Source organism: Microbacterium sp. 1.5R (assembly GCF_007667425.1).
Classification (GTDB): domain Bacteria; phylum Actinomycetota; class Actinomycetes; order Actinomycetales; family Microbacteriaceae; genus Microbacterium.
Window position 1 is genome coordinate 397,072 of the sequence record NZ_VDRC01000002.1, and the last position, 57,369, is coordinate 454,440.

General features: G+C 70.0%; 48 protein-coding genes (1 of these 48 only partly in view). 22 read left to right on the forward strand and 26 right to left on the reverse strand.

Annotated features, from left to right (window positions below):
- Positions 1–221: hypothetical protein (locus tag FSY98_RS16850; protein WP_222119169.1), on the forward strand; the 221-nt coding region annotated here is incomplete at its 5' end.
- On the opposite strand, the gene paaZ is transcribed toward FSY98_RS16850, so the two are convergent.
- From paaZ to FSY98_RS12865, 8 genes are all read right to left on the reverse strand, one after another.
- Positions 173–2,257 (reverse strand): phenylacetic acid degradation bifunctional protein PaaZ, encoded by a 2,085-nt coding sequence (paaZ, locus tag FSY98_RS12825; protein WP_144877058.1) that lies wholly within the window; start codon positions 2,255–2,257, stop codon positions 173–175. The genes FSY98_RS16850 and paaZ overlap by 49 nt on opposite strands.
- A gap of 43 nt (positions 2,258–2,300) precedes the next feature.
- Positions 2,301–3,155, reverse strand: coding sequence for a 3-hydroxyacyl-CoA dehydrogenase family protein (locus FSY98_RS12830; RefSeq protein WP_144877059.1), 855 nt, complete (start codon positions 3,153–3,155; stop codon positions 2,301–2,303).
- Positions 3,152–3,988 (reverse strand): enoyl-CoA hydratase/isomerase family protein, encoded by an 837-nt coding sequence (locus FSY98_RS12835; RefSeq protein ID WP_144877060.1) that lies wholly within the window; start codon positions 3,986–3,988, stop codon positions 3,152–3,154. The genes FSY98_RS12830 and FSY98_RS12835 overlap by 4 nt, the downstream gene beginning before the upstream one ends.
- Positions 3,988–5,178, reverse strand: a complete 1,191-nt coding sequence (locus FSY98_RS12840; protein ID WP_144877061.1) for an acetyl-CoA C-acyltransferase — start codon at positions 5,176–5,178, stop codon at positions 3,988–3,990. The genes FSY98_RS12835 and FSY98_RS12840 overlap by 1 nt, the downstream gene beginning before the upstream one ends.
- 112 nt (positions 5,179–5,290) lie before the next feature.
- Positions 5,291–6,610, reverse strand: a complete 1,320-nt coding sequence (locus FSY98_RS12845) for an MFS transporter (protein ID WP_144877062.1) — start codon at positions 6,608–6,610, stop codon at positions 5,291–5,293.
- A 220-nt stretch (positions 6,611–6,830) separates the two neighbouring features.
- Positions 6,831–8,531: a dihydrolipoamide acetyltransferase family protein gene (locus FSY98_RS12850; protein WP_144877063.1), complete on the reverse strand. Its 1,701-nt coding sequence runs from the start codon at positions 8,529–8,531 to the stop codon at positions 6,831–6,833.
- Positions 8,532–8,725: 194 nt separating this feature from the next.
- Positions 8,726–9,760 carry an alpha-ketoacid dehydrogenase subunit beta gene (locus tag FSY98_RS12860; protein WP_144877064.1) on the reverse strand — a complete coding sequence of 345 codons (1,035 nt, stop codon included), beginning with the start codon at positions 9,758–9,760 and terminating at the stop codon, positions 8,726–8,728.
- A 79-nt stretch (positions 9,761–9,839) separates the two neighbouring features.
- On the reverse strand, positions 9,840–10,946 hold the full coding sequence (locus FSY98_RS12865; protein WP_144877065.1) for a thiamine pyrophosphate-dependent enzyme: 1,107 nt from the start codon (positions 10,944–10,946) through the stop codon (positions 9,840–9,842).
- A 151-nt stretch (positions 10,947–11,097) separates the two neighbouring features.
- Here FSY98_RS12865 and FSY98_RS12870 point away from each other — a divergent pair, with 151 nt between their 5' ends.
- Complete coding sequence (locus FSY98_RS12870; protein WP_186307679.1) at positions 11,098–11,535, forward strand: Lrp/AsnC family transcriptional regulator; 438 nt, start codon at positions 11,098–11,100, stop codon at positions 11,533–11,535.
- A gap of 53 nt (positions 11,536–11,588) precedes the next feature.
- Here FSY98_RS12870 and FSY98_RS12875 read toward each other — a convergent pair whose 3' ends face one another.
- The 3 genes from FSY98_RS12875 to FSY98_RS12885 form a co-directional block, all read right to left on the reverse strand.
- Entirely contained in the window at positions 11,589–13,193 is a 1,605-nt protein-coding gene (locus FSY98_RS12875; RefSeq protein WP_144877066.1) for an HNH endonuclease signature motif containing protein, read from the reverse strand.
- Positions 13,194–13,340: 147 nt separating this feature from the next.
- Positions 13,341–13,994 carry an HAD-IA family hydrolase gene (locus FSY98_RS12880; RefSeq protein ID WP_144877067.1) on the reverse strand — a complete coding sequence of 218 codons (654 nt, stop codon included), beginning with the start codon at positions 13,992–13,994 and terminating at the stop codon, positions 13,341–13,343.
- Between the two features lie 175 nt (positions 13,995–14,169).
- Positions 14,170–15,030 (reverse strand): MurR/RpiR family transcriptional regulator, encoded by an 861-nt coding sequence (locus FSY98_RS12885; RefSeq protein WP_144877068.1) that lies wholly within the window; start codon positions 15,028–15,030, stop codon positions 14,170–14,172.
- 66 nt (positions 15,031–15,096) lie between these two features.
- On the opposite strand from FSY98_RS12885, the gene FSY98_RS12890 reads away from it, so the two are divergent.
- The 5 genes from FSY98_RS12890 (at position 15,097) to FSY98_RS12910 (ending at position 20,503) form a co-directional block, all read left to right on the forward strand.
- Complete coding sequence (locus tag FSY98_RS12890; protein ID WP_144877069.1) at positions 15,097–16,005, forward strand: N-acetylglucosamine kinase; 909 nt, start codon at positions 15,097–15,099, stop codon at positions 16,003–16,005.
- A gap of 133 nt (positions 16,006–16,138) precedes the next feature.
- Positions 16,139–17,077 (forward strand): N-acetylmuramic acid 6-phosphate etherase, encoded by a 939-nt coding sequence (murQ, locus tag FSY98_RS12895; protein ID WP_144877070.1) that lies wholly within the window; start codon positions 16,139–16,141, stop codon positions 17,075–17,077.
- 47 nt (positions 17,078–17,124) lie between these two features.
- Positions 17,125–17,667, forward strand: a complete 543-nt coding sequence (locus FSY98_RS12900; protein ID WP_144877071.1) for a hypothetical protein — start codon at positions 17,125–17,127, stop codon at positions 17,665–17,667.
- A 191-nt stretch (positions 17,668–17,858) separates the two neighbouring features.
- Positions 17,859–19,304, forward strand: a complete 1,446-nt coding sequence (locus FSY98_RS12905) for a glyceraldehyde-3-phosphate dehydrogenase (RefSeq protein WP_144877724.1) — start codon at positions 17,859–17,861, stop codon at positions 19,302–19,304.
- A 140-nt stretch (positions 19,305–19,444) separates the two neighbouring features.
- Positions 19,445–20,503 (forward strand): winged helix DNA-binding domain-containing protein, encoded by a 1,059-nt coding sequence (locus FSY98_RS12910; RefSeq protein ID WP_144877072.1) that lies wholly within the window; start codon positions 19,445–19,447, stop codon positions 20,501–20,503.
- An 83-nt stretch (positions 20,504–20,586) separates the two neighbouring features.
- Here FSY98_RS12910 and FSY98_RS12915 read toward each other — a convergent pair whose 3' ends face one another.
- Entirely contained in the window at positions 20,587–22,029 is a 1,443-nt protein-coding gene (locus tag FSY98_RS12915) for an XRE family transcriptional regulator (RefSeq protein ID WP_144877073.1), read from the reverse strand.
- Between the two features lie 111 nt (positions 22,030–22,140).
- On the opposite strand from FSY98_RS12915, the gene FSY98_RS12920 reads away from it, so the two are divergent.
- Entirely contained in the window at positions 22,141–24,003 is a 1,863-nt protein-coding gene (locus tag FSY98_RS12920) for a phosphoenolpyruvate carboxykinase (GTP) (RefSeq protein WP_186307681.1), read from the forward strand.
- A gap of 368 nt (positions 24,004–24,371) precedes the next feature.
- On the opposite strand, the gene FSY98_RS12925 is transcribed toward FSY98_RS12920, so the two are convergent.
- Positions 24,372–26,255 carry an ABC transporter ATP-binding protein gene (locus FSY98_RS12925; protein ID WP_144877074.1) on the reverse strand — a complete coding sequence of 628 codons (1,884 nt, stop codon included), beginning with the start codon at positions 26,253–26,255 and terminating at the stop codon, positions 24,372–24,374.
- Between the two features lie 74 nt (positions 26,256–26,329).
- Entirely contained in the window at positions 26,330–26,536 is a 207-nt protein-coding gene (locus FSY98_RS12930; protein ID WP_144877075.1) for an AsnC family protein, read from the reverse strand.
- Between the two features lie 230 nt (positions 26,537–26,766).
- Here FSY98_RS12930 and FSY98_RS12935 point away from each other — a divergent pair, with 230 nt between their 5' ends.
- Complete coding sequence (locus tag FSY98_RS12935; RefSeq protein WP_260857397.1) at positions 26,767–27,393, forward strand: HAD family hydrolase; 627 nt, start codon at positions 26,767–26,769, stop codon at positions 27,391–27,393.
- A 64-nt stretch (positions 27,394–27,457) separates the two neighbouring features.
- Here FSY98_RS12935 and FSY98_RS12940 read toward each other — a convergent pair whose 3' ends face one another.
- Positions 27,458–28,918, reverse strand: a complete 1,461-nt coding sequence (locus tag FSY98_RS12940) for an MFS transporter (RefSeq protein ID WP_144877076.1) — start codon at positions 28,916–28,918, stop codon at positions 27,458–27,460.
- A gap of 153 nt (positions 28,919–29,071) precedes the next feature.
- Between FSY98_RS12940 and FSY98_RS12945 the strand changes: the two genes are divergently transcribed.
- Both FSY98_RS12945 and FSY98_RS12950 read left to right on the forward strand, forming a co-directional pair.
- Positions 29,072–29,569 carry a metallophosphoesterase gene (locus FSY98_RS12945; RefSeq protein ID WP_144877077.1) on the forward strand — a complete coding sequence of 166 codons (498 nt, stop codon included), beginning with the start codon at positions 29,072–29,074 and terminating at the stop codon, positions 29,567–29,569.
- A gap of 29 nt (positions 29,570–29,598) precedes the next feature.
- A complete protein-coding gene (locus FSY98_RS12950; protein WP_144877078.1) occupies positions 29,599–30,060 on the forward strand; it encodes a GAF domain-containing protein in 462 nt (153 codons plus the stop codon).
- Positions 30,061–30,133: 73 nt separating this feature from the next.
- Here FSY98_RS12950 and FSY98_RS12955 read toward each other — a convergent pair whose 3' ends face one another.
- The 7 genes from FSY98_RS12955 to FSY98_RS12985 form a co-directional block, all read right to left on the reverse strand.
- A complete protein-coding gene (locus FSY98_RS12955; RefSeq protein ID WP_144877079.1) occupies positions 30,134–30,493 on the reverse strand; it encodes a Fe-S protein in 360 nt (119 codons plus the stop codon).
- 165 nt (positions 30,494–30,658) lie between these two features.
- Entirely contained in the window at positions 30,659–31,135 is a 477-nt protein-coding gene (ribH, locus tag FSY98_RS12960; RefSeq protein WP_144877080.1) for a 6,7-dimethyl-8-ribityllumazine synthase, read from the reverse strand.
- Entirely contained in the window at positions 31,132–32,400 is a 1,269-nt protein-coding gene (gene ribA, locus FSY98_RS12965; RefSeq protein ID WP_144877081.1) for a GTP cyclohydrolase II, read from the reverse strand. The genes ribH and ribA overlap by 4 nt, the downstream gene beginning before the upstream one ends.
- Positions 32,397–33,026, reverse strand: a complete 630-nt coding sequence (locus FSY98_RS12970; protein WP_144877082.1) for a riboflavin synthase — start codon at positions 33,024–33,026, stop codon at positions 32,397–32,399. Before FSY98_RS12970 ends, ribA begins: the two co-directional genes overlap by 4 nt.
- Positions 33,026–34,120, reverse strand: coding sequence for a bifunctional diaminohydroxyphosphoribosylaminopyrimidine deaminase/5-amino-6-(5-phosphoribosylamino)uracil reductase RibD (gene ribD, locus FSY98_RS12975; RefSeq protein ID WP_144877083.1), 1,095 nt, complete (start codon positions 34,118–34,120; stop codon positions 33,026–33,028). Before ribD ends, FSY98_RS12970 begins: the two co-directional genes overlap by 1 nt.
- Positions 34,121–34,473: 353 nt before the next feature.
- Positions 34,474–35,337, reverse strand: a complete 864-nt coding sequence (locus tag FSY98_RS12980; protein ID WP_144877084.1) for an Fpg/Nei family DNA glycosylase — start codon at positions 35,335–35,337, stop codon at positions 34,474–34,476.
- Between the two features lie 47 nt (positions 35,338–35,384).
- Positions 35,385–35,951: a GNAT family N-acetyltransferase gene (locus FSY98_RS12985; RefSeq protein WP_144877085.1), complete on the reverse strand. Its 567-nt coding sequence runs from the start codon at positions 35,949–35,951 to the stop codon at positions 35,385–35,387.
- 178 nt (positions 35,952–36,129) lie between these two features.
- On the opposite strand from FSY98_RS12985, the gene mfd reads away from it, so the two are divergent.
- A complete protein-coding gene (gene mfd, locus FSY98_RS12990; RefSeq protein ID WP_144877086.1) occupies positions 36,130–39,693 on the forward strand; it encodes a transcription-repair coupling factor in 3,564 nt (1,187 codons plus the stop codon).
- 129 nt (positions 39,694–39,822) lie between these two features.
- On the opposite strand, the gene FSY98_RS12995 is transcribed toward mfd, so the two are convergent.
- Positions 39,823–40,704, reverse strand: coding sequence for an SDR family oxidoreductase (locus FSY98_RS12995; RefSeq protein ID WP_144877087.1), 882 nt, complete (start codon positions 40,702–40,704; stop codon positions 39,823–39,825).
- A gap of 189 nt (positions 40,705–40,893) precedes the next feature.
- Between FSY98_RS12995 and FSY98_RS16775 the strand changes: the two genes are divergently transcribed.
- The 4 genes from FSY98_RS16775 (at position 40,894) to FSY98_RS13010 (ending at position 46,286) form a co-directional block, all read left to right on the forward strand.
- Complete coding sequence (locus tag FSY98_RS16775; protein ID WP_186307682.1) at positions 40,894–41,055, forward strand: hypothetical protein; 162 nt, start codon at positions 40,894–40,896, stop codon at positions 41,053–41,055.
- A gap of 39 nt (positions 41,056–41,094) precedes the next feature.
- On the forward strand, positions 41,095–41,715 hold the full coding sequence (locus tag FSY98_RS13000) for a gamma carbonic anhydrase family protein (RefSeq protein ID WP_144877088.1): 621 nt from the start codon (positions 41,095–41,097) through the stop codon (positions 41,713–41,715).
- Positions 41,712–44,705, forward strand: coding sequence for an aminotransferase (locus FSY98_RS13005; RefSeq protein WP_260857398.1), 2,994 nt, complete (start codon positions 41,712–41,714; stop codon positions 44,703–44,705). Before FSY98_RS13000 ends, FSY98_RS13005 begins: the two co-directional genes overlap by 4 nt.
- Positions 44,706–44,858: 153 nt before the next feature.
- Positions 44,859–46,286 (forward strand): APC family permease, encoded by a 1,428-nt coding sequence (locus FSY98_RS13010; RefSeq protein ID WP_186307683.1) that lies wholly within the window; start codon positions 44,859–44,861, stop codon positions 46,284–46,286.
- A gap of 84 nt (positions 46,287–46,370) precedes the next feature.
- On the opposite strand, the gene gdhA is transcribed toward FSY98_RS13010, so the two are convergent.
- Together gdhA and FSY98_RS13020 are read right to left on the reverse strand one after the other, a co-directional pair.
- On the reverse strand, positions 46,371–47,741 hold the full coding sequence (gene gdhA, locus FSY98_RS13015; RefSeq protein WP_144877089.1) for an NADP-specific glutamate dehydrogenase: 1,371 nt from the start codon (positions 47,739–47,741) through the stop codon (positions 46,371–46,373).
- 49 nt (positions 47,742–47,790) lie between these two features.
- The gene (locus tag FSY98_RS13020; protein WP_144877090.1) at positions 47,791–50,478 is read right to left on the reverse strand and encodes a phosphoenolpyruvate carboxylase; all 2,688 of its coding nucleotides are present in this window, start codon (positions 50,476–50,478) and stop codon (positions 47,791–47,793) included.
- Positions 50,479–50,572: 94 nt separating this feature from the next.
- Here FSY98_RS13020 and FSY98_RS13025 point away from each other — a divergent pair, with 94 nt between their 5' ends.
- The 3 genes from FSY98_RS13025 to FSY98_RS13035 all read left to right on the forward strand — a co-directional run bounded on the left by FSY98_RS13025 (position 50,573) and on the right by FSY98_RS13035 (position 53,649).
- Positions 50,573–51,277, forward strand: a complete 705-nt coding sequence (locus FSY98_RS13025) for a MazG family protein (RefSeq protein WP_144877091.1) — start codon at positions 50,573–50,575, stop codon at positions 51,275–51,277.
- A 114-nt stretch (positions 51,278–51,391) separates the two neighbouring features.
- Positions 51,392–52,663 carry a HisS family protein gene (locus FSY98_RS13030; RefSeq protein WP_222119183.1) on the forward strand — a complete coding sequence of 424 codons (1,272 nt, stop codon included), beginning with the start codon at positions 51,392–51,394 and terminating at the stop codon, positions 52,661–52,663.
- Between the two features lie 149 nt (positions 52,664–52,812).
- Positions 52,813–53,649, forward strand: a complete 837-nt coding sequence (locus tag FSY98_RS13035; RefSeq protein ID WP_144877092.1) for an SGNH/GDSL hydrolase family protein — start codon at positions 52,813–52,815, stop codon at positions 53,647–53,649.
- Here FSY98_RS13035 and FSY98_RS13040 read toward each other — a convergent pair.
- A complete protein-coding gene (locus tag FSY98_RS13040) occupies positions 53,646–54,887 on the reverse strand; it encodes an APC family permease (RefSeq protein WP_144877730.1) in 1,242 nt (413 codons plus the stop codon). The genes FSY98_RS13035 and FSY98_RS13040 overlap by 4 nt on opposite strands.
- Before the next feature lie 184 nt (positions 54,888–55,071).
- Between FSY98_RS13040 and FSY98_RS13045 the strand changes: the two genes are divergently transcribed.
- The 3 genes in view from FSY98_RS13045 to FSY98_RS13055 are tightly spaced (each overlapping or abutting the next) and all read left to right on the forward strand, a layout consistent with a single transcriptional unit that may run on beyond the window.
- On the forward strand, positions 55,072–55,506 hold the full coding sequence (locus FSY98_RS13045; RefSeq protein ID WP_144877093.1) for a GntR family transcriptional regulator: 435 nt from the start codon (positions 55,072–55,074) through the stop codon (positions 55,504–55,506).
- Positions 55,503–56,555: a DUF1648 domain-containing protein gene (locus FSY98_RS13050; protein WP_144877094.1), complete on the forward strand. Its 1,053-nt coding sequence runs from the start codon at positions 55,503–55,505 to the stop codon at positions 56,553–56,555. Before FSY98_RS13045 ends, FSY98_RS13050 begins: the two co-directional genes overlap by 4 nt.
- A protein-coding gene (locus FSY98_RS13055; protein WP_144877095.1) for a CPBP family intramembrane glutamic endopeptidase crosses the window boundary here: on the forward strand, positions 56,552–57,369 show its 5' portion. It continues 151 nt past the right edge of the window; the window shows 818 of its 969 coding nt (coding positions 1–818); the start codon lies at positions 56,552–56,554; its stop codon lies off the right edge, out of view. Before FSY98_RS13050 ends, FSY98_RS13055 begins: the two co-directional genes overlap by 4 nt.

Consider the following 57,369-nt stretch of genomic DNA (forward strand, 5'->3'; position numbering starts at 1 on the left):
GTCGCGATCTGGTTCTCGCGATCGCGCTCGATGGGTTGCGCAAGCGCGGACTCGGCGTGGGTGTCTCCCGCTGTCGCGATCTGGTTCTCGCGATCGCGCTCGATGGGTTGCGCAAGCGCGGACTCGGCGTGGGTGATTTCCCGCTGCCGCGATCTGGTTCTCGCGTCCTCGGCTATGCCGCCGCGTCGAGTTCTTTCGCGACGAGCGTGAGCACGTCGTAGGTCGCGACGATCTCGTCGTCCTGGTTCTTGAGCACCGCATCCCAGCGCACCTCGCCGTACTCGTCCGTCTCACGAGGGGTGATCTGCTTGGCTGTCAGCTCGACGCGGATCTGGTCGCCCGGCGACACGGGGGTCACGAACCGCAGGTTCTCGAGTCCTGAGTTCGCGAGCACGGGGCCGGGCGCCGGGTCGACGAAGAGGCCGGCGGCCCATGAGACCAGCAGGTAGCCGTGCGCGACGCGTCCGGGGAAGAACGGGTTGGCGGCGGCGGATTCCTCGTCCATGTGCGCGTAGAAGGTGTCGCCGGTGAACGCCGCGAACGTCTCGATGTCGTCGAGCGTCACGGTGCGGGAGCCGCTGGCGACCTGGTCGCCGATGTGCAGCTCGGCGAGCGACTTGCGGAACGGATGCACGCCGTCGCCGTTCTGATACGGACGCGCCGCCGCGCCCTGATGCCACACCCCGGTGAGTGCCGTCATCACCGCGGGCGACCCCTGCACGGCGGTGCGCTGCATGTGGTGCAGCACCGCGCGGATCCCGCCCAGTTCCTCCCCGCCGCCCGCGCGACCGGGGCCTCCGTGCACGAGGTTCGGCAGGGGTGACCCGTGGCCGGTTGAGCTGCGCGCGTCGTCTCGGTCGAGGAACAGCACGCGGCCGTTGTACGCGGCGATGCCCGATGCGAGCGCCACTGCCACTTCCGGGTCGTGGGTCGCGACGCTGGTGACGAGCGACCCGCCACCGCGGGCGACGAGTGCGCTGGCCTCGTCGAGCGAGTCGTAGCCGATGATGCTCGACACCGGCCCGAACGCCTCGATCTCGTTCACGGCCTCGCTCTCGGCATCCGGGAAACGCAGGAGCATGGGGGAGACGAATGCTCCGTCGGGCGCTGCGCTCTCGCTGCCGTCGGCGAGGCGGACGGTGGGGGCGTCGGTGTCACCGACGACCAGCTCGCCGCCGCCCGCGAGGAGGCGCTCGACCTGACGCAGCACCTCGTCGCGCTGAGCGGTCGACGCGAGCGGGCCCATGGTGACGCCATCGGCGCGCGGGTCGCCGATCACGATGCGCTCGGCCAGCCGGGTGCGTACGGCGCCGATCACGTCGTCGATGAGACTCGTCGGCACGATCGCGCGACGGATCGCCGTGCACTTCTGCCCGGCCTTGCTCGTCATCTCCGCGACGAGCTGACGCACATAGGCATCGAATTCGGGGGTGCCGCTGACGGCATCCGTTCCGAGGACCGACGCGTTGATCGAGTCGGTCTCGCTGGTGAAGCGCACGCCGCCGGTCTGCACCGCGTCGTGCGCGCGAAGGTGTTCGGCGGTCGACGCCGATCCGGTGAAGGCCACGAGGTCGCCGAGCTGCAGATCGTCGAACAGGGTCGGGACGCTGCCCGACACGAGCTGCAGCGAGCCCTCGGGGAGCAGCCCTGTTTCGACCATGATCCGCACCATCGCCTCGGTGAGATAGCCGGTGGGGGTCGCGGGCTTCACGATCGTGGGCACTCCGGCGAGGAACGCGGGCGCGAACTTCTCGAGCGAGCCCCAGACGGGGAAGTTGAAGGCGTTGATCTGCACGGCCGCGCCGCGGAGGCGGCTGTAGATGTGTCGGCCGATGAACGACCCATCGCGTGAGAGGTTCTCGACGGGACCGTCGACGTACACCTTCGCGTTCGGGAGCTCGCGGCGGCCTTTGCTGGAGTACGCGAACAGCACGCCGATGCCGCCGTCGATGTCGACCCAGGAGTCCTGCGCGGTCGCGCCGGTGCGAGCGGAGATCTCGTACAGCTCCGTCTTGCGCTCGGTGAGGGCGAGGGCGAGCCGCTTGAGCAGCACGGCGCGCTGGTGGAAGGTGAGTTCGCCGAGGGAGTCCTGGCCGGTGCTGCGGGCGTAGGCGAGCGCGGCGCCGAGGTCGAGTCCGTTCGTCGAGACGCGGGCGACGACCTCGCCGGTCGATGCGTCACGGACCTCGGTCGCGTCCTTCGCGTCAGCGGGTGTCCACCACGCCCCCTGCACGTAGCTGGGCAGGATGTCGGTCATCTCTCGTCCTTCCGTCGGGTCAGTCGTGCGTCGTGTCTGTTCATCACTCGTCCCACTCGTAGAAGCCCCGGCCGGTCTTACGGCCGAGGTGCCCCTCGGCGACGAGACGGCGCAGAAGTGCCGGCGGCGCGAAGCGGTCACCGAGGTGCGCAGCGAGGTACTCCGCGATGCCGAGGCGCACGTCGAGTCCGACGATGTCGGTGAGGCGCAGCGGCCCGACGGGATGCTTGTAGCCCAGCGTCATCGCGGCATCGATGTCGTCGGGGGAGGCGACGCCCTCCTCGACCATGCGGATCGCCTCGAGGCCCAGAGCGACGCCGAGGCGCGAGGAGGCGAACCCGGGGGCGTCGGCGACGACGATGGGCGACTTGCCGATCGACCGCACCCACTCGCGGGCCGCGTCGACGAGCGGGGGAGCGGTGGCCGCGCCCCGCACGATCTCGACGAGGCCAGAGGCCGGCACGGGGTTGAAGAAGTGCATCCCGAGGAACCGCTCGGGGCGGACGAGGGTCGCGGCGAGCTCGTCGATCGAGATCGACGAGGTGTTCGAGGCGATCACGGCGTCGGGACCGACGTGTCCCTCGACGCTCGTGAGGGCGCCGATCTTCAGGGAGATCTCTTCGGGCACCGCCTCGACGACGAGCGCGCACGAGGCGAACGAAGACATGTCGTCCGTCGACACGAGCCGCGCTCGGTACACGTCGACGGTCTCGACCGCGGAGCCGCGTGCGATCGACGTCTCGACGGAACGCAGCACGCGATCGGATGCCGCGCGCGCGGCGTCCTCGTCGCGCTCGACCACGGTGACGTGCGAACCGGCGAGCAGGAACGCGTGCGCGATGCCCGCGCCCATGCGCCCGCCGCCGAGGACGCCGACGTGCGCCGGCGCTGCGTTCATGACAGCTCTCCCGTCTTCGAGCGGTCCCGCCGTTCGAGGAAGTCGGTCATCCGCCGGAACTTCTCCGGACTCTCGAACAGCGCGGACTGCGCCTCGAGGTCGATGGCCGGATGCTGCTCGCGCGGTGCGCGGAACACCCGCTTCGTCGCGATGGTCGCCTGGCGATCGTTCCGGCTGATCCGGTCGGCGATCGCGTGGGCCGCCCCAAGCAGGTCGTCTCTCTCGTGCAGTGACGTGACGAGTCCGATGCGCACGGCCTCGTCCGCCTTCACGGTGCGGCCGGTGACCAGCAGTTCGACCGCGCGAGCGTCACCGACGATCTCCTTGAGTCGCCAGCTCGCTCCGGCAGCCGCGAGGATGCCGAGTCCGGTCTCGGGGTTGCCGATCGCGAGGCTCGGCGTGCCGATGCGGATGTCCGCGGCGTACGCGAGTTCGGCGCCGCCGCCCAGCGCGTAGCCGTCGATCGCGGCGATCACCGGCATGGGGAGTTCGGCGATACGGACGAACGCGCGGGTGTTGATGCCGAGAAGGGCATCGGCTGCTCGGCGCTCGCGCAGCTCGGCGATGTCGGCTCCCGCGGCGAAGACGCCGTCGGAGCCGGCGAGGATGAGCGTGCGCGGATCGGTTTCGAGTTCCGCGCAGAGGCCGTGCAGAGCGTCGACCGTCGCCTGGTCGATGGCGTTCCGCTTGCCGGGCCGGTTGAGCGTCGCGACGACCCGATCGTCGGAGCGCTGGACGAGCAGGGGACTATTGTCGCCCTGGTCGCCCTGGTCGCCCTGGTCGCCCTGGTCGCCCTGATCGCCCGGGTCGCCCGTCAGAGAAGGGGTCGTCATCACACCTTCTCCAGGATCACGGCCGCGCCCTGACCGACGCCGACGCACATCGTGGCGAGGCCGTAGCGGGAGTCTTCCCGCTCCATGCGTCCGAGCAGAGTGACGAGCAGTCGTGACCCGGACGATCCCAACGGGTGGCCGAGGGCGATCGCGCCGCCGTCTGCGTTCACGACGTCCGCGTCGAGTCCGAGTCGCCGGATGCAGGCGAGCGACTGTGTGGCGAACGCCTCGTTCAGCTCCACGGCTCCGATGTCGTCGATCCGGAGACCGGACCGCCGCAGCGCCTTCTCGGTGGCCGGCACGGGACCGAGGCCCATGATCTCCGGCGCGAGCGCTGCGCTCGTGCCGACGACGATCCGTGCGCGGGGAACGAGCCCAAAGCGCTCCACGGCGTCGCCGCTCGCGACGACGAGCGCGGAGGCGCCGTCGTTGAGGGCGCTGGAGTTGCCGGCGGTGACGACCTGGCCGCCCGCCACGACGGGGCGGAGCCGTGCGAGCACCTCGAGGGTCGTGTCGGGGCGCGGCCCTTCGTCGACGAGCACGCGCCGGTCGCCGACCGACACGCCGACGATCTCGTCTTCGAACCGACCGGCGGCGATCGCCGCGGCGGCACGGTGCTGTGAACGCACGGCGAAGGCATCCGCCTGTTCCCGGCTGATTCCGTCGAGACGGGCGACCTCTTCGGCCGTCTCCGGCATGGTGAAGGTCGCCTTGTCGCGGTCGCTGAGGCGCGGGTTCGGGAAGCGCCATCCGATCGAGGTGTCGTAGGCCGCTCCGGGTTTAGCCCATGCCTTGTCCGGCTTCGCCTGCACCCAGGGCGCGCGGGTCATCGACTCGACTCCGCCGGCCACGATGAGGTCGGCGTCGCCGGCGCGTATCGCCTGCGCTGCCATCGTGACCGCCGACATGCCGGATGCGCAGAGGCGGTTCACGGTGATGCCGGGGACGGAATCGGGGAGCCCGGCCAGCAGCACGGCCATCCTCGCGACGTTGCGGTTGTCTTCGCCCGCTTGGTTGGCTGCGCCGAGGATGACCTCGTCGATGTCGACCGCGGTCGGGTCTACGCCCGCTCGGCGGACAGCCTCGCCGACGACGATCGCCGCCAGGTCGTCGGGGCGGACCGTGGCCAGCGAGCCACCGTAGCGCCCCACCGGGGTGCGGGTTCCTCCGACGAGGTAGGCATCCGTCATCTCGATCTCCTGACTGCGTCGTCGCGGCGGGTCCGGGCGACCGGATCCTAATTACTGACCGATCGTATGGTAATTATGGCACAACCCTTCCCGGGTCCACGAGGCGCCTGGCTCAGCTCAGCAGGTCGACGCCTTTCGTCTCCTTCACGAGCGACACGGCGATCAGAGAGATCACCGAGGCGATGGCGATGTAGAGGCCGATGGTCCATGCCGCCTGGAACTGGTTGAGCAGTGCCTCGGCGATCATCGGCGCGAAGGCTCCGCCGAGGATCGCACCGAGGGCGTAGCCGATCGAGACGCCCGAGTAGCGCACGTTCGCCGGGAACATCTCCGCGTAGAGCGCGGCCTGGGGGCCGTAGGAGAGACCGAGCGCGAAGGTCATCACGAACAGCGCGACGAAGTACCAGAAGATATTGGCGGTGTCGATGAGGAACCACATCGGCACAGCCCAGACCGCGAGCGCGACATAGCCGATCTGGAAGGTGCGCACGCGGCCGAGGCGGTCCGACAGATGTCCGCCCCAGAGGGTGAAGATGAGCCAGCCGAACGAGGCGAGGGTGGTCGCGAGCAGCACCGGCGGGCGCTCCATCCCGAGCCCTGTGACGGCATAGGTCGCGAAGAAGGCGATCAGCAGGTAGCCGGCGGCGTTGTTCGCGATGAAGATCAACGCGGTGAGCACGACCTGCTTCGTGTTCTTGCGGAAGAGGATGCCGAGGGGAGCCGATGCCTCCTTGCGACGGCGCTGCAGCTCCTCGAAGATGGGGCTCTCGTCCACGGCGCGGCGGATGAGGTAGCCGACGCCGATGAGCACGATCGACAGCAGGAACGGGATGCGCCAGCCCCACTCGAGGAACGCCTCCGCCGACATCGATGTCGTCAGCACCCAGAGGGTGGCGGTTGCGAGGATCATGCCGACGGGGACGCCGATCTGCGGGAAGGCGCCGAAGAGGCCGCGACGCCCGCGGGGAGCGTGCTCGACCGCCATCAGGGCCGCGCCGCCCCACTCGCCTCCGGCCGAGAAGCCCTGCAGGATCCGGAGGGCGATGAGGAGGATCGGGGCGGCGATGCCGATCGCCGCGTAGGTGGGGAGGACGCCGATCAGCGAGGTTGAGAGTCCCATGAGGATGAGGGTGAAGACCAGCATCCGCTTGCGGCCCAGCTTGTCGCCGAGGTGGCCGGCGATGATCGCACCCAGCGGGCGGAACAGGAACGAGATGCCGATCGTCGCGAACGACAGCACCTGGGCGAGGCCGGGGCTGCTCTCGGCGATCGGGGCGAGGAAGAGGGGCGCGAGCACGAGGCCTGCCGCCTGGGCGTAGATGAAGAAGTCGTACCATTCGATCGACGTGCCTACGAGCGTGCTGGCGAGCACGCGGCGTTCTTCGGCGGGCATCCGTCGGGTCGAGGTCGGTTCCGAGACTGCTGACGTCATGGCGAACTCCGTTGTTCTGCGATTCGGGACTGAGGTCGAGCATGCGCGGCGGCCATCGACGCGCATTTCTACCGATCGATCGGTCAGTAATTGCCGAGCGTAGCGCATGGTCTCGACGAAATCGAGAAGGGCGGGAGGGGAGGATTCCCTTCTGGTCGGACGGACGGAGGGCGTCTCTGCGAGCTCGTTCACCGCGTCGGTAGCGGGCCCGTGAGCTGGGTCAGATCTTGCCGAAGGTGCGCAGCGGATGCTCGATTAGCTCGGTCACGCGACGGAGGAAGCTCGCGGCGTAGCCGCCGTCGCACACCCGGTGGTCGAAGACGAGCGAGAGCTGGGCGATGCGCCGCGCCATGATCTGCCCGTCGACCACCCACGGGCGCTCGATGATCCGGCCGATGCCGAGGATGGCGACCTCAGGGTGGTTGATGATCGCGGCCGACCCGTCGACCCCCAGCCCGCCGTAGTTGTTGAGCGTGAAGGTCGAGCCGCGCAGGCGTTCCGGGGGGATGCGGCCGTCACGAGCGGTGGCCGAGAGTTCGCGCAACGCTGTGTCGAGTTCGTCGATGGCCAGCGCGTGGGCCTGGGGCATCACCGGGACGAGGAGCCCGCGGTCGGTGTCGACCGCGACGCCGAGGTTCACGCCATCGAAGGAGATCAGCTCGGATCCGTCGTCGCTCAGGCGCGACGCGAGGATCGGGTGCTCGCCGAGCGCGAGCAGCACGAAGCGGGCGAGGATCGCTGTGATGGACGGCGCTCGGTGGCCCGCGGGGGCCATGTCTGCGCGCAGCCTCCAGAGGTCGGTCGCGTCGACGTCGACCCAGACGGTCGCCTCGGGGATCTCGGAGCGGCTGCGGGTGAGTCGCGCGCTCACCGCCTTTCGCAGCGGCGACAGGCGCTCCCGGGAGCGCACGGCGAGGCCGTCGACGTTCTCGGCGCCGCTGCCCGTGTCACGCGTCTCCCGACGCACGACTTCACCTATCCCGTCCACGGCGTCGTCTACCGCCGCGGCGAGTACGTCGGCGCGTGTGATCGCGCCGTCCGGTCCTGTAGGGACGATCGTATGCACGTCGAGGCCCAGGTCGCGGGCGAGACGTCGGACCAGCGGTGACCGCACGGCGACGGGTCGGTGCGTCGGGTCGGGGCCCGTCGTCTCGGCGGCGATGGTCTTGGGCGGTGTCGCCATCCCTGTGGCCGCGGAGGTGGCGGCCGCTTCAGCGCCCGATGCCTTCGCGCGGGTCATCGGCTGATCTCTCGCCGCGGCGGGCCGCCGTCGCCCGGTGTGTGTGGGGCCCGACGTGCCGTAGCCGATCAGCACGTTCCCCGAGCCGGCGCGCTCCTCGGCGCGATAGGCCTCGTGCTCGACGGCCCCGGTGGGGCCGGCGTTCGCGGCGGGACGGTGCTCGGCTCCGGCGAGGGGGCTGGTCCCTGTTTCGGCGGTCGGGCCGGTTTCGGCATTCGGGCTCGCTCCGGTGTCGGTTCCTTTTCCGGTGTCGGTTCCTGCTCCGGACCCGGGTTCTGCTCCGGCATCCGTGACTCTTCCGGCGTCCGCGCCCGTTTCCGTTTCCGTCGCTGTTTCACCGCTCGGGCTCGTTCCGGACCCCGGTCCTGTTGCGGCATCCGGGGTCGTGCTGGCGCCCGATCCGCCGTCTCGTTGCGTCTCCCGCGCCGGAGCGGCGACGTCGAGGACGGGCGCGCCGACGTCGATCGTGTCGCCTGCCGCTCCGTGCAGCGCGGCCACGACCCCGGCGAAGGGGGAGGGGAGTTCGACGATGCTCTTGGCCGTCTCCACCTCGGCGATGGGCTGATCGGTCACGATGCTGTCGCCCACCGAGACGAGCCACTGCACGAGTCCGGCTTCGGTGAGTCCTTCTCCGAGGTCGGGCAGGCGGAAAGTCCGGATGCCGGAGCCTCCCGTCGTCATCTCCGTCGTCGTACCCGCAGTTCCCGTGCCGGCCGTCCCTGTCGTAGCCGCGGTTCCCGTACCGGCCGTCCCTGTCGTACCGGCAGTGCCTGTCGTACCCGCCGTCCCTGTCGTACCGGCAGTCCCTGTCGTACCCGCCATCCCGGTCGTACTGGTCCCGGCCGTCCCTGACGTACTCGTCGTAGCCGCGGCGCTCACGGTCGGTCCTCCCAGTGCAGTGAGTCGACGGCGTCGAGGATCCGATCGACGTCGGGCAGGTACCAGTGCTCGAGTTTCGGGGGCGCGTACGGGGTGTCGAAGCCGGTGACCCGGCGCACGGGCGCTTCGAGGAATTCGAAGCAGCGCTCGAACACGCGTGCCTGGATCTCGGAGGCGACGCTCGCGAAGCCCGGAGCTTCGGCGATCACGACGGCGCGCCCTGTCGACCGCACAGCTGTCATGACCATCTCGTCGTCGAACGGCGTCAGTGAGCGGACGTCGACGACCTGGATGCTGCGTCCCTCTGCTGCGGCCGCCTCGGCGGCGTGCAGCGCGAGAGGGACGGACGCTCCGTAGGCGATGAGGGTGACGTCGGTGCCCTCACGGGCGATGCGCGCGGAGCCGATGTCGACGGTGACAGCGGTGTCGACCTCTCCCTTGGACCAGTACAGCTTCTTCGGCTCGAGGAAGACGACCGGGTCGGGCGACGCGATCGCGGCTCTGAGCAGCGAGTACGCGTCTTGCGGGGTGGCGGGGCTGACGACGGTGAGGCCCGGAGTATGCGCGTAGTAGGCCTCCGACGAGTCGCAGTGATGCTCGACGCCGCCGATGCCGCCGCCGAAGGGGATCCGGATGACCAGCGGCATCCTCACGCCTCCGCGTGTGCGGTTGGAGAGCTTCGCGACGTGGCTGACGATCTGCTCGAATGCCGGGAGCGCGAATGCGTCGAACTGCAGCTCGACCACCGGGCGAAGGCCGTTCATGGCCATGCCGACGGCGGTGCCGACGATGCCTGACTCGGCGAGCGGGGTGTCGAAGCAGCGGTCCTCGCCGAAGTGGGCCGTGAGTCCGTCGGTGATGCGGAACACGCCGCCGAGGACTCCGACGTCTTCGCCGAACACGAGGACGGATTCGTCTGCGGTGAGCGCGTCGGCAAGGGCGAGGTTGAGTGCGGCCGCCATGCTCAGCGTCTGGACCGTCGATTCCGGTGCATCGACGTCGACGTGGTCGTGGTCGTGGGTGATGGTCATCGTGCGCCTCCCGAGTGGTCTGCGGTGTGGGGAGGTGTCGACGTCACTGTGTCGACATCGATGTGGTGGTGGGTGAGGGTCATCGTGCGCCTCCTGCGGAGTGCGTCTCCTGATCGCGCTCGATCTCGTCGCGGAGCAGATCCCACTGTTCCTGCAGCTGGGGCGAGCGCTCGGTGGTGACGAAGCGGAACAGGTCTTCGGGGTCGAGGTCGGAGTCGGCGTTGAGTGCGGCGCGCATCGCGGACGCGATCTCCTCCGCCCCCTCTGCGATGCCCCTTTCGAGGTCGTCGGTGAGCGCGCCGCTCTGGGAGAGGTGCGCGCGAAGACGGGTGAGGGGGTCACGTGCGACCCACGCCTGCACTTCCTCCCGTTGGCGGTAGCGGGTGTCGTCGTCGGCGTTGGTGTGCGCCTGCATCCGGTAGGTGTGCGCTTCGACGAGAGTGGGGCCCTCGTCGTTGCGGGCCCGAGCCACCGCTTCGCCGAGCACCGCGAGCACCGCCGCGACGTCGTTGCCGTCGACGCGGCGACCGGGGATGCCGTAGCCGATCGCCTTGTGCGCGAGCGATGGGGCCGCGGTCTGGCGGCTGAGGGGCACGGAGATCGCGAATTCGTTGTTCTGCACGAAGAACACGACGGGCACGTGGAAGACGGCGGCGAAGTTCATCGCCTCGTGGAAGTCGCCCTCGCTGGTCGCGCCGTCGCCGCACAGGGCGAGCACCACGGTGTCTTCGCCGCGCCGCTTCGCGGCGTATGCGAAGCCGACAGCGTGCAGCAGCTGCGTGGCGAGGGGCGTGGCCTGAGGGGCGACGCGGTGCAGGGGCACGTCATAGCCGGAGTGCCAGTCTCCCTTGAGGAGGACCATGGCATCGGCGGGAGCGACGCCCCGTGCGATGACGGCCACCGAGTCGCGGTAGGTGGGGAAGAGCCAGTCGGTGTCGCGGAGGACGAGGGCGGCGCCGATCTGGCAGGCCTCCTGTCCGTGTGACGAGGGATAGACGGCGAGTCGTCCCTGCCGGACCAGGGCGCTGGCCTGGTCGTTGATGCGGCGCCCTTCGACGAGGCCGCGGTACGCGGCTAGCAAGGTCGCGCTGTCGGGGAGCGCGTAGTCGCTGTCGGTGGCGAGGTCGCCCGCCGCGTCGATCAGCTGCACAGCTTCGTCGCGCGGAAGCAGTTCTTCGTGCATCATCCGTTCGCCCTCTCTGCCGAACCCGATGAGGAAAGGATGCATCGGAACGCTCAGACGTCCAAGAGCGGCAGCGCATTCGTGGATGACTGGTCGATGCTTGTCGCGCAATCGTGCGAAGTGTCAGAATTCGAGCACAGGACGAAGGGGTGCCATGACCACGCTGGATGACGTCGATCGCGCGATCCTCGAACAGTTGCGGCTCGACGCAAGGGTGTCGATGACGGCGATCGCCGAGGCGGTGCACATCTCGCGGGCGGGCGCGCATGCGCGGATCAAGAGGCTGACGGATGCCGGAATCGTGACCGGGTACACGGTGCGGACGGACCCGGTGCTGCTCGGTCATCATGCCAGCGCGTACGTGACGCTGGCGATCGAGCAGGCGACGTGGCAGGAGGTCAGTGCGCGGTTGCGCGCCATCCCCGAGATCGAGCACATGGCGCTCGTCGGCGGGGACTTCGATGTGATCCTGCTGGTGAGGGCCAACGACGCGCGGGATCTGCGCCGGATCGTGCTCGAGGATATCCAGTCGATACCGTCGATCCGGTCGACACGCACGACGTTGATCTTCGAGGACTTCGCGCTCATCTGAGGAACGGACGGAAGACGGCGTGGACGCGCGCACCGGCGGGTGCGCGTAAGGCGTCAGAACGGCGGGATTGCCGCAGGCGGTGGCGCCGCGGGTGGTGTTGCTGCGGTCGGGCGTGCCCCGGGCGATGCCGTGCCGGGCGGGCCTGCCTTGAGCGGGGTTGCCCCGGGCGATGCCGGGTCATCCGTGTTCGTGTCCGTGTTCGGCTCAGGAGGGGCGTCGAGGTAGATGCGTCCGGTGGGGCTGGTCCATGAGTACAGGCCGTCGCCTAAGTGTTCGACATGCCAGGGCGTGTGATGTTTCAAGCTGTGATGACGCCGGCAGAGGGTGCCGAGGTTGCCCGCATCGGTGTGCCCTCCCGTTGCATAATCACGAGTGTGGTCGATGTCGCAGTCGCCGGGTAGCTGACCGCACCCGGGGAACCGGCAGCGTTGATCGCGCGCTCGGAGGTGCCGTCTCAGCTCCGCAGAGGGACGGTACCGGTCCACGGCGAGGAGCCGACCACTGATGGGGTGGGTGAGGACGCGATCCCATCCGGTCGCACTTCCGGCGAGCCGTCGCGCCGTGTCTGCGTCGATGGGAACACACCCGTCGAGTTCGGCCGGCATAGTGCTCGTTCCCATCAGCGTCTGCACGGGCACGGTGATGCTCACCGATCCGGCGATGGCCGCCAGCATCCCGTCGGCGGAATCGTGGCCCGTCGGCGCCCCCGTGAGGACGAGGTCGAGAGCCAGGTCGCACCGCACCTGGGCGAGGGTCCTGGGGTCGGATTCGCCGTCGCGAGAAGTCCTGAATGGCTCACCAGCCGGCCAGGGCGACGGGCGTGCAGTCTCGCCATCGCGCCGTGCGTCGCGGGCCTTTGCGTCCGTCGCCGTCGGCTGCGCGTCCGTGGTCGCCGCCGCGTCCTCGGTTGCCGCGGCCGCATCTGTGGCCGCTGGCTGCATATCTGTGGCCGTCGCCGCATCCGTCGCCGTCGGCTGCGCGTCCTCAGTCGCCGCGGTCGTCACCACGGTCCTCGCCATCGCCGTGATGCGGTCGTAGGCGCCGTGAACGAGGGTGGCAGGCCCGAGCAGCCCGAGTTCGGCCATGCCGTCGGCGCGATCCTTCACCCAGACTGCGCGCTGTTCCCGAGCGCTCTGGTGACGCTCATCGACGGTGCGGCGCTGGAGCCGCTCGGCCACACGCCGAGCTCGGCGGGCCAGCCGGTTCGGGGATTCGGACTGCGCCCACTCCACCATCTCTGTGGCGTAGGCGTCGCGGTCATCGGCGTCATCGAGGTGTAGCCCGGCGTCGATGACGACCCTCGACTGAGCCGCGCTGACTCGGCCGTCTCCCTGCGCGCGCCACAGTGCGGGGAACTGCCCCACCAGCAGCTCGGCGTCGGCCATGCGTCGCTGAACGGTGCGGTCGCTGAGGCGCAGTGCGGCCCCGAACTCCGCTGCCACCGCGCGCAGCGCCATGTCGCCCGCGTCGTGAGCGCGGCTGTCGTCGCGATCCTCCTCATGCTGAACGGTCTCGAGCGCGATCCGCGCACCGGTGGCGAGGAGTCCGTCGCGACAGGCCATCAGTGAGCTGATGGCGCGCTCGACGGCCACGAGCGTCGCGGTGAGTGCGCCCACCGCGCCCACTTGCTCGGCCGTCGCGTCCGTCAGTGCTGTCATACCCACACTCAATCGGCAACCACCGACATTCGAGGGCCAGTTCAGCGGTGAAATCGAGCAACTCGACCGAGCACTCCGGAACTTCGGAATGCAGCGTGAGAAATGCGGAATGCAGCGGGAGAACGGGGCGTCAGGAGAGTCGCGAGCTCACTCCACGACGAGGTCGAAACCGCCGCCGGCCGTCGTGCGCACGGAGACCTGCGTCAGATTCTCGACATGGTATTCGGGGGAGTGGGCCGCGGCGTGCGTGCCGATCCCGATCACCCGCATGCCCGCCGCGTGAGCAGCCTGGATGCCCGCGCCGGAGTCCTCGAACACCACGCAATCCGCCGGCTCGACGCCCAGTAGCCTCGCACCCAGCAGGAAACCCTCGGGGTCGGGTTTCGACGCCGACACACTCTCGGCCGTGACGACGAGCTGTGGCACCGTGAGCCCCGCTTCGCCCATCCGCGCGTTCATCAGGGGCACGTTCGCCGAGGTCACGATCGCGTGCGGCACGCCCGCGAGCGCCTCCAGCAGAGCGCCGGCACCGCGGATCTCCACGACGCCGTCGACGTCGCTCGCCTCGGTCGCCAGCATCCGCTCGTTCTCGACGAGATTCACCGCGTGATCACGCTCGGGAAGCATGATCGCCATGCTCTGATGCCCCTGACGTCCGTGCACCACGCCGAGCACGGTCGCCGGATCGAGGCCGTGCGGTTCCGCCCACGCGAGCCAGAGCCTCTCCACGACCGCGGTCGAGTCGACGAGGGTGCCGTCCATGTCGAGCAGGACGGCGCGGGCGGGGATGATCTCGGTCACCGGTCCAGGCTACTGCGCGAGGGGATCGGGGGTGCTGCGCCAGGGGACGAGCGGACGGGGCGAGCGAGCTCGGGGGACGCGGGCACCCAGGGATGCGGTGGCGGATGCCGGAGACGATGCGGGATGTTCCGCGGGGAGCGAGCGAGCTCCGGGATGCAGCGGAGGATGCGCGGTGCTACTCCGTCCGCAGCGCCTGCGTCGCCTCTGCCGTGCGTCGCAGGGCCTCCACGGCATCCGCACGGCGACGACGTGCCACCCCGACGAAGAGGCAATCCACGAGGGCGAGCTGAGCGATCCGGCTGACCATCGCGCCGGCCCGCAGACGCGGCTCCCGCGCGTGCGTCAGCAGCACGACGTCTCCCGACGCCGCGACCGCCGAATCGGCGACACCGGTGATCGCGATGGTCCTGGTGCCTGCTCCGCGGGCGGCCTGCAGGAATCGCTGGGTCTCGATCGTCGTGCCCGACTGCGAGATCCCGACCGCGACAGTGCCGTCGGCTGGGAGGACGGCCGCAGCGCTCGCGACGTGCGCGTCCGTGAGGATCACTGCCGCCCGACCGATGCGCAGAAGCTTCTGGCCGAAGTCGGCGGCGACGAGTCCACTGGCCCCGATGCCGAACAGCAGGACACGCTGTGCGCTGTCCAGTGCGGCCACCGCCTCGTCGAGCACGGCGTCGTCGAGCCCGGCGATGGTCTCCTCGATCGCGAGCACCTCGAGCGAGGCGACCTTCGCGGTCGCCTCGCGCAACGAGTCGTCGAGTGAGATCTCCGAACCGAACCCGGTGGGGGAGCTGAACTGCACCGACTCGCGGCCCAGCTCTGCCGCCAACGCCATGCGCAACGCCGCATACCCGTCGACGCCGACAGAGCGGCAGAAGCGGACGACCGAGGCGACGGAGGTCTCGCACAGGGCGGCGAGCTCGGTGATCGTGCTGTCCACGACGATGCCCGGATTGTCGCCCAGGGCCCGCGCGATGCGCGCAAGAGAAGGAGGCAGCGTCTCCGCCGCCCCGGCGATACGCGTCTGAATGCTCATGTCTCCCCGAGTCTCATTGCTTGAACAATTCTTTCACGTTCATTGGCATATGCGTAGACTATTTTCATGCTGCACCGTCCCGTTCTCGCCGTCGACCTCGGCAAGTCCCGATGCCGTGTCGCCATGTCCGGCCCTAACGGGCAGACGGTCTCCGAGGGGATCGGATCCCCGGGACTCGCCGCTGCCGGGGGCGTCGAAGCGGCGCTCGCCGCCATCCTCCCGCTGACCTCCGACACCGCGGCCTACGGCGCCGTCTCCGTGGGAGCCGCCGGCGCATGGGCGGCGCCGGCCGCCGCATCCGAACTCGCACAGAGACTGCACTCGCGACTCGACGTCCCCGTCGCCGTCACCTCCGATGTCGTCTCCGCCCACGCCGGTGCCCTCGACGGGGGAGAGGGAGTCCTCCTGATCGCCGGCACCGGAGCCGCCGCCCTCGGCATCGACGGTGACGGCATCCGACTCATCGACGGCTGGGGACCCGAGGTCGGCGATCTCGGCAGCGGGTCGTGGTTCGGCCGCGCCGCCGTGCGCGCTGCCCTGCGCGCGTCCGCGGGGCTCGTCGGTCCGACCGCGTTGTCGGCAGGCGTCGAGGCGATGATCGGCCCGATCGACGGGATCCAGGCGTGGCTGTCTCGCGACGAGCCACTCGCTCGGCGGCTCGCCGCTCTCGCACCCGTCGTCCTGAACGTCGCCGCCGACGGCGACGCCGTCGCCGGGCAGATCGCCGGCGAGGGAGCTCGACTGCTGGTCGATTCCGCTGTCGCCGCGTCTGCCCGCAGCACCCGGGTCGCCCTGCACGGCGGCCTCACCCAGCACGACTGGTTCCGAGGAGTCCTCGCCGACTCCCTGCGCACCGCCGGTCGAGAGCCCGTGGATGCCGTCGGCGACGCTCTCGACGGCGCCCGGCTCATCGCCGAGCGCGCAGGCGCCGGCGACCCGCTCCCGCACGAGAGGTTCGTGCGCCGTGCCGGCTGAACAAGAGCCGGCTGAACAAGAGCGGGCCGAGCAAGAGCCGGCCGAACAAGAGCGGGCTGAACAAGAGCGGGCGAGCATTGCTCCCGAACCCCACGACATCTTCCGCCATCCATCCCCGAGAGGTCCGCACATCGTGCCCACTGAAGATCAGCGACTGTCCGCCCTGCTCGACGAGCTCTCCGCCCTCGGCACCGAGGCGTCGACGACCGACCGCGGCGACCTCGATCTGCTCGGCACCGCCGAGCTCGTGCGACGCATGAACGCCGAGGATCAGCGAGTGGCGCAAGCAGTCGCCGACCGCAGCACCGAGATCACCGCTGCGGTCGACGGCATCACGGCGCGGTTCCGCCGCGGAGGCCGCCTCTTCTACATCGGAGCAGGCACCGCCGGGCGCATAGGCGTGCTCGACGCGAGCGAATGCCCGCCCACGTTCGGCACCGACCCCTCGATGGTCGTGGGTCTCATCGCAGGCGGCGAGACCGCGATCCGCTCGGCGGTCGAGAACGCGGAAGACGACGACCGCGCCGCCGGCGAATCACTCGGCGCGCTGCACCTGACCGACCGCGACACCGTGGTCGGCATCTCCGCATCCGGGCGCACCCCGTTCGTCATCGGCGGACTGCAGTACGCCCGCGAGGTCGGGGCACTCACTGTGGCGATCGCCTCGAATGCCGATTCCGCGATCGGCGCCGTCGCCGACATCGCGATCGAGGTCGTGACCGGTCCCGAGTTCATCTCGGGTTCCACACGGCTCAAGTCGGGGACGGCGCAGAAGCTCGTCGTCAACATGCTCACGACCCTGTCGATGATCAACCTCGGCAAGACCTACCACGGCGTCATGGTCGACCTGCTCGCCACCAACAAGAAGCTGCACGCACGGTCGATCCGCACGGTCACCGAGCTCACCGGAACCGATGTCGGGCAGGCCTCGTCGGCGCTCGCCGCGGCGGACGGATCGGTCAAGCTCGCCATCCTCATCCTCTCCACGGGGGCGGAGCCGGATGCCGCGCGCGACGCGCTCACGGCCGCCGACGGCATCCTGCGGGTGGCGATAGCCGCGCTCGCCCCCTGAGCGACGCGCGCCGAAATCGGGCGACGCCCGCCCACTAGGCTCTCCCCGTGGATCATCTCGTCCCCGCGGCCCCGTGGCTGCTGGCGCTCGCCGGCGTGGTGTCCGGTGTCGCCTGCCTCGCCGCAGGCAGGGGCGTCCCGTGGCAGGCGCGACAGATGGCTCTGCTGCGGTCGGCCGCACTCCTCGCGCTGGCGTTCGGCGGCGGCGAGACGCTGCCCCGTCTGGTCATCGGCGTCGCACTCCTCCTATCGGCCATGATCGGGACGATCGGCGTCAGGGGGTCGAAGTCCGCGCCGATGTGCTTCCACCGAGCGCTGGTGTCGCTCGTGCTCGCCATCTGCCTGTGGGACACCGTCGCGGGCCCCGCCGCCACGTCGACCAGCGCTGCGGCCGGCCCGCACGACCACGGTCCCGCGTTCACCGGCGTGCTGTCGGTGCTCGGCATCGTCGGAGTCGTCGGCGTCGTGCTCTGGACGATCGTGTCGGAGCACGTGCTCGAACCCGTACGCGGCCGTCGAGCGCAGACGATGCTCGCCGTCGAGTCATGGTCCATGGCGGCGGGCGTCGCCGTGCTGTGCCTCGCGGTCTGAGGCTCGGAACCGAGGGGTGCCTACGCCATCCGGCGCACACAGCCCCGCATGCCGTCGCCTGTCGCTGACGCCCGCAGCGCCCGATTTCCGCGCACCCTCGTGGTCACCGTACCCTGATGGCATCCCCCGAAGCTCACCCGGCAACTCCGCGCGCCGGCGACCTCGGCGCGCTCACACATGCAAGGACGCAGATGAACGACACCGCACCCCACGATGCCTGGACGGCCCGCGAAGAGCTCGCCGAACGGATGATCCCGCTCATCGGCGCGCTCAAGCGCGACCGGGATGTGGTCACCTCCCTGCACGGCCACCGACTCGTCGGACTCTCGGCGACCGGCATCGTCGAGGTGCACGACCGCGTCGCCCAGCTCGGGCACGAGGAGCTCGCGCTCGAGGACACGCTTGCCGTCATCGAAGCGATCCATGCGCTGGCGCCGGGGGCGTCCTCGCTCGACATCGCCCGACTCGTCGAGGGCAGCCTCGACCGACGAGCGACCCTCACGGAGTACCTCGCCGAGGCGCTCGCCCCTGCTGTCGGAGCCACGGCGGCCGAGCCGACAGACGTCGTGCTGTACGGCTTCGGACGCATCGGCCGGCTGCTCGCCCGCATCCTGATCGCGCACACCGGCGGTGGCAGCGGACTGCGGCTGCGTGCCATCGTCGTGCGCCGCGGATCGGAGAACGACCTCGTCAAGCGTGCATCGCTGCTGCTGCGCGACTCCGTGCACGGACGGTTCGCCGGATCCGTCACCGTCGACGAAGACGCCGAGCAGATCATCGCGAACGGCACCCGGGTGCAGATGATCTACTCCGACGACCCCGCCTCGATCGACTACACGGCCTACGGCATCCACGACGCGATCGTCGTCGACAACACGGGGCGCTGGCGTGACGAGGCGGGTCTCGACCGCCACCTCGAATCGACCGGCGTCGCGCGGGTGCTGCTCACCGCGCCGGGCAAGGGCACGCTGAAGAACATCGTGCACGGCATCAACGACCGGACCATCACGCCCGATGACCGGATCGTCACGGCGGCCTCGTGCACCACGAACGCCATCACCCCCGTGCTCAAGGCGGTCGACGAGGCGTACGGAATCGTCCGAGGGCACGTCGAGACCGTGCACTCGTTCACGAACGACCAGAACCTCATCGACAACTTCCACAGCGGAGACCGCCGCGGGCGCTCGGCCGTCCTCAACATGGTCATCACCGAGACCGGTGCCGCCAAGGCCGTCGCGCGCGCCCTCCCCGAACTCGAGGGCAAGCTCACCGGGTCGGCGATCCGGGTGCCCACCCCTGACGTCTCCCTCGCGGTACTGCACCTCACGCTCGACCGCCCCGCCGAGAAGGACGCGCTCAACGACTACCTGCGCCGGGTCTCGCTGCATTCCAAGCTGCGTCAGCAGATCGACTACGTCGAGAGCCCCGAGGTCGTGTCGACGGACTTCGTCGGATCCCATCGCGCCGGCATCGTCGACGGACTCGCCACCATCGCGAACGACCACGATGTCGTCCTGTACGTGTGGTACGACAACGAGTACGGCTACTCCTGCCAGGTCATCCGCGTGCTCGAGGTCATGGCCGGTTCGCACCCGATCGTGCTCCCCGAGCGGCGTGAGGTGACTCTGCACGGCTGACCCCGACCCCGCCCCGCCCGCCCATGCCCCGTCGAGCGACCCCTTCGTGTACGAGTCACCCCCCTCGATGACGTCGACAAACGGGGAGGGTCGCGCAGAAGGGGGTGGGCCGGCGGGAGAGGGCCCGCCATGATGGGGGCATGAAGACCGCGACTCTGCTGGCGGAGCGCCTCCGGTCGCACCGGCTGACGGCCCCCGCGCGCACCGTGACGGACGCCGCAGCGCACATGCTGGCCGTGCAGAGCCAGGACTTCACCGCGGGGCGCTGGGCGCTGGCCTGCCGTACGCGGGGGAAGCCCACCCTCGCCGACGTCGACCGCGCATTCGACTGCGGAGACCTGGTTCGCACCTGGACCATGCGCGGCACCCTGCACACCATCCCCGCACGTGACCTCGGCTGGGTGCTGTCGGTCACCGCTTCGCGGCAGCGTCAGCAGGCAGCCGGACGCCGCCGCGACCTCGGCATCGACGACGCCATGATCGACGCCGTCACAGATGCTGTCCTGCCGCGGCTGCGCGACGGCGGACTCACACGTGCCGAGATGTTCGAAGTGTTCATCGGCGTCGGAGTCGACCCGACGGCGCAGCGCGGCATCCATCTGCTGAACGAACTCGCGCTGCGGGGCCTGCTCTGTCAGGGGCCCGTCGTCCCGCGCGACGGCATCGCGCGGGAGCAGCGCTTCGTGCTCGTCGACGAACACATCGGCGAGCACGCTCGGCCCGACGACCCGCTCGCCGAACTGTTCATCCGCTACATCGCGGGGCACGGACCCGCGACGGTCGCCGACTTCGCCTGGTGGTCCGGCCTGACTCTCGGACAGTCGCGGGAGGCGCGCGAACGGGCTTCCGGCCGGATCGCCGAGGCCGAAGAAGGCGTCTTCATCGCCGTGGACCGCCCGCGTCGCGCCGCCGATACGGCATCCGTGTTCGCACTCGCAGCGTTCGACGAGTACTACATCTCGTACGCCGACCGCACGGCCGTCTGCGCCCCCGAACATCTCTCGGCCGTCGGCCCCGGGAAGAACGGAATGGTTCGAGCCACCCTCATCGCCGGCGGAAGGGTGATCGGATGCTGGACGCACGCCGCAGCGCCGCTCGGAACCCGTCCAGAGATCTTCGACGAGGCGGGGCTGGTATCGGTCGACGAGGATGCCGTGCGCTCTGCGCTGTCGCGCTTCACGAGATTCCTCGGGGGCTAGGACGCGAGCTGGTCGCGATCACTCGCTCGCGTGCCGCCCGAGGATCGAGTCGCGCTGGTGCCGCCAGCGGACGGGGATCGCGATCACTCGCTCGCGTGCCGCCCGAGGAAGGAGTACACCTCGTTGTCGTCCACCCCGGGGAACGCACCCCGGGGGAGCGGCGAGAACATGTGGGTGTGCACCCGGGCGCTGGGCCACGCCTTCCCGTGCCAGCGCTCCGCCAGGTCGGACGACGGACGACGGCAGCAGGCTTCGTCCGGGCAGCTCGACACGGCGCGGTCGGAGGTCTCGCGCCCCCGCCACCACCGTGCGTCATCGAACGGAACACCGACCGTCACCGAGAACTCGCCGTCGGTCGACGACCCGGTCTGCGTCGAGCACCAGAAGGTGCCGGACGGGGTGTCGGTGTACTGATGATGCTCGGTGGTGCGGTTCTGCTGGGTGAAAGCGCTCCGCGCCTGGAACTTGCGGCACACCCGCTGGCCCTCCACCGCACCCGTCACGTCCATGGGCAGCGGCAGCCCGTCGTTCTCGTACACCCGCGTGATCGCCCCGGTGGCGTCCACACGGAGGAAGTGCAGCGACATGCCGAGGTGCTGCGTCATGAGATTCGTCATCCGCATCCCCGCCGCCTCATGCGTCACTCCGAACGCATCACGGAAGTCCTCGACGGCGAGGTTGCGGTCCTTCTTGGCCTGCTGCAGGAACGCCACTGCCGCCGATTCCGGCATCAGGCACGACGCAGCGAAGTAGTTGATCTCGAGTCGCTGCTGCAGGAAGTCCGCGTAGTCCGTCGGCGGCGTGTGGCCGAGCAGGCGGTGCGCCATGGCCTGCAGCGCCATCGACCGCAGTCCGTGACCACCGGGGATCGACGCCGGCGGAAGGTAGATCCGGCCGTTCTCGAGATCGGTCACCGACCGCGTCGAATGCGGAAGGTCGCTGACATAGATGAGGTCGAAGCCGAGCTTCTCGGCCATGATGCTCACCGTGCGGTGCGTCAGCGCGCCCTGCACGTGCCCGGCCGAGCGCAGCTGCTTCTCGGCGAGCTTGTCGATCTCGCCGAGGTAGTTGTGCTGTGCGCGCATCCGCAGCCGCAGCTCGGTGTTGGCGCGCCTGGCCTCCTCGGGCGTCGCGATCGCCTCCCGCTCGCGGCGCTGCAGCTCGCGGTGCAGCCCCAGCACCGACTCGATGGTCTCGTCGCTCATGCCCTTGGTCACGCGCACGGGGGCCACACCCAGCTGTCGGAACACCGGGCTCTCCTGCGCACGCTCCAATTCGATCTCCAACGCCGCGCGGCGGTTCGGCGGCTCGTCGGAGATGAGATCGGTCACCTCGGTGCCCGTCGCCTGCGCGAGCGCCTGCAGCAGCGACAGCTTCGGCTCGCGCTTGCCGTTCTCGATGAGGCTCAGCTGCGATCCGGCTACGCCGACCAAGGCCCCGAGTTCGTCGAGAGTGAAGCCGTTCGCCAGTCGGTGGTGGCGGATGCGGTGGCCGAGAGTGGCGAGATGGATGCCGGAGGGTGCCATTCCTTGATCCTATCGAAAGAAGTACGTTTCTTATCGATGTTTTCGCCGGAAAATGGCGACCGAACCCCAAGAAGATGGATGCAACGGCCCCCACTTTCAAGGAGAGCAGTCATGGCGATCGCCGAAGTCTTCACCCCTCGTGCAGCATCCGTCGCACCCGTGCGCACGTTCGGGACGGCACCGTCCTACGACAGCCCCGCGATGGCGGACCTCGCCGCGTGGGTCGACGAGATCGCCGCACTCACCCAGCCCGCATCGATCCACTGGGTCGACGGCTCCCGTGCCGAGAACGACTGGTTGCTGCGCGGCCTCGTCAGCGAGGGCAAGCTCATCAAACTCAACCCCGAATGGCGGCCGGGGTCGTACCTCGCCCGCTCGCACCCCAGCGACGTCGCCCGTACCGAGGGTCGTACCTACATCGCGTCCGAGCGCGAAGAGGATGCCGGCCCCACGAACAACTGGGCCGACCCTTTGCAGATGCGCGAGAAGATGACCGAGATCTTCGAGGGCTCGATGCGCGGACGCACCATGTTCGTCGTGCCGTTCTCGATGGGCCCGGTCGGCGGCCCCCTGTCGCACATCGGCGTCCAGGTCACCGACAGCGCCTACGCCGTCGCCTCCATCGGCATCATGACGCGTGTCGGCGACGCCGTGACCCGTCAGATCGCCGAGGGCGCCCCGTGGGTGAAGACGGTGCACTCGGTGGGTGCTCCGCTCGGCGCCGGCGCTCCCGACGTCGAGTGGCCGTGCAACGACGACAAGTACATCGTGCACTTCCCCGAGACGCTCGAGGTGTACTCCTTCGGCTCCGGGTACGGCGGCAACGCCATCCTCGCGAAGAAGTGCTTCGCGCTGCGGATCGCCTCGGTCATCGCCCGCGATGAGGGATGGCTGGCCGAGCACATGCTGCTCATCCGGGTCATCGATCCGAGCGGGAAGGCGTACCACGTCGCCGCGGCGTTCCCCTCGGCGTGCGGCAAGACGAACCTCGCCATGCTGCGCCCGACGATTCCGGGGTGGCGCGTCGAGACGCTCGGTGACGACATCGCGTGGATCCGCCCCGGCGAGGACGGACGCCTCTGGGCCATCAACCCCGAGGCCGGGTTCTTCGGCGTCGCCCCCGGCACCGGCGAATCGACCAACGTCACGGCTGTCGAGACGCTGTGGGGCAACACGATCTTCACGAACGTCGCGCTCCGCCCCGACGGCGACGTGTGGTGGGAGGGGCTCACGGACAACGCGCCCGCGGACCTGATCGACTGGGAGGGCAACCCGTGGACGCCCGACTCCGGACGCCCCGCCGCGCACCCGAACTCGCGCTTCACGGTCTCGGCGGCGCAGTGCCCGCAGATCTCCGAGGACTGGGAAGAGGCCGTGCCGCTCGACGTCATCCTCTTTGGCGGACGCCGTGCGAGCAACGTGCCACTCGTCGTCGAGGCCACCGACTGGACGCACGGCGTCTTCCTGGGCTCGAACATCTCGTCGGAGCGCACCGCCGCCGCCGAGGGCACGGTCGGCGAGCTGCGCCGCGACCCGTTCGCGATGCTCCCGTTCTGCGGCTACAACATGGCCGACTACTTCGGCCACTGGCTCAAGGTCGGTCGCACCCTGCGGTTCGACCGCGCGCCGCGCATCTTCCAGGTGAACTGGTTCCGCCGTGGCGACGACGGCCGATTCCTGTGGCCCGGATTCGGCGACAACTCGCGCGTCGTCGACTGGATCATCCGCCGCATCTCGGGTGAGGTCGGAGCCGTCGACAGTCCGGTCGGTCGACTGCCGATCGTGTCGGACCTGAACCTCGCCGGTATTGACGTGCCAGAGGCCGACCTCGACGAGCTGTTCTCGGTCGATGCGGAGGCGTGGAAGACCGAAGCCGACCTCACCGAGGAGTTCTACGACACGTTCGGCGACAGGGTGCCGGCCGCGCTGCGCGCCGAGCTGGCCTCGCTGCGCTACCGCCTCGACAAGGCGTGAGAGCCGGGCGCCGGTTCGGGGGAGCCGGCGCCCTACACCTCCCTCTTCGCGAGGGAACCAGACCCGCGAGGGCGGGAAGTCAGAGACGAACCCATGGCTGAGTGGTCTCCGGCATCCCGCCCTCGCGTTTTCGTGTCAGCTCGCGCCCTGAGAACAGGACGATCGCCTCAGATCAGGACGATCCTTGGCGGATGCTCCTGATCTGGGGCGATGTTCCTGATTTGGGCGGGCGCGTCTGGTCTAGGCGCATGCCCTGAGAACAGGATCATCTCCCGAGATCAGGAGGATGCGCGCCGGATGCTCCTGATCTGGGACGATGCTCCTGATCTGGGCGGGTGCGGTGGATCTGGTCGCGTGACCGCAGGAACCTACGCCAGCAGCTGATGCCGAGCGAGGTCGCGGTACAGCGGCGTCGATTCCACGAGTTCGGCGTGCGTGCCCTCCCCGACGACGACGCCGTCCTGCAGCACGACGATGAGGTCGCTGTCGACCACGGTCGAGAGGCGATGCGCTATCACGATGAGGGTGCGGTCGGTCGACACGGCGTCGATGGCTTCCCGCATCCGCTGTTCGTTCACACCGTCGAGCGACGACGTCGACTCGTCGAGCAGCAGGATCGGCGCATCCGTCAGCAGCGCCCTGGCGATGGCGAGCCGCTGACGCTCACCTCCCGACAGCATCACCCCGTCCTCACCCACAGGCGCCTGGAGGCCCAACGGACTTCTCTCCAGCACCTCGCCGAGGTTGACGGCCCGCAGCACCTGCTCGCACGCGGCGTCCGAGGCGTCCGGTGAAGCCAGCCGCAGGTTGTCGGCGAGCGTGCCGGCGAGTGTCGGCGCATCCTGCTCGACGTATCCGAACTGAGCCCGCAGCTCATCGCGCGGATACGTGCGCGCGTCGTGCCCGTACAGACGGATCGACCCGCCCGTGGGGTCGTAGAAGCGCTCGACGAGCGACAGGATCGTGCTCTTGCCGGCGCCGCTCGGCCCGACGAGCGCCACGCGGGCTCCCCGAGGCACGGTGAACGACACTCCGCGGAGCACCTCCCGGTCGGAGCCGTCGTCGACGTCGTCGGTCGGGTCGAGGTGAGCGTCGGCGAGCAGCGTGCGCGCCTCCTTCTCGGCCGCGGCCCGCGCCGCGACCACGTTCTCCGGGTACTGGAACCGCACGTCGCGGAACTCGATCGCCGGTGCATGGGGGTCGGCATCGTCGCGTGTGATGGCGGCCGCGATCTCGGCATCCCGCTGCGTCTCCGTCGGCAGATTCAGGACCTCCTGGATGCGCCCCAGCGCCCCCAGTGCCTGATTCACCGAGGTGATCGCGCCGAAGGTCGTCGCGAGCGGCATCACGAGCATGAACAGGAACATGATGAAGGTGATGAGCGAGGCGATGGTGATCGTGCCGTCGGCGACGCGGAACCCGCCGACGCCGAGCACCACCAGCAGCGAGACCTGCAGGGCCACGCCCGCGATCGGCACGACCAGCGACGAGATCTTCGCGATCCGCACGCCGATGCCGTAGGCCTCCGAGGCGAGGGTAGACACCGACTCCGTCTCGCGCTCGGTCGCACCGGACGCGCGCACCGTGCGGATCGACCCGACCGCGCGCTCGACGCCGGAGGCGAGCTCGCCCACCTTCTCCTGCTGGGCGGTGGATGCCGTGCGGATGCGCCCGCTCAATGCCGTGACCACGGCGACCGAGGCGCCGATCACGAGCACGATGAGCAGCAGCAGGACCGGGTCGATGAGCAGCATCGCGATGAGAGCGCCGAGGAACAGGATGGCGCTGCCCACGGCATCCGCCAGTCCCTGGGTGAGCACGGCGTACAGCAGCGTCGTGTCGGTGCCGACCCGCGAGACGAGGTCGCCGGTCCGGCGGGCGTCGAACTCGCTGACGGGGAGATGCAGGATGCGAGAGATGAGTTTGCGCCGGCTCGAGTACACGACTGCAGTGCCGGTGCGCTGCAGCAGGTAGTGCTGGTAGCCGGAGATGACCGAGGAGACGATCACGAATGCCACGAGGAGCCAGACGAGGATGCCGATGCCGGCGTCGGACTGCACGGCCTCGATCACCTGGCCGACGAGCAGAGGCTGCGCGAGCGAGGTCGCGGCGCCGAAGACGCTGAGGATCGCGACGACGATGAGCGTGCGCTTGTGCTCGAACAGGAAGGGGAGGAGCTGGCGGAAAGTGGCGCGCGGACCGTCGTGCGGTGCGCCCCGTCCGCGTCGGCGTGACGTCGCCGTGCTGGACATGCGGGACCTCGTTCTGAAAGGGATACTCCGACCGTACTTTCGTGCGGCCGGGGATTCTGTGGGTGGGCTGTGCGTCAGCGGCTGCCGAACCGCCGGTGCGCGGCCTGCTTGCTGACGCCGATGGCGCCGGCGATGGCCTGCCAGGAGTAGCCGAGGTTGCGCGCACGGCGCACTTCGGCCTCTTCCGCGCGCGCGATCTCGGTACGGAGCTTCGCGAGGCGATGCAGCTCGGCGATGGGTTCGCCGCGGTCTTCGAGGGCGTGTGCTGTCTTGAGCGTCATGAGAACCTCCGAGGTCAATGTATGTTGACGCACGCCAGGAAGTCAAGTCATGTTGACATTGCTCTTGCGCAGGAGAATCGCACTTCGGAAGGACCGACGCCCGACCTCCTCCCTTGCGCGGCGCATTTCTCCTTCGGAGCGGGTCCGGCAGAATCCCGTCCGGAGCGGATGCAGCAGTGGGCGAGCAACACAGAGCGAGGATCCGCGGGCCCATCGCATAGGGTGTGCGGATGCCGAAGAAGCCATGGATCCTGTTCGACGTCGGGGGAGTGCTGGAGGTCGTCGACGACGACACCTGGCAGGAGGAGTGGTGGGACAGGGTGCGGGCGGTCTCGGGTCTCGCCCCGCACGACGTGGACGCGCGGGTCGCTGAGGCCGACCTGCCGAGGATCGACCTCACCGTCGGCACCGAGAACGCCTTCTGGTCCGGCCTCGCCGAGGCGCTCGACCTCGACGACCAGCAGCGCTCCGCCATCCGGGCGGACTTCTGGGACGCCTACTGCGGCACCGGCAATCAGGAGCTGATCGAGTACGCCCGCTCCCTGCGGTCGCGAGCCGGTGTGGCGATCCTCTCCAACTCCGCCGATGGAGCACGCGAGGAGGAGGAGCGCCGCTTCGGCTTCGCGTCGATCTTCGACCCGATCTGCTACAGCCACGAGCTGGGCGTCGCCAAGCCCGAGCCGCAGGCGTACCTCCTCACGCTGCAGGCTCTCGGCGCAGATCCGTCGGACGTCCTCTTCATCGACGACCACCGGGTGGCGATCGAGGGGGCGGATGCTGTCGGCATCCGCGGCATCCTGCATCGGGAGAACGCGGTGACTATCTCTGCTGTCGAGGAGTTCCTGGCTGGGCACTGAGCGAGCGCGAACGGAGAACGGCCGCACCCCGATGGGAGTGCGGCCGTTCTCGATGACGCGCCGGTCAGAGCTCGACGGCGGCGGCGACTCCGAGGTCGGACTCGTAGTCGGTGTCCTTCGTCTCGGGCGACAGGGCGAGCGCGATGAACGTCAGCACGCCCATGACCGAGAGGTAGATGCCGACCAGCCACGGCGCGCCGTCACCGAGCTCCCACAGCCACACGGCGATGAGAGGAGCGACCGCGGCCCCGAGGATCGACGACACGTTGTACGAGATCGCGGATCCCGTGTAGCGCACGTTCGTCGGGAACAGCTCGGGCAGCAGCGCTCCCATCGGCCCGAACGTGGCGCCCATGAGCATGAACCCGAACACGAGGAACGCCTGTGCGAGCGCGCCGGTGAACTTCGGGTCCATCGCCGGCAGCAGGAAGGCGTTGAACGTGAGGCCGAACACGATGATGAGTCCGGTGACCCACATCAGCAGCTTGCGGCGTCCGATCGAGTCGGCGATGGGGCCCGACAGCAGGGTGAAGATGCCGAAGAACACGACACCGACGATCTGCATGAGCACGAAATCGGTGTAGCCGAAGCCGAGGCCGGGGTAGAACTGGGCGGCGAACGCCGAGGCGTCGAAGTCGTTGCCGGCAGCTTCGGCAGCCGCCTGCGCGGCCGCGGATGCCGTCTCGAGCGACGCCGGCTTGGTGCCGTAGGCCAGCGTGAAGTTCGTCATCAGATAGAACAGCACGTAGGTGGCCAGCATGATGAAGGTGCCGAGGATCAGCGCCTTCCAGTGGTGACGGAACACGGTCGCCAGCGGCAGCTTGCGGATCGCGCCGACCTTCTCGGCCTTCTTGAACGTGTCGGACTCGACGAGCTTGAGACGCACCCACAGGCCGATGATGACCATGACCGCCGAGAACAGGAACGGGATCCGCCAGCCCCACGAGAGGAACGCCTCGGACTTGAGCGCGGGGTTCTCGGCATGCGGCAGCAGCCAGTTGATCGCGAGGAAGAGGAAGTTCGCGATGATGAAGCCGAGCGGGGCCCCGAGCTGCGGGAACGTGCCGTACCAGGCGCGCTTGCCGGCGGGGGCGTTCTCGGTGGCCACGAGCGCGGCGCCCGACCACTCACCGCCGAGCGCGAACCCCTGGAACAGGCGAAGGATGAGCAGCAGTAGCGCCGCCCACCAGCCGATCTGCTGGAACGTGGGGAGGAGACCGATCACGAACGTCGCGATGCCCATCGTGAGCAGCGACGCGACGAGGGTGGCCTTGCGGCCGAACTTGTCGCCGAAGTGCCCGAACACGACGGCGCCGATCGGACGCGCGATCATCGCGGCACCGAACACCGCGAACGACGAGAGCAGCGACGTGGTGTCGTTGCCCGTCGGGAAGAAGAGGACGGGGAAGACGAGCACGGCGGCGGTCGCGTACGCGTAGAAGTCGTAGAACTCGATCGTGGTGCCGACGAGGCTGGCGGTGATGACCCGCGAGCGTGGATTCGCGGGGGCTGTGGACGTACTCATGCTGCTCCTTAGATCCGTACGCCGGTATACCAGCGCACCGGCCGATCCTACGCCTTCCTGGGAGTTCGCTGGGCGTCGATGACGGTTCGCGGGGCGAGCCGTCCGTCGGACGTCGTGCGTAGAGTCGAAGGAACCGCCCGTGGAAGGATGCCGATGGCCACCCGGATGCTGCTCCTCGCCGACACGCACGTACCCAAGCGCGCACGGCGCCTGCCCGATGTTGTGCTCCGCGCGATCGACGACGCGGACGTCGTCGCACACGCGGGGGACTGGGTCGATCTGGCGACTCTCGACCTGATCGAGTCACGATCGCGAGTGTTCCACGGGGTGTACGGCAACAACGACGGCCCCGAGCTCCGCGAGCGCCTGCCCGAGGTCGCGCGGTTCGATGTCGAAGATGTGAGGATCGCGATGATCCACGAGACCGGCCAGGCCGCTCGCCGGGAGCAGCGGATGGACGAGGCCTTCCCCGACGCCGACCTGCTGATCTTCGGGCACTCGCACATCCCGTGGGACGCGGTCGCCCCGTCCGGCATGCGGCTGCTCAACCCCGGCTCGCCGACCGACCGCCGTCGACAGCCGGTGTGCACCATGATGACGGTGACGATCGACGGCTCCGGTGTCGAGGCGAGTCTGGTGCCGGTCACGTGAGCGGGCCCATTCCTGTCTACCGTGCTCCGATGCGCTCGCGAGACGATGCGGTTCCACGGGGAGCGGGGGCCGAGCGAGGGCTCACGCTCGGAGTGTGCGGGATCGGCGGGAGGCTGCATCCCGCGCCCCGTTCCCTGGAGGACGCGCTCACGAAGGCGGACGCGCAGGCCGGCATCCGCCTGGCGTGGCGTATCGAGAGATTCGCGAAGGCGCCGATGGGAGCCTTCGTCTGGACGAGGGACGTCGACGGCCTGACCTACCTCGGCCGGATCGTCGGGGACTGGACGTATGACACCGATGACGCGGCCGATGCCGTGGACCTCGTGCACGTGCGCGCCTGCGACTGGCTCGCGGAACCCATCGCCGAGGACATGGTGCCGCCGGACGTTCAAGCCTCGTTCGGCCGAGGCGGACGCAACTGGCAGCGCATTCGCGCCACGAGCGTCACCGCACCGACGCGAGCGATCTGGGACGCCGCCGCGGGTCGTTGAGCGAGCCCGTCGCCTCGCCATGGGTCGTTGAGCGAGCGGAGCGAGACGAAACGCGCTGAGGATCCCTCGAGGCTCAGCGCCAGAGGACGGCGATCGCCGCGTTCGCCGCCGTCAGGATGCCGACCAGCCAGAACATCGCAGCGGGGACGCCGGCGCCGCGCTTCTGCCGAGCCGTGCCGATGCCGAGCAATGCGCCGATGGCGAGCAGCACTACGAGCTTCGTGCCGATCTTGGCGTAGTTCATCTCGACGCCGTCGGGAAGCCCCCACGGAGCCGCCAGAGCGAGCCCGGCGACGGCCGCGATCGTCATGCCGATGCTCATGAGGCGCGTGAACTCGCGCTTGCCGCCGAAGGCCTGCACCGCCCATGCTCCGAAGAGAACGGCGAAGCCGATCAGATGGACGAAGAGAACGATGTGGCGCAGGGTCTCCATGCCCCCACGGTAATGATCGCCGCCGACGCGCCGCCAGCAAGGTCCGCCTCACCTCAGCCGCGGAGCTCCGCGATCACGAGCGCCGTGCACGAGCACTGCACAGGTCGCTTCAGCCGCGGAGCTCCCCGCTCACGAGCGCCGTGCACGAGCACTGCACAGGTCGCTTCAGCCGCGGAGCTCCTTGATCACGAGCGCCGTGCGCAGCGCAGCATCCGCCGCCTCCGCACCCTTGTCCTCGTGCGAGCCCTCGAGGCCCGCGCGGTCGAGGCCCTGCCTCTCGTCGTCGAGCGTCAGCACCCCGAAGCCGACCGGCTTGCCGGCGTCGAGCGAGACCCGGGTGAGCCCGTCGGTCGTCGCCGCCGACACGTACTCGAAGTGCGGCGTGCCGCCGCGGATGATCACGCCGAGCGCCACCACGGCATCCGCCCCACCGGCGAACGCGGCCTGCGCCGCGACCGCGAGCTCGAACGATCCTGGCACCCGCACCACGCGGTACGAGGCACCGGATCCGTCGAGCACGCGCTGCGCCCCCGCGATCAGCCCGTCGGTGATGACGTCGTGCCACGTACCGGCGATCACGACGACGTCGAGCCCCGCTCCATCGATCTTCTCCGTGCGGGGTGCTGCTCCTGAGCCGCTCATGCGTCGTCCTTCTTCCCGTCGGCGAGAGCCTGGGCGAGCTCCGCCTCTCCGATGATGTGACCCATGCGGTCACGCTTGGTCTCGAGGTACTGGTGGTTGTTCGGCCCCACGCCCACGATGAGGGGCACCTGCTCGACGACATCGAGGCCGAGCGCCCGCAGCTGATTCACCTTGTCGGTGTTGTTCGTGAGCAGGCGCACCTTCGTCACGCCCAGGTCTGAGAGGATGCCGGCCGCTGCCGCATAGTCGCGGGCGTCAGCCGGCAGACCGAGCGCGAGGTTGGCGTCGACCGTGTCGAGGCCCTCCTCCTGCAGGCTGTAAGCCCGCAGCTTGTTGATGAGCCCGATGCCGCGACCCTCATGACCACGCATGTAGATGACGACGCCGCCCTCCTGCTCGATCGCGTCGAGCGCCGCGTCGAGCTGGGGTCCGCATTCGCACTTCAGCGATCCGAACGCCTCGCCGGTCAGGCACTCGGAGTGCACGCGGACGAGCGCGGTCTCGCCGACCTCGCCCGACACGACGGCGATGTGATCGGTGCCGGTGACGCGATCCTTGTACGCGAGGAACCGGAAGACGCCGTGCGTGGTCGGCACGGTCGCATCGGCGCGCAGGCTCACGCGGCGGCTGCCGGCACCTGGGGTTGCCCCGGCCGGATCCGTCTCGTTCAGGTGCGCGATGAGCTGCTCGATCGTGATGACAGGCACGCCGTCGCGCGCCCCGAGCTCCAACAGACCAGGAAGGCGCATCATGCTGCCGTCCTCGGCGACGACCTCGGCGATCGCACCCACGGGGTGCAGGCCCGCGAGCTTCATGAGCTCGACCGCTGCCTCCGTGTGGCCGTTGCGCTCGCGCACGCCGCCGTCGACCGCGCGCAGCGGCAGCACGTGGCCCGGACGGATGATGCTCGTGGCCGTCGATTCCGGGTTCGCCAGCACGTTGAGCGTGTGCGCCCGGTCGTGGGCGCTGATGCCCGTGGTCACACCTTCCGCGGCGTCCACGCTGACGGTGTACGCGGTCGAGCGGGCGTCCTCGCTGGCCGCGACCATCGGCGGCAGGTTCAGACTGTCTGCGAGATCGGCAGGCATCGGAGCGCAGATGAAGCCCGACGACCAGCGCACGGTCCAGGCGACCCACTCAGGAGTGGCGAGCTGCGCCGACAGCACGACGTCGCCCTCGTTCTCGCGGTTCTCGTCGTCGGCGACGAGGACGGGCCGCCCCGCGCGCAGTGCGTCGAGCGCTTCGGCGATGGTGGAAAGGCTCATCGCGAGCCTCCTTCCGCTGCGGCCCGGAACGCGAGCAGGCGCTCGACGTGCCGGGCGAGGATGTCGGTCTCGAGGTTGACGCGGTCGCCGACCGCGCGGGTGCCGAGGGTGGTGGCGGCGAGGGTCTCGGGGATGAGCGACACCTCGAACCAGGCGTCCTTCTCCGTGGCCGCGCTCACGGCGCTGACCGTGAGCGAGGTGCCGTCGACGGAGATCGAGCCCTTGTCGACCACCAGGGGAGCGAGGTCGGCGGGCAGTGAGATGCGCAGCACGCTCCATTCCTCGCCAGGGCGCACGTCGACGACGTCGCCGACTCCGTCGACGTGACCCTGCACGATGTGGCCACCGAGGCGGGCACCGACGGGCATGGCCTTCTCGATGTTGACGCGGGTGCCGACGGATGCCGTGCCCAGCGCCGCCACGTCGAGGGTCTGCTTCATCACGTCGGCGTCGAAGGACTCCGGCGTCGACCCCACGACTGTGAGGCACACGCCCGACACCGCGATGGACTCGCCGTGCACGGCATCAGCTGCCGCCCTCGGGGCGCGCACGGTGAGCCGCCACCCGTCGCCGGACGGCGCGATCGCAGTGATCTCGCCGATCTCCTCGATGATCCCGGTGAACATCAGCGTGCTCCTTCGTGCGAGATGTCTGATTCCTGCGCAGCGTCAGGTGCGGGCGCTGCGTTGGTCGCTCGCGGCGGTGCGCCGGCCGCCGGGTGGGCGATCGCGAGCAGATCGGCGCCGAGCGGCACCCATTCATCCACCGTCAGGCGACGTGCTTGGTCGATCGAGGCGACGCCGACGTCGGTGAGGGCTAGCCGATCGCCGCCGAGCAGCACCGGCGCGAGGTAGGCGAGCACCCGGTCGGCCAGCCCCGCGGCGACGAACGCGCTGGCCAGGGTGGGGCCGCCCTCGACGAAGACGGTCTGGATGCCGCGGCCGTGCAGGTCGGCGAGCACGGCGGGCAGGTCGTGGGTGTCGTAGGCGAGAGCAGCGTGCGGATGCCGGCGGATCGCCGCATCGGCGGGGATAGGACGTGAGCCGATCACGGCGGGGACAGGCTGCGTCGGGTACAGGTCGTCGCCGTCGCGGGCCGTCAGCGACGGGTCGTCGGCGAGCAGTGTTCCGGTGCCGACCACGATCGCGTCGGCGGCAGCCCGGCGTCGATGGACATCGGCCCGCGCCTCCGGTCCGGTGATCCACTGGCTGGACCCATCGGATGCCGCGGCGCGCCCGTCGAGGCTCTGCGCCCACTTCACGGTGACGTGCGGGCGACCGAGGCGTTGCGCCGTCAGCCAGCCGTCGATGATCCGGTGTGCGTGGTCGGCCTGCTCACCGGAGTCGACGCTCACTCCGGCGCCCCGCAGCCGTTCGGCTCCGCCGCCCGAGACAGCGCCGGGGTCGTCGAGCGCGTAGACCACACGGGCGACGCCGGCCTCGATCAGCGCGACGGCGCATGGCCCGGTGCGTCCGGTGTGGTTGCAGGGCTCGAGCGTGACGACGGCGGTCGCACCCGCCGCGGCGCCCGGGGCGAGCTTCGTCAGTGCGTCCACCTCGGCGTGCGGGGTGCCCGCGCCATGGTGCCAGCCCTCGGCGAGGACGTCTCCGTCTGGGGAGAGGATGACCGCGCCCACCTGCGGGTTCACGCCGCGCGGGCCGAAGGTCGCGAGCTCGAGCGCGCGGGTCATCGCCCGGCGTTCCGCCTCGTTCACTGCCATCCGTGGTCCTCCCTGGGCTCCGAGGGTCGCAGGGAAGGCGGTGGCGGAACGCGCATGCGGCGGCCCGCCGTGCTGCCTCCCTTCCGGACTAGCGAGGCCGGGCCTCGCATCACCGTCGGTCCCGGATTTCCACCGGATCGGCACCTCGACGAATCGAGACGCTCGCGGACTGTCACCGCCGGTTCGGATTCCCACCGACCCCGGAGCACGTTGATGTTCTGAGTGTACAAGCCGCGCGACGGGCCGGTTCATTCCCCGTAACACGAGGTGGGAAGCACGGTGGGCTGTTACTTCAGCAGGCGGGAGAGCCGCCGGTCGGCGAGGATCTTGCCGCCGGTCTGGCACGTGGGCTGTTACTTCAGCAGGCGCGAGAGCCGCCGGTCGGCGAGGATCTTGCGGCCGGTCTGACACGTGGGGCAGTACTCCATCGAACGATCGGCGAAGAACACGCTCCGCACGGTGTCGCCGCAGACGGGGCAGGTCTCACCTCGGCGGGCGTGCACCTGCATCCCTCGCCTCTTCGCGTCCTTGAGGTCGGCCGGCGGTTTGCCCGACGCCTGCGCCACGGCATCCGTCAACGTCGACTGCATCGCGGCGTACAAGCGGTCGACCTCGTCGTCGGTGAGCTTGTCGGCGATCGCATACGGCGACATCTTCGCGGCGTGCAGGATCTCGTCGGAGTACGCGTTGCCGATGCCGGCGATCACGCCCTGGTCGCGGAGGAGGCCCTTGATCTGCATCCGCCGTCCGTCGAGGACGCTGCCGAAGGCCCCGCGGGTGAAGTCCGGGTCGAGGGGATCGGGCCCCAGCCGCTCGATGCCGGGCACCTGCTCAGGGTCGCGCACGACGTAGACGGCGAGCGACTTCTTCGTCCCGGCTTCGGTGAGGTCGAAGCCGCTGTCGTCGTCGAACGCCACGCGCAGGGCGATCGGCGACCTGCCCGGCTTGATGAGGGTCGTCGGCAGCAGTTCGTACCAGCGCAGCCATCCGGCCTTCGCGAGGTGGAAGACCAGGTGCAGGTCGTCGCCCGCCGACAGCACGATGAACTTGCCGCGTCGCGCGGCCGCAGTGACCTCGGCGCCGTGCAACGCAGTGTTCGGCGGATCGTACGTCTTGAGCGCGGCGATCGCGCCTACGCTCGTGCGCGTGATCGTGCGACCCACAACGCGGTCGGCGAGGAAGGTCGTCAGGCCCTGGACTTCCGGCATCTCCGGCATGCGCCCAATCCTGCCACCCGCGTCCGACACGAGGCCAGGGGTGAGGCTCAGTCCAGGACGGGCCAGGCCACCGGGGTGCGGTCGTCATCCCGGAGCAGGCCCGCGATCCAGCTGTCCTCGCGCCGGTCGCCGCTCGCGAAGGCCCGTCGCAGGAGGCCCTCGTAACGGAAGCCGAGCGCGCGCGCGGTCTTCGCCGAGGCCACGTTGCCCGCGACCGCGCGCCATTCGATGCGCGCCAGACCGAGCTCTCGGAAACCCCAGTCCATGACGGCGGTCGCCGCCTCGGAGACGTAGCCCCGGCCCCGTGCCGCAGACGTGGCCCAGAACCCGAGTTCGGCGCGACCTCCCGCACGATGTGCGGCGATGTCGTGAAGACCGATCATCCCGACGAGGATGCCGTCGGCCCGGACCGCCCACACCGTCTCGCTCCCGTCAGCCCACCACTCGCTCACGAGACGGACGAACTCCTCGGCGTCCGAGCGTGAATACGGGCTCGGCACCGTCGTCCACTTCTGGATGTCCGGATCCTGGCAGGCCTCGGTGATCGCATCGATGTCGGAGGTGTCCGGCGCACGCAGCACGAGCCGTTCGGTGGTGAGGGTGACGGGTTCCATCCCGAAAGCCTACTGATCGCCGAGCGGCCCCTTGCTGCTGAGCGGCCCCGCTGTGGGCGGTCGCAAAGGGGAGGGTCGCACATAACAGGCGGCTCGGCGAAGGCGCTCAACGGACGCGAGCGCGTTCGCATGCGAGGGTTTCCGCCGCAGTGTCAGACGCCCCGGCTAGGCTTGTCCGGTGACTGTTCCGGGGATTCTGCGCGCCTTGGAAGAGGCGTCTCTGTACCGTGACGCCCTTCGCTGGGCGCAGACCGATGCCGACCTCGGACTCGTCGACGGGCTCGATGCGCCCGCCCTCGCGGGACTCCTCGGCAAGCGCCGCGCCGCCGGGCAGCCCGCGTCGCTGCTCGCCGTCGTGCCGACGGGCCGCCGCGCCGAGTCGTTGTCGCAGGCGCTCGCCGCCTACCTTCCCGAGGCAGAGGTCGTCACCTTCCCCGCCTGGGAGACCCTGCCGCACGAGCGGCTCAGCCCCAGCCCCGACACCGTCGGCCAGCGACTGCAGACCCTGCGCCGCATCGCGGACTGGTCGGGCGAGAAGCCGCTCGTCGTCGTGGCGTCGGTCCGTGCCGCCCTGCAGCCCATCGCCGGCAACCTCGGCGACATCGTGCCGCTCGAGCTTTCCGTCGGCACGCGGGGGTATGAACTCGACCACGTGGCGGAGCAGCTCGTCGAGCGTGCGTACTCCCGCGTCGACATGGTGTCGCGTCGCGGCGAGTTCGCGGTGCGCGGCGGCATCCTCGATGTCTTCCCTCCGACGTCCGAGCACCCGTTCCGTGTCGAGTTCTTCGGCGACGAGGTCGACCAGATCCGAGCGTTCTCGGTCGCCGACCAGCGGTCGCTGCCCGGCGACGTCGCGCTCGTCGACCTGCCGCCGAGTCGCGAGCTCCTGCTGACCCCGGACGTACGCGACCGTGCCCGAGCCCTGATCGGCGGCTTCCCCGCGATCGCCGGGATGCTCGAGAAGATGGCCGAAGGGATCCCCGTCGAGGGGATGGAGTCGCTGCTCCCCGCCGTCGCCGGTCCGCTGAAGTCGCTCGTCGAGTACCTCCCTGAAGGCAGCGCGACCGCAGTCGTCGACCCCGAGCGCTCCAGCGCCCGCGCGATCACCCTCGGCGAGACCAATCGCGAATTCCTCGATGCCGCGTGGAGCGCTGCGACGTCCGGAGCGTCCGCGCCCATCGACCTCGGGGCGGGCGACTTCCTCACGATCGCGCGGCTGCGCGAGGTCGTGCGCGACCGCGGCGGCGTGTGGTGGCGCCTCAGCCCCTTCGCGATGGGGGGAGAGGATGCCGAGACGATCGACGCCGCCGTCATCCCCTCGTTCCACGGCAACGTCGACGGCGCGATCTCGTTCGTCGACGCGAAGGTGTCGGACGGGTGGCGCGTCGTGGTGATCGCGACCGGCCCCGGTCTCGTCGACCGGGCGCGCGACGTACTGTCAGACCGTGGCATCGCCGCCCGCGTCGTCGAGGAGTTGAACGACCTGCCCGACGCCGGCGTCGCGACGCTCGTGATGGGATCCGTCGAGTCCGGCTTCCAGATCGCCGATGCCAAGCTCGCGGTGCTCACCGACAACGAGTTCTACGGCCGCACGATCGGCGGCGACCAGCGCGTGGTGAAGAAGCTCGCCTCGCGGCGCAAGAACGTCGTCGACCCGCTGCAGCTCAAGCAGGGCGACTTCGTCGTGCACAACACGCACGGCATCGGTCGCTTCGTCGAGATGACCAAGCGCGAGGTGTCGACGGGCGGACGCAACGCGACGAAGTCGACGCGCGACTACCTCGTGCTCGAATACGCGCCCTCGAAGCGCGGCTACCCGGGCGACAAGCTCTTCGTGCCGACCGATCAGCTCGACCTGCTGTCGAAGTACGTGGGCGGCGAGGCGCCGACCCTGTCGAAGATGGGCGGAAGCGACTGGGCGCAGGCGAAGGGCAAGGCGCGCAAGGCCGTCCGCGACATCGCCGTCGAGCTCGTCAAGCTGTACTCGGCCCGCATGAGCGCGAAGGGCCACGCCTTCGGGCCGGACACCCCGTGGCAGCGCGAGCTCGAAGAGGCGTTCCCCTTCGCCGAGACGAACGACCAGCTGCAGACCATCGACGAGATCAAGGCCGACATGGAGCGGCCCATCCCCATGGATCGCCTGCTCTCGGGCGACGTGGGGTTCGGCAAGACCGAGGTCGCAGTCCGCGCGGCGTTCAAGGCGATCCAGGACGGCAAGCAGGTCGCGATGCTCGTGCCGACGACCCTTCTCGTGAAGCAGCACCTCGAGACGTTCGCAGAGCGATTCGCCGGATTCCCGGTCAAGGTACGGCCGCTGTCGCGTTTCCAGACCGACAAAGAGGCACGGCTCACGCTGGCCGGACTCCTCGACGGCACCGTCGACATGGTCATCGGAACTCACCGCATCCTCACGGACCAGGTGCTGTTCAAAGACCTCGGTCTCATGATCATCGACGAGGAGCAGCGGTTCGGCGTCGAGCACAAGGATGCGCTGAAGAAGATGAAGACGAACGTCGACATCCTCGCGATGAGCGCCACCCCGATCCCGCGCACGCTCGAGATGGCCGTGACCGGCATCCGCGAGATGTCGACGCTGGCGACGCCGCCGGAGGACCGGCATCCGATCCTGTCGTTCGTCGGACCCCGCAGCGACAAGCAGATCGCCGCCGCCATCCGCCGCGAGATCCTGCGTGAGGGACAGGTGTTCTTCGTGCACAACCGCGTGCAGTCGATCCAGCGGGTCGCGGCGCAGCTCGCCGAGCTCGTGCCGGAGGCTCGCATCGCCGTCGCCCACGGACAGATGGGCGAGCACGCGCTCGAGCAGGTCGTCGACGACTTCTGGGAGCGCAAGTTCGATGTTCTCGTGTCGACGACGATCATCGAGACCGGTCTCGACATCTCGAACGCGAACACCATCATCATCGACAGGGCGGACAAGTACGGCCTCAGCCAGCTGCACCAGCTGCGCGGACGCGTCGGACGCGGACGCGAGCGCGCCTACGCGTACTTCCTCTACGACGAGATGAAGCCCCTCAGCGAGACCGCGGCCGACCGACTGCAGACGATCGCCGTGAACAACGACCTCGGCTCCGGCATGCAGGTGGCGTTGAAAGACCTGGAACTGCGCGGAGCGGGCAACATGCTCGGCGCCGAGCAGGCCGGACACATCGCCGGCGTCGGATTCGACCTGTACCTGCGCATGATCGGCGAGGCCGTCGCGACCTTCCGCGGCGACGAGGTCGAGAGCGGGCAGGAGCTGCGCCTCGAATTGCCGCTCGACGCCCGCATCCCGGAGTACTACATCGACAGCGAGCGCCTGCGACTCGAGGCCTACCAGAAGCTGTCCGCCGCCTCAGCCGCGACGGCGAAGGACGACGCGATCGACCTCGTCATCGATGAGCTCACCGACCGCTACGGCACCCCGCCGGAAGAGGTCGAGGGCCTGATCGCCGTCGCCCGCCTGCGGCGCCGCGCCGCGCGTGCCGGTCTCGCCGATGTCGTCGTGATGGGCTCGAACCTCCGCATCGCCCCCGCTCGACTCGAAGACTCGATCAAGGTGCGCCTGCAGCGGCTGTACCCCAAGGCCAAGCTCGTGGCGGGCGGCGAGGCGCTCGTCGTGCCCATGCCGACGATTCCGGCAGCGGTGGGCGTGGGACTCGACCCGCTGCCCGATGCCGAGCTGCTCGAGTGGGTCGGCCAACTGTTCACCTCGATCTTCCCGGAACCCGTCAAGGTCGAATGAGGATCCCGGGCGCCGCCGGGGAAACGGAGACGCCGCCGGGCCGTGCGGTGTGCCGCCGACGGGCACGCCGCACGGACGCGGACGCCCCTGCGTTCTCCCGCACTGGCGACAGACCGCGGGCAGCGGAGGTCAGAGCGAGAAGCCGCCGTCCGACGTGAGCACCTGGCCCACCACCCACGACCCGTCCGGTGTGCACAGCCAGCCGATCAGGTTCGCCGGGTCGGAGGGCCGCCCCACCCGCCCGAACGGCTGCGCGCTGATCCAGTCGGCCACACCCGTGAGGTCGCGGTCGGTCGTGTCCGGGTCGAGATATCCGGTGTTCACAGGTCCCGGGTTGACCGTAGTGAGCACGATGCCGACGTCGAGCAGCTCCCGCGCGACCGAACGGGTGATGCCCGCCAGGGCCGCCTTGCTCGTCGCATAGGAGATCTCGCCGATCATCGCACCGTGCCCCTGACCCGAGGTCATCCAGATCACATGCCCGGTCGGCGCCTCGAAGGGACCCAGATCCGTCACCCGGTCGCCGGGCCGCGCAGTGCGAGACCCCGCGTCCCCCAGTTCGCTCCGTCGCCGCCGCGCGAGACCTGCCGTCAGCAGCAGCGACGCGCGCGCGTTCGCCTGCCAGTGCGCGTCGAGCCGCTCCGGGGTCATATCGAAGATCGAGCCGTCGCCGCCGGTCAGGGCCTGGTTGCAGACGACGATGTCGAGTCTGCCGGTGAGTGCGGATGCCGCATCGAGCAGCGGCTCGATCGTCGACGGATCGCGCAGATCGGCGTGATGGTCGCTCATCACGGCGCCGGAAGTGAGAGCGCCGGAGATTCCCGCACGCACCGCATCGAGGTCGTCTCCGCCCCACGGTTGATCGACGTCGTGGGGGCGGTAGTGGTGGATCACGATATTCGCGCCGAGTGCGGCGAGTCGCGATGCCGTCCCGAAGCCGATGCCGCGCAGACGCGAGACGCCGGTCACGAGGGCGGTCTTGCCGCGTAGAGGGAGAGAGGAAGCGTGCATGGGGGTGCCTTTCGATCGGAGAGCCGAGGCGCGGAGACGCGGCCGGTCGGCAGGGGGAGGATCGAGTTCAGAGGCCAGCCATGGGCGCCAGCGTAGCAGTCGGCGGAGGGGGCGATGATGCCGGCTAGCGGGGCAGCTCTGCCCCGTCAACGGGGTGACACGGGGCTGCTGACGGCGCACACTGGTCATATGTGGGCACTGCTGATCATCCTCCTCGTCGTCTGGGCGGGCCTCGCGGTCTTCGGATTCGTCATCAAGGGGCTCTTGTGGCTGGCGGTCCTGGGCATCGTGCTGTTCCTCGCGACGCTCGTGATCGGGATGCTGCGCCGCACCGCCGCGACCAAGAAATAGCACTCTCGGTGCGGACGTCGTCGGCGCTACGCTGACGACATGTTGTACGAGCACCTCGGGGCTCGGCCCCGGATCCACGACACCGCCGTCATCGCCCCGACCGCCGTGGTCTCGGGCGACGTGCAGATCGGGCCGGGGTGCCAGGTCCTGCACGGCGCCGTCATCACGGCCGAAGGCGGCCCCATCACCATCGGCGAGCACGTCATCGTGATGGAGAACGCGCTGATCAGGGCGACCGCGGCCCACGCCGTGCACATCGGACCGCATACGCTCGTCGGCACTCTCGCGAGCATCGCCGGCGCCACGGTGGGCGAAGAGGTCTTCTTCGCATCGGGCGCACGGATCTTCAACGGGGCGCTCGTCGGCGACCGCTGCGAGGTGCGCGTGAACGCGATCGTGCACCGGCGTGCGGTGCTGCCGTCCGGCACCGTCGTGCCGATCGGTTGGGTGGCCGTCGGCGACCCCGTGGAGCTGTTCTCGCCGGACCGGGCGGATGAGATCGCCGCCGCGCAGCCGGACCTCGACTTCCCCGGGCACGTTTTCGGCGTCGACCGCGACACCCCCGACCTCATGGTGCAGCTCACAGAGCGGTACGGCAGCTCGCTGGCGCGGCATGCGCAGGACGTGCGCATCGACGGTCCCGCGGCGGGTGGGGAGTGAGCGTCGGCGCAGGCCTGGTCCGACCGGACGTGACGACGGAGGATGCCGAGGCGATCGCCCGTGCCTGTTACGGCATCGAGGCCACGGCGACCGAGCTCGGCAGCAACCAGGATCGCAACTTCGTGCTGCACGAGACCGATGGCGAACGCAGCGTGCTGCGGGTGGACAACCCCGCTTTCGGCGACGAGGCGCGCGATGCCCAGCACGCTGCTCTCGACGCGTACCGCGCGGCGGGCGTGCGCGTCCCCGCCCTGCTCCCCGGGCTCGACGGCGAGCTCACCCAGCGCTGGCAGGGATTCGCCGTGCGACGCAGCGAGTATGCCGACGGGCAGTCCGTCGTCGATGCGGGTTACCTCGCGCCGGTGGTGCTCGCGGAGTTCGGCGCGCTCGCCGCGGCATCCGTCTCGGCGCTCGCCGACCTGCGGCACCCCGGACTCGATCGCGACCAGATGTGGGACATGCGGGTGGCGCACGACCAGGTCCGCGCGCTCGCCGCCGCGATCGACGACGACGACCTGCGGCGGCGGGTGCTGACGGCGGCGGACGAGGCGCAGGCCGCGCTCGGCGTCGTGGCATCCGACCTCCCGGTGCAGGCGATTCACGGCGACCTCACCGATGACAACGTCACCGGCGTCCGCGGCGCGGACTCGCGGCTGCATCCGCATGTCGTTCTCGACCTGGGCGACCTCGGGCTCGGGTGGCGCGTCGCTGAGCTCGCGGTGTGCGCCTCGTCGATGCTGCACCACGAGCCGGAGCGCCCGCTGCGGGTGCTCGACACGATCGCCGCGTTCCACGAGCGTGTATCGCTGCAGCGCGCGGAAGCGCTCGCGGTGTGGCCGATGATCGTGCTGCGAGCGGCGTTGCTCGTCGCCAGTGGATGGCGGCAGCTCGCGATCGACGGCGCCAACGACTACGCGCGGGAGCGGATCGCGGGGGAGCAGGCGATCTTCGACGCGGCGACGGCGGTGCCGCTCCGCGAGGCGGTCGAGCACGTGTGCGATCGTGTCGGCATCCCTCCCTCCGGCTCGGTGCCCCCGTCGGCGCAGCCGCTCCTCCCCGACATCGCCGATGGCCTGGTCGTGATCGACGCGGGCGTGGAGTCACCCGAACTCGACGCCGGACGGTGGATGGATGCCGCGGCAGAATACCGACTCGTCGGCGAGGCGCACGCGCGGGGCGCCGCCGCCGCCGTGCTCCCGTACGGCGCGTTCCGCCTCACCCGCGCCGCCGTCGACTCCGTCGACCCCGCCGCTACCTGGCCGATCGAGACCGAGGTGCACCTCGCGCCGGGGCGGGAGTCGCGCGTGGTCGCACCCTGGGCGGGTGAGCTGCACTATGGAGACGGGGTCGTGCAGCTCGCCGCCGGCGCCGGCTGGATCCTGGAACTGCGTGGTTCTGGACTGGGTGGCTCTGGACCGGGTGGTTCTGGACTGGGTGGTTCTGGACTGCCAGCCGACACCACCCTGCCAGCCGACGCCACAGCGCCAGCAGTGCGCGCCGGTGAGCAGATCGCGACGGTCGGGTCGGCCGACGGCGCCACCGTCCTCGTGATCGGACTGCGGCGAAGGGACGCGCCGCGGCTCGGGCACCCCGGCGACGGCGCGACGCTCGTCACGGCCGACCGCGCGCCCGCATGGCGGCGGCTCGCTGCGGATCCGGCCGGGCTGCTCGGCATCCCGTCGCACGCCGAGCACGACGAGGCGGGGGAGGAGTCGCGTCGGCGTGAGCGCATCTTCGCCGAGGCGCAGGAGCGGTACTACGAGCATCCGCCGCAGATCGAGCGCGGCTGGCGCCATCATCTGATCGACACGACCGGCCGCACCTACGTCGACATGGTGAACAACGTCGCCGGACTCGGCCACGCGCATCCTCTCGTGGCGGAGGCCGCGAATCGTCAGCTGCGCACCCTCGCGACCAACTCGCGCTTCCTCTTCCGCGACCTCGCCGAGTACAGCGAGCGGCTCGTCGCCCTCATGCCCGAGGGCAGCGATCTCGACACGGTGCTGCTCGTCAACAGCGGCTCCGAAGCGGTCGATCTCGCCCTCCGCCTCGCGCAGGCGGCCACCGCGCGCCGAACGATCGTCGCCCTCCGCGAGGCGTACCACGGGTGGACCATGGCGAGCGATGCGGTCACCACCAGCGCCTACGACAATCCGTTCGCTCTCGAGACCCGCCCCGACTGGGTGCACGTCGCCGACGTACCCAACCGCTACCGCGGCACCTACCGCGGCGACGACACCGCTGAGCGCTACCTCGCCGACCTCGACGCCGATCTCGACAGGCTCGCCGCAGAGGGACGAGACGTCGCCGCCTTCCTCTGCGAATCGGTGCTCGGCAACGCTGGCGGCGTGCTGCTGCCCGACGGATACCTCGCCGGAGCCTATGAACGGGTACGCGCCAACGGCGGTCTCTGCATCGCGGACGAGGTGCAGGTCGGCTTCGGCCGCATGGGGTCGACGTTCTGGGGCTTCGAGCAGTCGGGGGTCGTGCCGGACATCGTCACGATCGCGAAGCCCATGGGCAACGGATTCCCGATCGGCGGCGTCATCACGTCGAAGCGGATTGCCGACGCGCTCAGCTCCCAGGGGCAGTTCTTCTCGTCCGCCGGCGGCAGCTCGCTGAGCTGCCGCGTGGGCATCGCCGTGCTCGACGCGATGGAGGCGGACGGGCTGCAGAGCAACGCCCTCCGGATCGGCGCGCGGATGGCCGCAGGGTTCGAGGAGCTCGCTCTGCGGCATCCGCTCATCGGCCCCGTGCACGGCGCCGGTCTCTATCTCGGCGTCGAGCTCGTGCGCGACAGGGAGTCGATGGAACCCGCGGATGCCGAGGCCGCGGCGATCTGCGAGCGGATGCGCGAGCTCGGCGTCATCGTGCTCACGACCTCGGAGCGCTCCAATGTGCTCAAGGTGAAACCGCCGCTCTGCCTGACCGCCGAGAGCGCCGACCATGTGCTCGCAGCGCTCGACCGGGTGCTCTCGGAAGGGTGGTGAGCCGGGCCTTCGAATCCCGCCTTGGTTCGCCATGTTAAATGCGTATTTCGAACGAGATTCGCTCTTCCGCTGACGAATATCTCGGGTACATACTGATGCTCAGCGTCGGACGACCCGAAGTCCGGCCCATGCGCTGTTCCTGGAGGAGTACACATGGCCACGAAGACGAAGCCGCTCGCGCAGGGAGGCGGAACCCTCCGACGCAACCTCGGACTGTGGGCGATCGTCGGACTCGGGCTCGGCTACATGACGCCGACCGTCGTCTTCGACACCTTCGGCATGGTCGCCCGCGACACGAACGACGTCGTCCCGGCCGCCTACCTCGTCGCCCTCATCGTCATGGTGTTCACCGCCATCAGCTACGGCAAGATCGCGAGCGCGATTCCGAGCGCCGGGTCCGCGTACACCTACGTGCGGGAGTCGATCCATCCGAACCTCGGTTTCATGGTCGGCTGGACCTCGTTGATCGACTACGTTCTCCTGCCGATGGTGAACTGTCTCATCATCAAGAGCTATCTCGAGGCCATGTTCCCCGACGTCCCCGCGTGGATCTGGGTCGTGCTCTACTGCATCCTCGTCACCAGCATCATCTACATGACCATGCGCGGCACGTCGAACCTCAACATGATCCTGCTCGTCTTCTCGATCATCGTCATGGTCGTGTTCGTGGTGCTCGTGGTCGCGCAGCTGATGCGCGGCGACGGCGCGGCGACGATCCTCTCGGTCGGCGCCTTCCTGCATGATGACGTGACCATGGGCGCGGTGCTGACCGGCGCGACCATCGTCTGCTTCTCGTTCATCGGCTTCGATGCCGTCACGATGTACGCCGAGGAGGCGAGGGATCCGAAGATCATGCCCAGGGCGATCCTCCTCACCGTGCTCATCGGCGGCGGGATCTTCCTCGTGGCGTCGTACGTCTCGCAGCTGCGCTTCCCCGACTGGAACGAGTTCGCCCCCGGCGGTGACATGCAGTTCGTCGAGGACTCGACCCTGCCGATCATCGGCGACCTGGTCGGGGGCAATGTGTTCATGGCGGTGCTCACCGCGGCGGGCTTCTGCGCCACGCTCGCCTCGGGCCTCGCCTCGCACGCGTCGGTGTCGCGGATGCTGCTGGTGATGGGCCGCAACAACGTGCTGCCGCAGCGCGCCTTCGGCTACATCAACCCCCGCACCCACACGCCGACGTTCAACATCGTGCTCGTCGGAGCGATCTCGCTGCTCGCCATCCCGTTCACGCTCGAGCTGATCGCCGCGTGGATCAACTACGGCGCACTGATCGCGTTCACGTTCGTCAACGTCTCGGTGATCGCCTGGTTCGCGATCCGCAAGGGCATGCGCCGCACGCCGCGCGACATCTTCTCGTACATCGTGATGCCGGGCATCGGCATGCTGCTGACGGGTCTGCTGTGGGTGAATCTGCACCCCGACGCGCTGATCGGCGGTCTCACCTGGACGGTGCTCGGCCTCATCTACCTCGCGGTCATCACGAGGGGCTTCCGCAAGAAGGTCGTCGCCTTCGACGAGAACCAGGCGGTGACGGGCTACAACAAGGTCGTCAAGGTGCCGGTCGACGAGCGCTGAGGCGTCCGCCGGTTTCGAATCGCTTGAATTGCAGCATTCCCCGGGTGGGAGCTGCCATTCAAGCGATTCGAAACCCGGAAGGGATCAGATGACGCCCTGCGCGAGCATCGCGGCGGCCACGCGCTCGAAGCCGGCGATGTTGGCGCCCGCCACGTAGTCGCCGGCGACGTCGTAGCGCTCGGCGGCGTCGAACGCGGCGCGGTGGATATCGCCCATGATCTCCCGCAGCTTGTTCTCGCTCGCATCGAAGCTCCAGCGCTGACGGGAGGCGTTCTGGCTCATCTCGAGCGCCGAGGTGGCCACGCCGCCCGCGTTCGCGGCCTTGCCGGGGGCGAACAGCACGCCGGCAGCCTGGAAGGCGTCGATCGCCGAGGGGACGCATGGCATGTTCGCGCCCTCCGAGACGGCGCGCACGCCGTTCGCGATCAGCGCCTGCGCAGCGTCGCGGTCGAGCTCGTTCTGCGTGGCGGAGGGCACGGCGATGTCGACGGGTACGTCCCACACGCTTCCGCCCTCGACGAAGCGGGCACTCGGCCGGCGACGCGCGTACTCGACGATGCGCGCGCGTTCGACCTCCTTGATCTGCCGCAGCAGATCGACGTCGATCCCGTCGTCGTCGACGACGTACCCGGACGAGTCGGATGCCGTGACCGGGGTCGCACCGAGCTGACCGGCCTTCTGGATGGCGTAGATCGCGACGTTGCCGGAACCCGATACGCCGACGCGCTTGCCGTCGAGCGAGTCGCCGTGCACGCCGAGCATCTCCTGCGCGAAGAACACCGCACCGTAGCCCGTCGCCTCGGTGCGCACCTCCGCGCCGCCCCAGCCGGTTCCTTTGCCGGTGAACATCCCCGATTCGTGGCGGTTGGTGATCTTGCGGTACTGACCGAACAGGTAGCCGATCTCGCGACCGCCGACGCCGATGTCGCCGGCCGGCACATCGGTGTGCTCGCCGAGGTGGCGGTACAGCTCGCTCATGAACGACTGGCAGAAGCGCATGATCTCGGCATCCGACCGTCCGTGCGGGTCGAAGTCGGATCCGCCCTTGCCGCCGCCGATCCCCTGACCGGTGAGCGCGTTCTTGAAGATCTGCTCGAAGCCGAGGAACTTGATGATCGACAGGTTCACCGAGGGGTGGAACCGCAGACCGCCCTTGTACGGGCCGAGCACGGAGGAGAACTGGACGCGGTAGCCGCGGTCGACCTGCAGCCGCCCCGCGTCGTCGACCCACGGGACGCGGAAGAGGATCTGCCGCTCGGGCTCGACGAGGCGCTCGACGATGCCGCCGTCGACGTACTCCGGATGCCGTTCGAGCACCGGGGCGATCGAGTTCAGCACTTCGTGCACGGCCTGCTGGAACTCGGGCTCGTGCGGGCTGCGCGCCCGCACCGTCTCGAAGACGGGCTGCACGGTGTCGGCGAGCGGGTGGAAGTCGGCGGAGGGGGAGGAGGTCACGTCCGAGAGGGCTTTCTGGTCTGGGCGACGGGGACGGCACGCACGCGTGTCATCCGGTGTTCTGCAGTCCGGCGGCGACGCCGCTGACCGAGAGCAGGAGCAGGCGGCGCTGCTCGTCCTCCGACCCGGATCCGGTGGCCTCGGCCGGCTCGCGGAGGGCGCGGAGGGCGCGCAGCTGCAGCAGCGACAGAGCATCGACGTACGGCGTGCGCAGCTGCACGGCGCGCTGCAGGATCGGCTTGTTCTCGAGCAGACCAACGCCACCGGTCAGGCGGATTACCCATTCGCGAGTGAGCGCCAGCTCGTCGAGCACGAGCTGCGCGAGGTCGTCGCGGTCGCCGAGCGCGAGGTACTCGCGGGCGATGCGCTCGTCGGTCTTCGCCAGGCTCATCGCGACGTTGTCGATCATGGTGTGCAGCAGCGGCCACTCGCGGTACGCCTCGGCCAGGCGCTGCTCGTCGCCCACCGCGGCGAGGGCGGTGCCCAGCCCGAACCAGCCGGCGAGGTTGATGCGCGCCTGGGTCCACGCGAACACCCACGGGATCGCCCGGAGGTCTTCCAACGACTCCACCGACAGGCCGCGCCGTGCAGGGCGCGAGCCGAGTGCGAGCAGACCGATCTCCTCCATGGGCGTCACCGTTGCGAACCACTGCGCGAAGCCCTCGGCCTTCACGAGCGAGAAGAACCGCTCGCGCGACGAGCGATCCATGATGTCGGCGATGTCGGCGAACCGGCGCGCGGCGTCGCTCGTGCGCTTCTCGACGGTCGGGGAGGAGGCGAGCAGGGTCGCCGCGGCGACCTGATCGATGTGGCGCATCGCGATCGCCGGCTCGCCGTAGCGGGCGAAGATCACCTCGCCCTGCTCGGTGAGCTTGAAACGTCCGTCGACCGAGTGCGGGGGCTGCGCGAGGATCGCGGAGTTCGCGGGGCCGCCGCCGCGGCCGAGAGCGCCGCCACGACCGTGGAACAGTGTCAGTTCGATGCCGGACTCCGTGGCCCAGAGCGCGATCTTCTCCTGCGCCTCGTACAGCGCGAGGTTGGCGGCCACAGGACCGACGTCCTTCGACGAGTCCGAGTACCCGAGCATGACCTCGAGGCGGTTGCCCGTGGCGGCCATCCGCTCGCGGAACTCGGGGAACGTGACGGCCTCGGCGAGGATCGCGGGCGCGGCCTGCAGATCGGCGAACGTCTCGAACAGCGGTACGACGTCGAGCACCGGAGCGTCGTCGCCGAGCGCGTGGCGCGCGAGGGCGTAGACGTTCGCGAGGTCGGACGCCGCCTGCGTGAACGACACGACGTAGCGCCCGGCGGCGCGCAGGCCGCGGTCGCGCTGGATGCCGGCGATCGCGCGGAAGACCTCGAGGACCTCCTCGGTCTGCGCGCTCACCGGCTCGTCGCCGGTGAGTTCGGCGAGTGCCTTCGCGTGCACCTGCGAGTGCTGACGCACCTCGAGCTCGGTGAGGTGGAAGCCGTACGTCTCGACCTGCCAGATGAGGTGCTGCACGCCGCCGAACGCGTGGCGGCGGGCCCCGGCATCCGCCAGCGACGACTGCACGGCCCGCAGGTCTGCGAGGAGCTCCTCGGGGGCCCCGTAGCGCTCGTCGTCACCCCGGCGGGTGGCGCCGACCCGGTGCGCGAGGGCGAGCACGACGCGGCGGTGCGGCTCGCCGGGCGAGCGGGCGGCGAGCTCGTCGGCGAGGCCGGGCTCGGATGCCGCGAAGCGCTCCCACAGGCCGAGCACCTCGTCGCTGGGCGGGGTGTCGTCGGCGTCCAGGGTGAGGGTGCGGCCGATGCGCTCCAGGGCGCGCTCGAGCCCGCGGAGCACGTGGTCGGAGGCGATCTGCGATGCCTCCCTGGTGACGGATGCCGTGACGAACGGGTTGCCGTCGCGGTCGCCGCCGACCCACGATCCGACGCGGACGAAGGCGGGCACGACGGGCTCGCTGGCACCGGAGTCATCACCGCGCAGGGCGTCGTCGATGCGGCGGTACACGTGCGGCACCGTGGTGAACAGCGTCTCGTCGAAGACGCTCATGACCGTGCGCACCTCGTCGGTGGGCGAGGGCTTCTGCGCGCGCAGCGGTGCCGTGCGCCACAGCGTCTCGATCTCCTCGAGCATCCGGCGTCGTGCGCGGTGCTGCTCTGACCCGCTCTCGCTCGCGGCGTCGTGCTGGGTGAGCAGCTCCGACAGGCGGCGGATGCTCGACGACACCGCCCTGCGGCGTGCCTCTGTCGGGTGCGCGGTGAAGACGGGGTGGAAGCGCAGGCCCTGCAGTCGCCGTCGTGCCTCGTCGTCGCCGACCTCGGACTTCAGCCGGGCGTACGCGGTGGCGACCGTGTCGGCTGCGTCCTCGCGCCCCGGGAGGCCAGCGCGCTCGCGCAGCACGCGGACGCGTTGGTGCTCCTCGGCGAGGTTGACCAGGTGGAAGTAGCACGTGAAGGCGCGCGCCACCTCGTCGGCCCGCGCGATCGTGAACGACTCGGCGATCGCCGCGGCGCGGTCGAACGCGTCGGACGTCTCCTCGTCGTACGCCTGAATCGTGGCGAGGCGCAGGCGCTCGACGTCGGCGAAGAGGTCGTCGCCTCCGGCCTCGCGCAGCACCTGACCGAGCAGGCCGCCGAGCATTCTCACGTCGGAGCGCATCGCGTCCGGAATGCCTCGGCCCGCTTCGAAACGGCCGATGATGCGGATCGCCGAGGTGTCGGTGGGCTCGGGAAAACTCTGTGCGGGGGTCACGCTCACGAGCGTAGCCGGGTCGGGAGAGGTGCCCTGCACGCATGACGGCGCGCGACGTGAGAGAGTCGGTCCGAACCGAGGATCAGCACCGAGGATGAGCACCGAGGAGCACGCCGTGGCCGAACAGCCCCAGACCGACCCGCTGCGAGCGGCAGCCGAGACGATGCGCGCGGTCAGGGAGCGCTGCGTGTGGTCGCAGCGCATCACGCATCGCGACCTCGTGCCGTACCTCATCGAGGAGTCGCACGAGGTGATCGAGGCGGTGGAGAGCGGTACCCGAGGCGACCTGCGTGAAGAGCTCGGCGACCTGCTGTGGCAGGTGCTGTTCCATGCCGCGATCGCCGCGCAGGACCCCGAGGATCCCTTCGACATCGACGACGTCGCCGAGACCCTCACCGAGAAGATGGTCAGGCGGCACCCGCACGTCTTCGCGGGTGAGGTCGCGATGACGCCCGAAGAGGTGCTGGTGCACTGGAACGCGGCGAAGGCGGCTGAGAAGCGCACGAGGACCAGCGTGCTCGACGGCGTGCCGCGGGGGATGCCGGCACTCGCCCTCGCGCAGAAGCTCGTCGGACGCGCGGCCGGAGTCGGCGCGGCCGGGGTCGGTGCGGCCGGAGTCGGCGCGGCCGGAGTCGCGACTGCTCCCGCGACCGCGCCGACGAGCGAGGCCGACCTCGGCGATGCCATGCTCGCCCTCGTCTCCCTCGCCCGCGAGCGGGGATGGGACGCTGAGCGGGCACTGCGCGAGCGTCTGCGCGGCCTCGAGGACGAGGTGCGCGCCGCGGAGGCCGAGGGCTGAGGACCACGGCATCCGTCCCCGACCTGGGAGCGGCATCCGTCTCCGACCTGGGAGGGGCATCCGTCGCCGACCTGGGAAGATGGAGACGTGGCTACTGTGAACCCGCCGCGCGGCATGCGCGACATCCTCCCCGCCGACAAGGCCCGCCGCGAGCGGGTCCTCTCCGTCATCCGCGACCGCTACCGCGCGCACGGCTTCGACGAGATCGAGACCCCTGCGCTCGAGGAGTACTCGCGCCTGCACGCCGGCATCGGCGGCGACAACGAGAAGCTCGCCTACAACGTGCTGCGACGGGGACTCGACCCTGAGGCGATCAGGGGCGCTGCCGACGATCAGGGGGCGCTCGCCGACCTCGGGCTCCGCTACGACCTCACCGTGCCGCTCGCGCGGTTCTACGCGAGCAACCGCGGGCAGCTGCCCGGTGTCTTCCGCGCGATCCAGATCGGTCCGGTCTGGCGCGCAGAGCGTCCGCAGAAGGGGCGCTACCGCCAGTTCGTGCAGTGCGACATCGACATCATCGGCGACGACTCGTCGCGGGCCGAGGCCGAGCTGATGGTCGCCTCGCTCGACGCGGTCGACGCGCTGGGGCTCGAGGGCGCCACGGTGCGCATCAACGACCGCCGTGCGCTCGACTGGATGCTCGACAGCTTCGGCTTCACCGCTGAGGAGCGCCCGGGCGTGCTGATCACGATCGACAAGCTCGACAAGATCGGCACCGACGGTGTGGCGGCCGAGCTCCGCGAGCGGGGTGCTGCAGCATCCGCCGTCGACGCGTTCGAGGCGTTCCTGCAGCGGCCGCAGACCATGGAGTACAACCCGTTCGGTGAGAGGCAGATCCGCAAGGCGCTGCCCGAGGGGGCGCCGGACGAGATCGTCGCGCACCTCGTCGGCATCGGCGAGGCTGTGGCCGCGGGGCGAGCGACGAGCGCTGCGCCCTCCGAGCTCGCGGACATCCCGCTCGTCTTCGACCCGTTCCTCGTGCGGGGCATGGGCTACTACACCGGCACGATCTTCGAACTGGCGCATCCCTCGGTCGGCTACTCGCTGGGCGGCGGAGGGCGCTACGACGGCATGATCGGTCGGTTCCTCGGACAGCAGGTCGCGGCGGTCGGCTTCTCGCTCGGATTCGAGAGGCTCGTCGATCTCGTCGCAGACGGGACGGATGCCGAGGAGCGCGCCGTGGTGCTGATCCATGACGCCGACGTGCCCGTCGGAGAGCTCGTGCGGCACAAGGCGGCGCTCGTCGCCTCCGGCGCCCGGGTGCGGCTCGAACGCCGCACGAAGAACGTCAAGGCGTTGCTGGAGCGCTCGGCCGCCGACGGCTACACGGCCTTCGCGACCGTGAGCGCCGGCGCCTCCGACCTGGAGCTCAAGCCTCTCTCCTGACGGCTACCCGTCGCTGGTCCGGTCGCACTCCGTGCCGTCGGGTTCTCGTCGCCGCGGCGCGTTCTGCGACTGGAGCGCGTTCGAAGCGTCGAGTGGGCCGTTCACGTCGCGTGCACGCTGTGTTCACGCCCGTCGGGTCGAATCGGCGCATGAGTCGACCGTCCCTCGCCGCCAGAGCAGGAGTCGGCGCCGGGATCGGTGTCGCGGCCGTGGCGCTCGCCGCGGGCATCCGAGCCGTCCTGGCGCGCCAGGCGGCGGTCGCTCGCCGTCGGATCGGCAAGCCGCTGGGAGAGCAGTCGCTCGACGCCGATCGGGTGTGGCGGTCGCGATTGGACGGGGCGCCGCTCGAACTGCTCGTTCTGGGCGATTCGGTGGCAGCCGGCCTCGGCGCCCAGCGCCGCAAGGAGACTCTCGGCGGGCGCCTGGCGAAGGGCCTGGCGCGACGCCTGCACCGACCGGTGCGGTTGCGAACCGCCGCCGTCGTGGGGTCGGAATCGTCAGACCTCTCGGCGCAGCTCGACGGTCTGCCCGCCGATTACGTGCCGCACGTCGCGGTGATCGTCGTCGGCGGCAACGACGTGACGCACCGGGTGCCCGTCTCGGTGTCGACGCGGCATCTGCGCGAGGCGATCGACGCCCTCCGACAGCGCGGCACCGAGGTCGTCGTCGGCACCTGTCCCGACCTGGGCGCGCTGCGCCCGGTGCCGCAGCCGCTGCGGCGTGTCGTGGCGGGTCTGTCGCGCCGTCTGGCCGAGGCGCAGAGCGAGATCTGCGTAGCGGCGGGCGCCACCCCCGTCGACCTGCGTCGCGCCGTCGGCCCGATGTTCCTCGAGGATCCGGACGCCATGTTCAGCCTCGACCGCTTCCACCCGAGCGCGCTCGGCTATCGTCGCACCGCCGACGCCCTGCTTCCCGCCGTGTCGGAGGCCGCGCGGGTCGCGCTGCGCACGGGGTCGCTGGAACGGCCCTCGGTCGAGCGCGGCTAAGGGCCCTGTCGTCCGGTCGACAGACGAAGTCGGACAGCGCGGTACAGCACGCCGGCGAGCACCACCACCGTGCCGACGAGAGAGGCCCAGAGAGGAAGCGTGTTGACGAGCAGCAGGCATCCGAGCGCCCCGACGACCTGCAGGGCGCGAGGGAAACGCCGGGCGGCCCCCATCTGGCGGAACGCGGCGGCGTTCGCGATCAGATAGTAGAGCAGCACGCCGAACGACGAGAAGCCGATGGTCTCCCGCAGGTCGCCGAGCAGCACGATGCCGATCACGATGATGCCGACCGCGATCTCCGCACGGCGCGGCACGTGCCAGCGCTCGTCGACGCGGGCGAGGACGCGCGGCAGGTCGCCCTCCCGTGCCATCGCCAGAGTGGTACGGCCGATCCCGGTGAGCAGAGCCAGCAGCGCGCCCAGCGACGCCGCGGCCGCCGTGATCCGCAGGACCGGGCCGAGCGCCGACCACTCGCTCGCCGAGACCACCTCCGCGAGCGGGGCGCTGGCCGACGCGGCATCCGCGCCGAGGGTCAGCATCACGACGATGCCGACCGCGGCGTAGACCACGACGGCGCCGCCGAGAGAGAGCACGATCGCCCGCGGGATCGTGCGCGCGGGGTCGACGACCTCCTCGCCGAGCGTCGCGATGCGCGCGTATCCCGCGAAGGCGAAGAACAACAGCCCGGCGCCCTGCAGCACGCCGTAGGCGTTCGTGTCGGGCAGTGGTGCCGGTTCGCTGATCGGGACCGAACCTGCGCCGATCGCCACCACGACGGCCAATCCGAGCAGGGAGCACGCGACGAGGATGCGGGTGAGCAGCGCCGTGCGGGTGACGCCGACGCAGTTCACGGCGACGAGCAGGGCGACGGCGAGCGCGGCCACCGGCACCTGCCAACCGTCGGGCGCCGCGTAGGCGGCGAAGGTCAGCGCCATCGCCGCGCAGCTCGCGATCTTGCCGACCACGAAGCCCCACCCCGCCACGAACCCCCACCAGGGGCCGATCTCCGCGCGAGCGTAGGCGTAGGTGCCGCCGGCGACGGGATGCGCGGCGGCCAGCTGGGCCGAGGCGGTGGCGTTGCAGAAGGCGACCACCGCGGCGATCGCCAGTGCGATGAGGATGCCGTTCCCGGCGACCCCGATCGCCGGGCCCCACACCGAGAACACGCCGGCGCCGATCATCGATCCGAGACCGATCGCGACGGCGTCGGGCAGGCTCAGTCGGCGGGCGAGGGGCACGAGGTCATCGTGCCATGCGCGGATGAAGGCGCGGTACGCGAACGACGGGAGCGTCACCACGGCCGCGCGGGTCCAGTCGTCCGAGAGCCGACGGGTGCGGATGCCGCATCCGAGCTCGTTCCACGGTTGTGACCATTGTTATAGTTCAGCTAGAATTACTAGCGAACACAGAGGAGGTGCGCGGATGCTGATCAGGGTCGACCCCGAGAGCCCCCGGCCGCTGTACGACCAGGTGGCGGCATCGATCCGCGCCGAACTGCTCGCCGGCGTCCTCGCCCCGGGCGACCGGCTCCCCGCCGCCCGCGACGTCGCAGCGGCTTTGCGCATCAACCAGCACACGGTCCTGCACGCGTACCAGGGGCTCCGCGACGAAGGGCTCATCGATCTCCGCCGCGGGCGGGGAGCGGTCATCTCGGCAGCAGCGGCGCCGCTCGCCGACTTCGCACACGAGATCGACGACCTCGTGGCGCGCGCCGCGCAGATGGGGGTCTCCGCCGAGATCCTCGCCGGCATCATCCGTACCCATGCCGACGCGCGATCACGTCAGGGCGACGGGCCGAGCTCGACGCGCAGTCACGATCCCGCAGCGACACCCGATACCGAGGAGGCACAGCCATGACGTCCACCGGCCCGCGACCCACTTCCGCCGCTCCACTGCGTCGCGCACGTCTGCTCTTCCTCGTGGTGGCGCTCCTCGTGCCCGTCGTCATCGTGGCCGCGGCCGCCATCGTGCTCGCCGGGTGGCTTCCCTCGTTCCTCGAACCCGTCGCCATCCACTGGGGGATCGATGGGGCCGACGGCTTCGCCCCGGCATCCACGTATCTGTGGCTGCTTCTCGGCGTCGGCCTCGGAGTGCCGCTGCTCATGGTCGTGACGACCCTCGTGGCGGTGCGTGACCAGTGGGGCGGCGCCGCCCGGCTGATGGGCGCGCTCGCCGCAGGGATGTCGGCGTTCGCCGCCGTCATGAGTCTCGGATCGTTGTGGATCCAGCGCGATCTCGGCCCGGGGGCGGAGGTCCCCGGCGTCGGCGGCGTGATCGGCGCGGCCGCGGCCGGCCTCCTCGTCGTCGGCGGTCTCGCCTGGGTGGTGCAGCCGCGCTACCGGACTCCTGCCGGACAACTGCTCGCGCCTCGACAGGACGTCCGGGTCGGCACCGGCGAGCGGGTCGTCTGGCTCGCGACCGCCACGATGCCATGGGGCGCGCTGATGCTCCTCGGCCTCGTCCTCGCGGGAATGATCGTGCTCGCCGTGGTCATGCTCCTCCTCGGCGTCGCGGGGTGGTGGGTCGTCGCGCTCGGCGCGCTCGTCACGGCACTCGCGCTCGCCGCCACCGCCTCGTACCGCGTGAGCATCACTCCAGAGGGCTTCAGCGCCCGCTCTCTGCTCGGGCGGCCCCGGGTCGACATCGCGCCGGACGAGATCACCGGTGTCCGGGCGATCGACGTCTCGCCTTTCGGCGACTTCGGCGGCTGGGGGTGGCGGATCTCCGTCGACGGACGCACCGGCATCGTGACCCGTCGCGGCCCCGCCATCGAGGTGTCACGGCGGGACCGTAAACCCTTCCTCGTCACGATCGACGGGGCGCAGGAGGGGGCGGCCCTGCTGCAGAGATACGTCGAACTCGGAGCGGAGGGCCCTGGGGCGGGCGCCGGGGAGGACTTCCGATGATCGCCGAGCAGAAGGTCCGCTGGATCCCCGTCGTCGCCTTCGTGCTTATCGCGTGCGGGCTCGCCTGGCTGGTCGCGCTGCCGCTGTGGCTCGGCGACGGTCTCGCCGAGCCAGTGGCTCCCGTGCTTCTCGTCGTGATGATGCTCACGCCCGCCGTCGCCGCGCTCACCGTGACGTTCGCCTTCGGGGCGCCAGCGCGCGGCATGCGGCTGCGGTTCCTCGGCTTCTGGCCCCTGCGGCCGGCGAAGCGCGTCTTCTGGCTGCTGCTGATCGGCTGGCTCGGTCCGCCGGTCGTGGTGGCGCTCGGCATCGTGATCGCGGCCGTGCTCGGCGTCGTGCAGCTCGACTTCACGTTCGCGGGCCTCTCGGCGCAGATCGAACAGGCGCTCCCGCCCGGGGCGCCGATGCCTCCGGTCGGTCTCGTCGTGATCTCGCAGCTCGCGATCCTCCCCATCGGCGCCCTGATCAACAGCATCCCGGCCCTCGGAGAGGAGCTGGGGTGGCGCGGATGGCTCCTGCCCGCCCTTCGACCTCTCGGCACGTGGCCGGCGCTGCTCCTCAGCGGCGCGATCTGGGGGCTCTGGCACAGTCCGGTGATCATGCTCGGCTACAACTTCGGACGGACCGACGCCTCCGGTGTGCTGTTCATGACCGTCGGATGCGTCGCCTGGGGCGTGCTGCTGGGCTGGTTGCGGCTGCGTTCCGCCTCGATCTGGCCGGCGGTCGTCGCACACGGATCGCTGAACGCCGCGGCCGGACTCATCTTCCTCGTCGCCGCCGGTCGGCCCGACCTCGCGCTGGCTGGGCCCCTCGG

Excerpts from the sequence above, each read along its gene's own strand:
- FSY98_RS13025 (WP_144877091.1), top strand. The coding sequence starts at position 50,573 with ATGAGCACCGAGGAGCACGCCGTGGCCGAACAGCCCCAGACCGACCCG.
- FSY98_RS12925 (WP_144877074.1), bottom strand. The coding sequence starts at position 26,255 with ATGTCCAGCACGGCGACGTCACGCCGACGCGGACGGGGCGCACCGCAC.
- FSY98_RS12985 (WP_144877085.1), bottom strand. The coding sequence starts at position 35,951 with ATGGAACCCGTCACCCTCACCACCGAACGGCTCGTGCTGCGTGCGCCG.
- FSY98_RS12835 (WP_144877060.1), bottom strand. The coding sequence starts at position 3,988 with ATGACGACCCCTTCTCTGACGGGCGACCCGGGCGATCAGGGCGACCAG.
- FSY98_RS12860 (WP_144877064.1), bottom strand. The coding sequence starts at position 9,760 with ATGACCATCACCCACGACCACGACCACGTCGACGTCGATGCACCGGAA.
- FSY98_RS12950 (WP_144877078.1), top strand. The coding sequence starts at position 29,599 with ATGCGCTCGCGAGACGATGCGGTTCCACGGGGAGCGGGGGCCGAGCGA.
- FSY98_RS12920 (WP_186307681.1), top strand. The coding sequence starts at position 22,141 with ATGGCGATCGCCGAAGTCTTCACCCCTCGTGCAGCATCCGTCGCACCC.
- ribA (WP_144877081.1), bottom strand. The coding sequence starts at position 32,400 with ATGAGCCTTTCCACCATCGCCGAAGCGCTCGACGCACTGCGCGCGGGG.
- FSY98_RS12845 (WP_144877062.1), bottom strand. The coding sequence starts at position 6,610 with ATGACGTCAGCAGTCTCGGAACCGACCTCGACCCGACGGATGCCCGCC.
- ribD (WP_144877083.1), bottom strand. The coding sequence starts at position 34,120 with ATGGCAGTGAACGAGGCGGAACGCCGGGCGATGACCCGCGCGCTCGAG.
- FSY98_RS12995 (WP_144877087.1), bottom strand. The coding sequence starts at position 40,704 with ATGCACGCTTCCTCTCTCCCTCTACGCGGCAAGACCGCCCTCGTGACC.
- FSY98_RS12865 (WP_144877065.1), bottom strand. The coding sequence starts at position 10,946 with ATGATGCACGAAGAACTGCTTCCGCGCGACGAAGCTGTGCAGCTGATC.
- FSY98_RS12830 (WP_144877059.1), bottom strand. The coding sequence starts at position 3,155 with ATGAACGCAGCGCCGGCGCACGTCGGCGTCCTCGGCGGCGGGCGCATG.
- FSY98_RS12935 (WP_260857397.1), top strand. The coding sequence starts at position 26,767 with ATGCCGAAGAAGCCATGGATCCTGTTCGACGTCGGGGGAGTGCTGGAG.
- FSY98_RS12910 (WP_144877072.1), top strand. The coding sequence starts at position 19,445 with ATGAAGACCGCGACTCTGCTGGCGGAGCGCCTCCGGTCGCACCGGCTG.
- FSY98_RS12955 (WP_144877079.1), bottom strand. The coding sequence starts at position 30,493 with ATGGAGACCCTGCGCCACATCGTTCTCTTCGTCCATCTGATCGGCTTC.
- FSY98_RS12915 (WP_144877073.1), bottom strand. The coding sequence starts at position 22,029 with ATGGCACCCTCCGGCATCCATCTCGCCACTCTCGGCCACCGCATCCGC.
- FSY98_RS12970 (WP_144877082.1), bottom strand. The coding sequence starts at position 33,026 with ATGTTCACCGGGATCATCGAGGAGATCGGCGAGATCACTGCGATCGCG.
- FSY98_RS13030 (WP_222119183.1), top strand. The coding sequence starts at position 51,392 with ATGCGCGACATCCTCCCCGCCGACAAGGCCCGCCGCGAGCGGGTCCTC.
- FSY98_RS13000 (WP_144877088.1), top strand. The coding sequence starts at position 41,095 with ATGTTGTACGAGCACCTCGGGGCTCGGCCCCGGATCCACGACACCGCC.
- ribH (WP_144877080.1), bottom strand. The coding sequence starts at position 31,135 with ATGAGCGGCTCAGGAGCAGCACCCCGCACGGAGAAGATCGATGGAGCG.
- FSY98_RS12850 (WP_144877063.1), bottom strand. The coding sequence starts at position 8,531 with ATGACGACGGGAGGCTCCGGCATCCGGACTTTCCGCCTGCCCGACCTC.
- FSY98_RS12875 (WP_144877066.1), bottom strand. The coding sequence starts at position 13,193 with ATGACAGCACTGACGGACGCGACGGCCGAGCAAGTGGGCGCGGTGGGC.
- FSY98_RS12890 (WP_144877069.1), top strand. The coding sequence starts at position 15,097 with ATGCTGCACCGTCCCGTTCTCGCCGTCGACCTCGGCAAGTCCCGATGC.
- FSY98_RS12840 (WP_144877061.1), bottom strand. The coding sequence starts at position 5,178 with ATGACGGATGCCTACCTCGTCGGAGGAACCCGCACCCCGGTGGGGCGC.
- FSY98_RS16775 (WP_186307682.1), top strand. The coding sequence starts at position 40,894 with ATGTGGGCACTGCTGATCATCCTCCTCGTCGTCTGGGCGGGCCTCGCG.
- FSY98_RS13010 (WP_186307683.1), top strand. The coding sequence starts at position 44,859 with ATGGCCACGAAGACGAAGCCGCTCGCGCAGGGAGGCGGAACCCTCCGA.
- FSY98_RS12885 (WP_144877068.1), bottom strand. The coding sequence starts at position 15,030 with ATGAGCATTCAGACGCGTATCGCCGGGGCGGCGGAGACGCTGCCTCCT.
- FSY98_RS12905 (WP_144877724.1), top strand. The coding sequence starts at position 17,859 with ATGAACGACACCGCACCCCACGATGCCTGGACGGCCCGCGAAGAGCTC.
- FSY98_RS13035 (WP_144877092.1), top strand. The coding sequence starts at position 52,813 with ATGAGTCGACCGTCCCTCGCCGCCAGAGCAGGAGTCGGCGCCGGGATC.
- FSY98_RS13050 (WP_144877094.1), top strand. The coding sequence starts at position 55,503 with ATGACGTCCACCGGCCCGCGACCCACTTCCGCCGCTCCACTGCGTCGC.
- FSY98_RS12930 (WP_144877075.1), bottom strand. The coding sequence starts at position 26,536 with ATGACGCTCAAGACAGCACACGCCCTCGAAGACCGCGGCGAACCCATC.
- FSY98_RS12945 (WP_144877077.1), top strand. The coding sequence starts at position 29,072 with ATGGCCACCCGGATGCTGCTCCTCGCCGACACGCACGTACCCAAGCGC.
- FSY98_RS12870 (WP_186307679.1), top strand. The coding sequence starts at position 11,098 with ATGACCACGCTGGATGACGTCGATCGCGCGATCCTCGAACAGTTGCGG.
- FSY98_RS12940 (WP_144877076.1), bottom strand. The coding sequence starts at position 28,918 with ATGAGTACGTCCACAGCCCCCGCGAATCCACGCTCGCGGGTCATCACC.
- FSY98_RS12980 (WP_144877084.1), bottom strand. The coding sequence starts at position 35,337 with ATGCCGGAGATGCCGGAAGTCCAGGGCCTGACGACCTTCCTCGCCGAC.
- paaZ (WP_144877058.1), bottom strand. The coding sequence starts at position 2,257 with ATGACCGACATCCTGCCCAGCTACGTGCAGGGGGCGTGGTGGACACCC.
- FSY98_RS13045 (WP_144877093.1), top strand. The coding sequence starts at position 55,072 with ATGCTGATCAGGGTCGACCCCGAGAGCCCCCGGCCGCTGTACGACCAG.